Source organism: Rhizobium brockwellii, from assembly GCF_000769405.2.
Classification (GTDB): domain Bacteria; phylum Pseudomonadota; class Alphaproteobacteria; order Rhizobiales; family Rhizobiaceae; genus Rhizobium; species Rhizobium brockwellii.
In genome coordinates this window covers 226,941-283,193 of the sequence record NZ_CP053441.1, presented here as the reverse complement: position 1 = coordinate 283,193, position 56,253 = coordinate 226,941, and the positions used below count along the sequence as shown (strand labels likewise).

The 56,253-nt window shown below is 61.6% G+C and carries 53 protein-coding genes, 1 pseudogene and 1 riboswitch (2 of these 55 running past the window's edge); of the genes and pseudogenes, 27 read left to right on the top strand and 27 right to left on the bottom strand.

Going from position 1 to position 56,253, the window contains the following annotated elements; genetic code table 11:
- Positions 1–432: the final stretch of an ABC transporter ATP-binding protein gene (locus RLCC275e_RS29420; RefSeq protein ID WP_033183618.1), read on the top strand. Its footprint begins 1,257 nt before the window's first position; the window shows 432 of its 1,689 coding nt (coding positions 1,258–1,689); its start codon lies beyond the left edge, outside the window; the stop codon is at positions 430–432.
- Positions 433–587: 155 nt separating this feature from the next.
- Here the strand turns inward: RLCC275e_RS29420 and RLCC275e_RS29415 are convergent, their stop codons facing one another.
- The 8 genes from RLCC275e_RS29415 to RLCC275e_RS29380 form a co-directional block, all read right to left on the bottom strand.
- Positions 588–842, bottom strand: a complete 255-nt coding sequence (locus tag RLCC275e_RS29415) for a hypothetical protein (RefSeq protein WP_050516854.1) — start codon at positions 840–842, stop codon at positions 588–590.
- 81 nt (positions 843–923) lie between these two features.
- On the bottom strand, positions 924–1,388 hold the full coding sequence (locus RLCC275e_RS29410; protein ID WP_033183619.1) for a hypothetical protein: 465 nt from the start codon (positions 1,386–1,388) through the stop codon (positions 924–926).
- A gap of 2 nt (positions 1,389–1,390) precedes the next feature.
- On the bottom strand, positions 1,391–9,361 hold the full coding sequence (locus RLCC275e_RS29405; protein WP_245485091.1) for a hemagglutinin repeat-containing protein: 7,971 nt from the start codon (positions 9,359–9,361) through the stop codon (positions 1,391–1,393).
- A 96-nt stretch (positions 9,362–9,457) separates the two neighbouring features.
- Positions 9,458–10,012 (bottom strand): hypothetical protein, encoded by a 555-nt coding sequence (locus RLCC275e_RS29400; RefSeq protein ID WP_033183620.1) that lies wholly within the window; start codon positions 10,010–10,012, stop codon positions 9,458–9,460.
- Between the two features lie 45 nt (positions 10,013–10,057).
- Positions 10,058–10,525, bottom strand: coding sequence for a hypothetical protein (locus RLCC275e_RS29395; RefSeq protein WP_033183621.1), 468 nt, complete (start codon positions 10,523–10,525; stop codon positions 10,058–10,060).
- An 11-nt stretch (positions 10,526–10,536) separates the two neighbouring features.
- Positions 10,537–12,258 (bottom strand): ShlB/FhaC/HecB family hemolysin secretion/activation protein, encoded by a 1,722-nt coding sequence (locus tag RLCC275e_RS29390; RefSeq protein WP_033183622.1) that lies wholly within the window; start codon positions 12,256–12,258, stop codon positions 10,537–10,539.
- A 12-nt stretch (positions 12,259–12,270) separates the two neighbouring features.
- Entirely contained in the window at positions 12,271–12,906 is a 636-nt protein-coding gene (locus RLCC275e_RS29385) for an invasion associated locus B family protein (protein ID WP_033183623.1), read from the bottom strand.
- Between the two features lie 180 nt (positions 12,907–13,086).
- Positions 13,087–13,527: a hypothetical protein gene (locus RLCC275e_RS29380; protein WP_165402869.1), complete on the bottom strand. Its 441-nt coding sequence runs from the start codon at positions 13,525–13,527 to the stop codon at positions 13,087–13,089.
- Positions 13,528–13,599: 72 nt separating this feature from the next.
- Positions 13,600–13,696, top strand: a riboswitch (TPP riboswitch).
- Positions 13,697–13,746: 50 nt separating this feature from the next.
- Between RLCC275e_RS29380 and thiM the strand changes: the two genes are divergently transcribed.
- From thiM to RLCC275e_RS29325, 11 genes and pseudogenes are all read left to right on the top strand, one after another.
- Positions 13,747–14,550: a hydroxyethylthiazole kinase gene (thiM, locus tag RLCC275e_RS29375; RefSeq protein ID WP_033183624.1), complete on the top strand. Its 804-nt coding sequence runs from the start codon at positions 13,747–13,749 to the stop codon at positions 14,548–14,550.
- Complete coding sequence (thiE, locus tag RLCC275e_RS29370; RefSeq protein WP_033183625.1) at positions 14,547–15,182, top strand: thiamine phosphate synthase; 636 nt, start codon at positions 14,547–14,549, stop codon at positions 15,180–15,182. The genes thiM and thiE overlap by 4 nt, the downstream gene beginning before the upstream one ends.
- On the top strand, positions 15,179–15,988 hold the full coding sequence (thiD, locus tag RLCC275e_RS29365) for a bifunctional hydroxymethylpyrimidine kinase/phosphomethylpyrimidine kinase (protein ID WP_033183626.1): 810 nt from the start codon (positions 15,179–15,181) through the stop codon (positions 15,986–15,988). The genes thiE and thiD overlap by 4 nt, the downstream gene beginning before the upstream one ends.
- A gap of 221 nt (positions 15,989–16,209) precedes the next feature.
- Positions 16,210–16,690: pseudogene (locus RLCC275e_RS29360) on the top strand (GNAT family N-acetyltransferase).
- Positions 16,691–16,714: 24 nt separating this feature from the next.
- Positions 16,715–17,737 (top strand): glycoside hydrolase family 3 N-terminal domain-containing protein, encoded by a 1,023-nt coding sequence (locus tag RLCC275e_RS29355; protein ID WP_033183627.1) that lies wholly within the window; start codon positions 16,715–16,717, stop codon positions 17,735–17,737.
- A gap of 43 nt (positions 17,738–17,780) precedes the next feature.
- Entirely contained in the window at positions 17,781–19,427 is a 1,647-nt protein-coding gene (locus RLCC275e_RS29350; RefSeq protein WP_130712269.1) for an ABC transporter substrate-binding protein, read from the top strand.
- 56 nt (positions 19,428–19,483) lie between these two features.
- Positions 19,484–20,461, top strand: a complete 978-nt coding sequence (locus RLCC275e_RS29345) for an ABC transporter permease (RefSeq protein ID WP_033183629.1) — start codon at positions 19,484–19,486, stop codon at positions 20,459–20,461.
- A gap of 1 nt (position 20,462) precedes the next feature.
- The gene (locus tag RLCC275e_RS29340; RefSeq protein ID WP_033183630.1) at positions 20,463–21,341 is read left to right on the top strand and encodes an ABC transporter permease; all 879 of its coding nucleotides are present in this window, start codon (positions 20,463–20,465) and stop codon (positions 21,339–21,341) included.
- Positions 21,338–22,141, top strand: a complete 804-nt coding sequence (locus RLCC275e_RS29335; protein ID WP_130708098.1) for an ABC transporter ATP-binding protein — start codon at positions 21,338–21,340, stop codon at positions 22,139–22,141. The genes RLCC275e_RS29340 and RLCC275e_RS29335 overlap by 4 nt, the downstream gene beginning before the upstream one ends.
- Positions 22,138–23,037, top strand: coding sequence for an ABC transporter ATP-binding protein (locus tag RLCC275e_RS29330; protein WP_033183631.1), 900 nt, complete (start codon positions 22,138–22,140; stop codon positions 23,035–23,037). Before RLCC275e_RS29335 ends, RLCC275e_RS29330 begins: the two co-directional genes overlap by 4 nt.
- Before the next feature lie 70 nt (positions 23,038–23,107).
- Positions 23,108–23,788: a spermidine synthase gene (locus RLCC275e_RS29325; protein WP_033183632.1), complete on the top strand. Its 681-nt coding sequence runs from the start codon at positions 23,108–23,110 to the stop codon at positions 23,786–23,788.
- A gap of 3 nt (positions 23,789–23,791) precedes the next feature.
- Here the strand turns inward: RLCC275e_RS29325 and RLCC275e_RS29320 are convergent, their stop codons facing one another.
- From RLCC275e_RS29320 to RLCC275e_RS29310, 3 genes are all read right to left on the bottom strand, one after another.
- The gene (locus RLCC275e_RS29320; RefSeq protein ID WP_033183633.1) at positions 23,792–24,583 is read right to left on the bottom strand and encodes an HpcH/HpaI aldolase family protein; all 792 of its coding nucleotides are present in this window, start codon (positions 24,581–24,583) and stop codon (positions 23,792–23,794) included.
- Between the two features lie 99 nt (positions 24,584–24,682).
- On the bottom strand, positions 24,683–24,886 hold the full coding sequence (locus RLCC275e_RS29315; protein WP_033183634.1) for a hypothetical protein: 204 nt from the start codon (positions 24,884–24,886) through the stop codon (positions 24,683–24,685).
- 120 nt (positions 24,887–25,006) lie between these two features.
- Complete coding sequence (locus RLCC275e_RS29310; RefSeq protein ID WP_033183635.1) at positions 25,007–25,909, bottom strand: choline sulfate utilization transcriptional regulator; 903 nt, start codon at positions 25,907–25,909, stop codon at positions 25,007–25,009.
- A gap of 141 nt (positions 25,910–26,050) precedes the next feature.
- On the opposite strand from RLCC275e_RS29310, the gene betC reads away from it, so the two are divergent.
- A complete protein-coding gene (gene betC, locus RLCC275e_RS29305; RefSeq protein WP_033183636.1) occupies positions 26,051–27,559 on the top strand; it encodes a choline-sulfatase in 1,509 nt (502 codons plus the stop codon).
- A 137-nt stretch (positions 27,560–27,696) separates the two neighbouring features.
- On the opposite strand, the gene RLCC275e_RS29300 is transcribed toward betC, so the two are convergent.
- On the bottom strand, positions 27,697–28,557 hold the full coding sequence (locus RLCC275e_RS29300) for a sugar phosphate isomerase/epimerase family protein (RefSeq protein ID WP_130708099.1): 861 nt from the start codon (positions 28,555–28,557) through the stop codon (positions 27,697–27,699).
- A 64-nt stretch (positions 28,558–28,621) separates the two neighbouring features.
- Positions 28,622–29,992, bottom strand: coding sequence for an amidase (locus tag RLCC275e_RS29295; protein WP_033183637.1), 1,371 nt, complete (start codon positions 29,990–29,992; stop codon positions 28,622–28,624).
- A gap of 275 nt (positions 29,993–30,267) precedes the next feature.
- Between RLCC275e_RS29295 and RLCC275e_RS29290 the strand changes: the two genes are divergently transcribed.
- Positions 30,268–30,546 carry a hypothetical protein gene (locus RLCC275e_RS29290; RefSeq protein WP_033183638.1) on the top strand — a complete coding sequence of 93 codons (279 nt, stop codon included), beginning with the start codon at positions 30,268–30,270 and terminating at the stop codon, positions 30,544–30,546.
- Positions 30,547–30,721: 175 nt separating this feature from the next.
- The gene (locus tag RLCC275e_RS29285; protein WP_033183639.1) at positions 30,722–31,162 is read left to right on the top strand and encodes a DUF1810 domain-containing protein; all 441 of its coding nucleotides are present in this window, start codon (positions 30,722–30,724) and stop codon (positions 31,160–31,162) included.
- A 49-nt stretch (positions 31,163–31,211) separates the two neighbouring features.
- On the opposite strand, the gene RLCC275e_RS29280 is transcribed toward RLCC275e_RS29285, so the two are convergent.
- Together RLCC275e_RS29280 and RLCC275e_RS29275 are read right to left on the bottom strand one after the other, a co-directional pair.
- On the bottom strand, positions 31,212–31,400 hold the full coding sequence (locus RLCC275e_RS29280) for a hypothetical protein (RefSeq protein ID WP_003547852.1): 189 nt from the start codon (positions 31,398–31,400) through the stop codon (positions 31,212–31,214).
- A gap of 82 nt (positions 31,401–31,482) precedes the next feature.
- Entirely contained in the window at positions 31,483–32,106 is a 624-nt protein-coding gene (locus tag RLCC275e_RS29275; RefSeq protein ID WP_033183640.1) for a TetR/AcrR family transcriptional regulator, read from the bottom strand.
- A gap of 127 nt (positions 32,107–32,233) precedes the next feature.
- Here RLCC275e_RS29275 and RLCC275e_RS29270 point away from each other — a divergent pair, with 127 nt between their 5' ends.
- Positions 32,234–32,449, top strand: a complete 216-nt coding sequence (locus tag RLCC275e_RS29270; protein WP_033183641.1) for a hypothetical protein — start codon at positions 32,234–32,236, stop codon at positions 32,447–32,449.
- A 184-nt stretch (positions 32,450–32,633) separates the two neighbouring features.
- Here RLCC275e_RS29270 and RLCC275e_RS29265 read toward each other — a convergent pair whose 3' ends face one another.
- Positions 32,634–33,491 (bottom strand): SDR family oxidoreductase, encoded by an 858-nt coding sequence (locus RLCC275e_RS29265; protein ID WP_033183642.1) that lies wholly within the window; start codon positions 33,489–33,491, stop codon positions 32,634–32,636.
- Positions 33,492–33,746: 255 nt separating this feature from the next.
- Between RLCC275e_RS29265 and RLCC275e_RS29260 the strand changes: the two genes are divergently transcribed.
- Positions 33,747–34,586 (top strand): IclR family transcriptional regulator, encoded by an 840-nt coding sequence (locus RLCC275e_RS29260; protein ID WP_033183643.1) that lies wholly within the window; start codon positions 33,747–33,749, stop codon positions 34,584–34,586.
- Between the two features lie 22 nt (positions 34,587–34,608).
- On the opposite strand, the gene RLCC275e_RS29255 is transcribed toward RLCC275e_RS29260, so the two are convergent.
- Positions 34,609–35,817: an amidohydrolase/deacetylase family metallohydrolase gene (locus RLCC275e_RS29255; RefSeq protein WP_033183883.1), complete on the bottom strand. Its 1,209-nt coding sequence runs from the start codon at positions 35,815–35,817 to the stop codon at positions 34,609–34,611.
- A gap of 196 nt (positions 35,818–36,013) precedes the next feature.
- Positions 36,014–36,883 carry a sigma-70 family RNA polymerase sigma factor gene (locus RLCC275e_RS29250; RefSeq protein WP_033183644.1) on the bottom strand — a complete coding sequence of 290 codons (870 nt, stop codon included), beginning with the start codon at positions 36,881–36,883 and terminating at the stop codon, positions 36,014–36,016.
- A 107-nt stretch (positions 36,884–36,990) separates the two neighbouring features.
- On the opposite strand from RLCC275e_RS29250, the gene RLCC275e_RS29245 reads away from it, so the two are divergent.
- Positions 36,991–37,449: a carboxymuconolactone decarboxylase family protein gene (locus RLCC275e_RS29245; protein WP_033183645.1), complete on the top strand. Its 459-nt coding sequence runs from the start codon at positions 36,991–36,993 to the stop codon at positions 37,447–37,449.
- 94 nt (positions 37,450–37,543) lie between these two features.
- Here RLCC275e_RS29245 and rhaI read toward each other — a convergent pair whose 3' ends face one another.
- On the bottom strand, positions 37,544–38,836 hold the full coding sequence (gene rhaI / locus RLCC275e_RS29240; RefSeq protein ID WP_033183646.1) for an L-rhamnose catabolism isomerase: 1,293 nt from the start codon (positions 38,834–38,836) through the stop codon (positions 37,544–37,546).
- Between the two features lie 78 nt (positions 38,837–38,914).
- On the opposite strand from rhaI, the gene RLCC275e_RS29235 reads away from it, so the two are divergent.
- Positions 38,915–39,073: a YqaE/Pmp3 family membrane protein gene (locus RLCC275e_RS29235; protein ID WP_017958027.1), complete on the top strand. Its 159-nt coding sequence runs from the start codon at positions 38,915–38,917 to the stop codon at positions 39,071–39,073.
- Between the two features lie 63 nt (positions 39,074–39,136).
- Here the strand turns inward: RLCC275e_RS29235 and RLCC275e_RS29230 are convergent, their stop codons facing one another.
- Positions 39,137–41,233 (bottom strand): bifunctional rhamnulose-1-phosphate aldolase/short-chain dehydrogenase, encoded by a 2,097-nt coding sequence (locus RLCC275e_RS29230; protein WP_033183647.1) that lies wholly within the window; start codon positions 41,231–41,233, stop codon positions 39,137–39,139.
- Between the two features lie 198 nt (positions 41,234–41,431).
- Between RLCC275e_RS29230 and RLCC275e_RS29225 the strand changes: the two genes are divergently transcribed.
- The 8 genes from RLCC275e_RS29225 to RLCC275e_RS29190 all read left to right on the top strand — a co-directional run bounded on the left by RLCC275e_RS29225 (position 41,432) and on the right by RLCC275e_RS29190 (position 49,442).
- Positions 41,432–42,244, top strand: coding sequence for a DeoR/GlpR family DNA-binding transcription regulator (locus tag RLCC275e_RS29225; RefSeq protein ID WP_011655152.1), 813 nt, complete (start codon positions 41,432–41,434; stop codon positions 42,242–42,244).
- Between the two features lie 48 nt (positions 42,245–42,292).
- A complete protein-coding gene (rhaS, locus tag RLCC275e_RS29220) occupies positions 42,293–43,288 on the top strand; it encodes a rhamnose ABC transporter substrate-binding protein (protein ID WP_024320014.1) in 996 nt (331 codons plus the stop codon).
- Positions 43,289–43,361: 73 nt separating this feature from the next.
- On the top strand, positions 43,362–44,897 hold the full coding sequence (locus RLCC275e_RS29215) for a sugar ABC transporter ATP-binding protein (RefSeq protein WP_033183648.1): 1,536 nt from the start codon (positions 43,362–43,364) through the stop codon (positions 44,895–44,897).
- A gap of 9 nt (positions 44,898–44,906) precedes the next feature.
- The gene (locus tag RLCC275e_RS29210) at positions 44,907–45,908 is read left to right on the top strand and encodes an ABC transporter permease (protein ID WP_033183649.1); all 1,002 of its coding nucleotides are present in this window, start codon (positions 44,907–44,909) and stop codon (positions 45,906–45,908) included.
- Positions 45,905–46,912, top strand: coding sequence for an ABC transporter permease (locus tag RLCC275e_RS29205; RefSeq protein ID WP_033183650.1), 1,008 nt, complete (start codon positions 45,905–45,907; stop codon positions 46,910–46,912). The genes RLCC275e_RS29210 and RLCC275e_RS29205 overlap by 4 nt, the downstream gene beginning before the upstream one ends.
- Positions 46,909–47,229 carry an L-rhamnose mutarotase gene (rhaM, locus tag RLCC275e_RS29200; protein WP_003553870.1) on the top strand — a complete coding sequence of 107 codons (321 nt, stop codon included), beginning with the start codon at positions 46,909–46,911 and terminating at the stop codon, positions 47,227–47,229. Before RLCC275e_RS29205 ends, rhaM begins: the two co-directional genes overlap by 4 nt.
- Entirely contained in the window at positions 47,226–48,605 is a 1,380-nt protein-coding gene (locus tag RLCC275e_RS29195) for an FGGY-family carbohydrate kinase (RefSeq protein ID WP_033183651.1), read from the top strand. The genes rhaM and RLCC275e_RS29195 overlap by 4 nt, the downstream gene beginning before the upstream one ends.
- Before the next feature lie 78 nt (positions 48,606–48,683).
- Positions 48,684–49,442 carry a fumarylacetoacetate hydrolase family protein gene (locus tag RLCC275e_RS29190; protein WP_033183652.1) on the top strand — a complete coding sequence of 253 codons (759 nt, stop codon included), beginning with the start codon at positions 48,684–48,686 and terminating at the stop codon, positions 49,440–49,442.
- 16 nt (positions 49,443–49,458) lie between these two features.
- On the opposite strand, the gene mmsB is transcribed toward RLCC275e_RS29190, so the two are convergent.
- The 7 genes from mmsB to RLCC275e_RS29155 form a co-directional block, all read right to left on the bottom strand.
- Positions 49,459–50,340, bottom strand: a complete 882-nt coding sequence (gene mmsB, locus RLCC275e_RS29185) for a 3-hydroxyisobutyrate dehydrogenase (protein ID WP_033183653.1) — start codon at positions 50,338–50,340, stop codon at positions 49,459–49,461.
- 9 nt (positions 50,341–50,349) lie between these two features.
- Complete coding sequence (locus tag RLCC275e_RS29180) at positions 50,350–51,945, bottom strand: GMC family oxidoreductase (protein ID WP_033183654.1); 1,596 nt, start codon at positions 51,943–51,945, stop codon at positions 50,350–50,352.
- Positions 51,946–52,080: 135 nt separating this feature from the next.
- A complete protein-coding gene (locus RLCC275e_RS29175; RefSeq protein ID WP_033183655.1) occupies positions 52,081–53,070 on the bottom strand; it encodes a branched-chain amino acid ABC transporter permease in 990 nt (329 codons plus the stop codon).
- Between the two features lies 1 nt (position 53,071).
- Entirely contained in the window at positions 53,072–53,959 is an 888-nt protein-coding gene (locus RLCC275e_RS29170) for a branched-chain amino acid ABC transporter permease (RefSeq protein ID WP_033183656.1), read from the bottom strand.
- Positions 53,960–53,963: 4 nt separating this feature from the next.
- Positions 53,964–54,665: an ABC transporter ATP-binding protein gene (locus RLCC275e_RS29165; protein WP_033183657.1), complete on the bottom strand. Its 702-nt coding sequence runs from the start codon at positions 54,663–54,665 to the stop codon at positions 53,964–53,966.
- Complete coding sequence (locus RLCC275e_RS29160; protein WP_033183658.1) at positions 54,665–55,447, bottom strand: ABC transporter ATP-binding protein; 783 nt, start codon at positions 55,445–55,447, stop codon at positions 54,665–54,667. Before RLCC275e_RS29160 ends, RLCC275e_RS29165 begins: the two co-directional genes overlap by 1 nt.
- Before the next feature lie 5 nt (positions 55,448–55,452).
- Positions 55,453–56,253, bottom strand: the 3' portion of a protein-coding gene (locus RLCC275e_RS29155) for an ABC transporter substrate-binding protein (protein ID WP_033183659.1). 405 nt of this gene lie beyond the right edge of the window; the window shows 801 of its 1,206 coding nt (coding positions 406–1,206); its start codon lies off the right edge, out of view — the gene reads right to left on this strand; it ends in the stop codon at positions 55,453–55,455.

The window sequence follows — 56,253 nt, the reverse complement described above, 5'->3', positions numbered from 1 at the left end:
CAGGACCGCGTCGCCGAACTGCTGCACCGGGTCGGCCTGACGCCTGATGCGGCGACGCGCTATCCGCACGAGTTCTCAGGCGGCCAGCGCCAGCGCATCTGCATCGCCCGGGCTCTGGCGCTCGAGCCCAAGCTGATCGTCGCCGACGAGAGCGTCGCAGCCCTTGATGTCTCCGTCCGCGCCCGGGTGCTCGACCTGCTGCTCGAACTGCAGGAAACGATGGGACTCGCCTATCTGTTCATCTCCCACGACATGGCGGTGGTCGAGCGCATGTCGCACAACGTCGCCGTCATGCGCGCCGGCCGCATCATCGAAACCGGCACACGGCGGGATATCTTCGAGAACCCGAGGGATGACTACACCCGCGCGCTGATCGCCGCGGTTCCGATCCCTGATCCGGAGATCTATCGTGGCAGGGAAGCGCATCGGTGACTGAAGGCTTGAGACATGACTAAAATGTCGACGAGGAGCGCTTTGCGACGATCGGGCAGCGCAAGGATGTCCCGGGTCTGAGCTAGGGACTTGGGGAGTGCGGTCAGGTTGCACTTAGAATCGTCAGCAACAACGTTGACGCCAAACCGCAGCAATCATAGAGATATCGGCTCATCTTTGACGAGAAAGAAGTCGTCGGGAAACAACTTCTTGAGTTCCACTCTCCGCTTCGAAAAATGGGGGTAGTTATCGGCCACGTCGTTGATATTGTCCGTTATTCTAACCAGATATCCGTCACCCACCTTATCAATGGCGAATCCAGCTTCCGCAATCTGCTCTGCCTTGACGTCTTTGGCGAATTCTCCTCCAAAGAACGTGGCCCAGCCGATATTGGCTATGCGTTCAGGCATTCCTTTTCTCGGAATTATACCTCCGCTAAAGTAGCCCTCAGCTGTTCCAGGCCGTCCACAATATAACCCAGCGACGGCAAACTATAAATCATGATTCTCCGCTCGATAACCCTTCTCAATTCGCTCAACCAGCAAGGGTGCACTGATGATACCGTGGACCGGATATCTCTTTTCCTCATCAGAAAGGCCTCGAGTCAGCATCACTTCCGTTTCGCCATTCCATAACCACCAAGGCCCCCGCCGCCCGTCCCTATCCCGGGCACTGGTCCGAAAGATGGGAAAAACGGAGTTTGCAGCGGTCACGCTACTGTTTCCGACATTTGCCACTAGGCCTTCGTCAACTGCTTTTTGCACAGGAAAAAAGGCAGAAAACAACACAGGAGAGCCAACCACTTCGCTAAAATTGTCAAGTCTGTCAGCGTAAAAGCCATCAAATACACGGAGCAGGTGTCCATAGCGCAAATGCTTATGAGTGACCTGGGCGTAGGAAACTCCCTTCGACGTTAAAATTTGAATTACGTCCCCAATTTTAATGCGCTTAGCCATATTTAGAATCCCGGATATTTTGCGTTTCGTAGTAATGTGGCGCCTTTGATCAGAGCTCGCTCATAGGCTGTCGGATTCTTTATTGCTGAAATCGAGTTAATCTTATTGATTAACGTGCCACCATTTTTTTCCAGCCCATAGTAGTTTATTAGAGTTTGCTCAACTGCCCTGGCGTCCTGTCTCGACAAATTAGAAAGACCAGGAATTTCTCTAATGACGATTTCTTTCGATCGCAGGTGTTCAATTCCCCGCCTTGCAACATCGTCTGTAATTCCAACGTATCGGACGGTACCGTCGATTTCGCAACTATAAACGCAAGTTTTCCCGCCGATAGTCTGCACCCGTTTCCACGGTTTTGGGCTGTCGATTGCCAGTGTTAGCGCTTCGACGAGCTTCGACAATGGCGTAACTCGGTATTCGTTTAGCTTCAATTGCTCCGCCGAGCTTAACTTACCTTGAGCGGCGAGCTGCTCCAGCATCGTCCACTGCAACGACAGCAATCCTGCAATGTCAGCGCCCAGCCATGCCTTGGCGGAATCATGAGAAGCACTGTTTTCCTGGAGTAGAGCGAGATCGATCTCCATCTTAGCGAGCAGGCCACGGCAGCTTTCAGCGTCACTCCGGCATGCCTCGATATAGCGGCCCTGGCGACTGGCCCAATCCGCTGCTCGCTGAGCCTCTACCCTCTCTTCACACGATGAATCGCCTTGGCATTCGCTCAGCTTCTTCTCGTATTCATCAAATTCCCTATGCGTGATGTAGTTGTACTTAAACGCATACCCTGCGTAAGCGGCGCCCTCTCCACCGCTGACGCTGGCCGCAAGGCCCTGTACCAGACTCGCGCTGATGATATTGATCAGCTGCTCGCCCTGGGCGGTGCCGGCAAGCGAAGTGCCGTTGACGATTTCGGCGACTAGGTCGCGGATGTGCGGGCCGAGCAGCGAAGACGTGGCTCCCCCAAGAGCGCCCCTGATCATACCGGAGACATCCGTGACGCCGCCGAGCAGACCGCCAGCCAACGCATGCAGCGCCGCGGGACCGGGACCACCTTCGGCCCAGAAAGCCCGCTCCTCGTCAGTGGTTGCCGCTTGCCTCCGCTTCAGCGCGAAGTCGCCAATGAACTTGGCGGCCTTGGCGGCGGCGTCCTGATAGAGTTCCTGCGTCTCCAACTGCTCACGCAGGATATCCTGCAGTTCGGGAATGCCCGGCAACGACGTGTTGGTGTTGCTGGTGTCACGGCGCAGATTCTCGAGGTTCTGCGTTTGGTGGGCGGGATCTGTGATGATGATCTGGCCCGGCGAGACGGCGGATAGCGCCTGACCCGTCGCACTTTCGCCATCATGCATGGGCGGGGCAAGGAGCGGTCCAGTGAGCGTCAACCCGCCACTATAGCTGTCGGCCTTCCATTTCGAATGGGTGTCGAGGTCGTTGAACTCTAGCGTGCCGGTCTCAAGCCAGTTTTGTATTGCCGGCGCCTGAGAGGTGATCAGCCCACCCGTCAGCGCCGTCTTGTTATTGACGGTGATATCGAAGCCGCCGGAACCGGCATGGATGCCGGATTGTTCGGAGACGATCGCGGCACTGCCGGTGGCCTTTTGCAAGGAGCCGCTCAGACTTGCCGGAGTGCCGCTGCCAAAACCGCCGCTGATGCCGAACTGATTGGCCTTTTGTGATGTCGTGTCGAGCTGGCTTTCAATAATCAGGTCGTGGCCGACATCGGCGGTGATACTCTCGCCGCTAACGACGGCGCCCTGCAGTCTGGTGTCATTGCCGGACTGGATGAACACGTCACCGGAGCCGACGACATGGCTGTTGACCTGGGTAACCGAGGAGCCGTTGGATGAGCCTTTGCCATAGTTGAAGCTGAGGCCGGGATTGACGAGATCGACTTGAACGCCGCCAGAGCTGTTCCTGGTGGAATTGTTGGTAGTCGCTTGAGCACTCTGCAGGATAACGTCCTGGCCGGCGATCAGCGCGATGTCGCCGGACTTGCCGTTCGGCATGCCATCGGCATCGTAGCCGGCAAGAATCTGTGCGCCATTGCCGAACAGATTGCCCGACGTCGCTTCGACGGTGACGGAATTGCCGCCCCGGATCGTGGTGGAAACCGGGTCTGAGCTGGAACCTTTCTCGCTGCTTTTGCTATACTGGAAGCCAGCGGTGAGCGAGGCCGAGGCAAACACGCTCGACTGTCCATTTTTGAGTTTGTCAAACTCACCGGCAGCGTCGTGATTGGTCAGGGCATCGAGTACCGAATAGGCTTCGATCCCGGCGATCGCTATGTGCGCAATGGATTTGCTGGCGCTGCCATCGCCGACCTTCGAAGCGGCTGCCACCGCGTTGCTCGCGGCGGAAACGAGACCCGAGGAAACCGACAGCGTCACGCCGGCAAAGAATTGCTCGTGCACACTCTCGTAATTCGACTTGTCTTCCGCACTGAGCAGATTGACGTCGCGCTCCGCAGTGATCGCAACATCGCGATCGGCTGCGACATCGGCGGCCTGCAGGTTGGCGTCGCGCCCAGCCTTGATCGCCAGGTCGTTGCCGGCGGAAAGGGTGGCCATCGCGTTGGTCTGAGAGCCTTGCTTCGTCGTGTCCGAGACGGAGGATACGCCGATGCCGACCGAGAATCCGCCGCTGCTCGAACCGAAGGAAATGCCAAAACCGGAGCGTTTTTCCTTTTCCTCCGAGGAGGCGCTTTCGGCGCCCGGCGTGATATTGACGTCGCGGGCCGCATCCAGCGTGATGTTATCCGTCGCGGAGATCTGCGAGCCGAGAATGTTGACATCGGTCTCGCGGGACTTGAGCGCTACATCAGTCCCAGCAGAAAGCACCGATGCCACATTCAGCGCGGAGGCCTGGCTGCCACTCTTCTGTTCCGCGCCCCAGAACGAAATGAAGCCGTCGCCCGAGCCGACGAAGAGGCCAGATTTCTTGCGCGTGATTTCAAGCTCATGCTGCTCGGCCGCACCGATGACTGAGACGCTGTCGCCCTCGACGGAAATCGAGCCGTCGGCATCCGCCTTCGAGCCCGCGATGACCGCCGCGCCGCCGGCATCCAGATTGATATTGCCGGATGCGCCAAGCTCGGAGGCAATGGTCGTCTCATCATAGCTCTTGTGGCTGGATGAGCCCTTGGAGAGGAAGCCGCTGCGCGAGCCCTTGTCATCCTTGGCACTGGTGTCCTTGCCGGAGGCGATGATGAGGTCGCCCTTGGTGGTGATGTTCAGGTTCGCAGCGCCGGCCTCATTACCGGCTTCGATCCTCGAGGCCGAGATGACCGTGTCCTTGCCGGATTCAATGTCGACGCCGCCACCGCCTGTGATGGCGGAACCGACGGCCGTGGTCGTTTCCAGATGGGTGGTCGTCTTCTCGCTGTTGCCGAGGAAACCGCCCTTGAGGCTGAGCTTGGTGTCGAGGGTCGCGGTGTCGGTGGCTTCGGCGATCGTCACGTCACCATCGGCCTTGAGACCGACCTTGCCGTCGGCGGTAAGCTTGCTGCCGACGATGTTGAGGTCGTGATCGCCGCTGCCGTTGCCTGCCGTCACCGAGAGGTCGCCGCCGGCGGATATCTCCGAGCCGACATGGGTGATCGACGAGGCGGATTTCTTGCCGAAGGAGGACTCGGAATGCTCCTGCGCGGCGGTGATGTTGATATCGTCGCCGGCGCTGAGCGCGACGTTGCCTTCAGCCTTGACGGAGGAGCCGGAGAGCAGGATGTCGTCGCCTGATTTGATCGTCGCATCCGTGCCGGCGGAAAGCTGCGATTGCTGCTGGTCGGTGGAGAGGGTCTTGGTGTAGCCGGATTGGTTGTTGCGGGCGACATCGGTCGACACCACGGCCACCGAGCCGTTGTCGGCGGTCACCTCGAGCGTCGTGCCCGCCTTGACGGAACTGCCGATGACGTTGACATTGTCGGTTGCCTTGATCGTCAGGCTACCGCCACTAGCAACCTGGCTGCCGGTGGCATTTTGTTGACCGCCATTGTCGACCTTGGCTGAATCCAACGTCACATTCTTGCCGGTGAGCGAGGCGTTGCCTGTGGCATTGACCAGAGCGCCGTTCAGCGTGAGGTCGGTCGCCGCGGCAATCGTCGCATCGCTGCCGGCGGTGACCGCGGCGTTCGGATTGACCATCGCCTGGCCGCCGAGATCCATGGATTGCGCCGTCAGAGTCAGCGCACCCGAGGAGGACAGCGAGACGTCGTTGCCGGCCTTGAATGTGCCGCCGTTCGAAGAAATCGAGGAGCCGGAAACGGAAAGATCGTTGGAGGCGACCATGGCGCCGGAATTGTTGATCGCGCCGCCCGCAACGGAGACCGATGCGCCTGACATCAGCGCGCCGGAGGCGGTCAGCTGCGCCGTTGCCGTGCTCGGGAGATAGACGACCGCCGCCAGCACCTCGATGCCATTGACCACCTGCTTCTGATAGAGGACGACCGGCTTCGTCAGCGCGGCGACCGCTTCGGGGGTGAGCGCCTGGCCAACCTGCAGATTGTGGTCGCTGGCGTACTTGACGCCATTGTCGAGCAGCGTCTTGACCTGCTCGGTGGCGTCGCTGCCGGGGATGAAGGAGCCCGGTCCCAGACCCTGGCCGGCAAGCTGCTGGATCTGCTTTTCAATCAGCTGGTTCTCGAAATAGGCATCGCCGAGGAAAGGAATCGTGCTGTCCGGCTGATAGCCGATTTTGTCCATGAAATAGCCGGAGCCATAGAAGGTGCCGACATCGAGGTAGGCCGCGCGCGTTTCGAACAGGAAGATCTGTCCTGGAATCGGGTCGCCGACGTCGCCGGATTGCGGGTTGGCCGGAGGCACAAGGTCCGCGTTGACGTTGAACAATGCGCCGCCGGCAGTCAGGCCGGAGAGCGCCGACAACGGATCGCCGGGATTGCTTGCGGCAGCGACGCTGGCGCCACCGGCCATCGAGCCGGCCGCAGACGTGTTGTTGACGCTGCTGTAATTGACGGAGAGTGCGCCGCCGGCCTTGATGTTGGCCGATACACCGCCGATCGCCTGGACGGAACTGACGATTGTCGAGCCGTTGGCGATATTCTTCGAGGGATTGGCAGTGCCATTGGCATTATAGGCGGTGCAGGCGCCCTGGGCATGGCAGGTTGTCGTCGTCGTGCGAAACAGGCTGACGCCGGTATTGGTCAGCGTTGAGCCCTTCAGCGTCGCGTCGCCGCCGGCCTCGATCGAGCTGTAGGAATTGCTGAGATTCGTGGCGTCGACCGTGAGGTTGCGGCTTGCCCGGATCGTCGCTTCCGGGCTGAGCGTGCCGACCAACCGGTCTTCGTAGACCGACTGGCTGAGATGGGATGACCAATCCCATGTGTAGGTGGTGCTTTCGTCTGAACCGCTGAAATTCACCTCGTCGACGATGAAATAGCGCGACGGGTTGTTGGGATCGACAACGGGATTGCCGTTCGCGTCCCTCGGCACGCGGGCCCTGATCCAGTCGATGATCGGCGTGACCTTTTCGGGTCCGTCGGCAGAGATCCAGGTCCAGGCGCGATAGGTCGTACCGTCGGCGAGCGTCGCCTTCGACCAGAGCAGAGGCTGATAATCCTGCCACAAGCCCGGATCGACGCCGGCATAGAGCTGGAACATGTTCTGATCTGCGGTCTCGAGATAGCCGAAAGGCAGGCCGGCGGCGACGGGGTTCAGCGTGAAGCCGCTGACGACACCTGAAGACACCAGCGTCCCCGTCGTCCATTGCGGTGTGGCGGCCCGCCTGTTGGTCAGATTGCTGGTGAGGATGGACATGTCGTTTCCAGCCTGGATCAGACCGGAAATATTGGTGACGCCAGCGTTCCTTTGTCCTGATGTCGTCCCGGCAATCTCAAGATCATTGCCGGCGAGGATGGCGCCCTGATCATTGGTGAGCACCCCGCCGATGAACAGGCCCGCGTCGTGGCCGGCATAGGCAAGGCCCGTGGCGCTGTTGGTGAAATTGCCGGAAATGTTGAGCGTCAGATCGTCGCCGGCGGCCAATTGGCCGGCATTGGTGAGAGACGGCAGCGTCAGCGTCAGGTCGTCGGCGGCGAGCAGCGCCGTGCTGACTGAGGTGGAGAGGCCGCCGGCGTTGATGTCGATGTCGCCGGAACCGCCGGCACCGGTGACGGCGTTGATGGTGGCGCCACTGAGATCGGCCGTGCCGGAGAGATTGAGGGCGAGGCCGCCGAGCGTCAGGCTGTTGTTGCTGAGATTGGCGCTATTGGCATTGAGCGTCAGCGTGCCGCCGGAGGTGATGTTGCTGGCTGCGCCATTGGAGAGATCGATATTGGTGGTAGTGAACGTCAGGTTGTCTGTGGCGCTGGTGGGATTGCCGTAGCTGATCTGGCCCGATGCCGTCAGTGCTGCGCTGCTGAGGCTCTGGAGCTTGATATAGGCGATATTCTGCGTTGCTGTGGCCGAAAGAGCGCCGCTGCTCATGAGCGCGTTGCCGGCGGTGATCGAACCGTTCGTGGCGGTAAGGCTCATGCTGCCCGTCTGCTGCAGCATCAGCGTGCCGTTGGCCGATTGTGCGGTGGCGGCGAGGTCGAGGCCGGCGGCGACGGTCGCGGCTGCGATCGAGCGGCCTGAAGCCGTGACGTTGCCCTTAGCGAGCATATCGCCCGATATGGCGATGTCGGCGCCGGCGGACAGCGTCAGATCGTTGCCGCTCACAAGCGAGGCTGCGGAGATCGAGCCCGATGTCGCCGTGATCGTCAGCGCGTCGGCGCCGTTGACGGCGCCGGCAACCTGGATGTCGCCCGAGGTGGCGGACAGGGCGAGCGCATTGCCGGCCACGACGCTGCCGGCCGCAATGCCGGCGGCCGACGACATCAGGACGTTGGCGGCGCTGTTGACCTCGCCGCCGACACTCAACAATCCGCTGCCGCTTGAAAGCACGATGTCGCCATCGGCGGCGACCGTATCGAGAGTGATGCCCTGATCCGCCTGAACGGCGACCTTTGCCTTCGACGTGACCTTGGCGGCGGTCACCTTCGCCTTCGAGGAGATCGACACGCCCTGCTCGCCGGAGACGTTGCCGAGCGAGATCTTGCCGTCGGCCGACAATGACAGCTCGTTGGCGTTGGCGGCAAGATTGCCGCTCATGCGCACGCCGGCGCCGTTTTCGGTGACGACCATCTTGATGCGGCCGGCCTGCATGGCGCCGAGCGCCGAACCGTCGATCGCGTATTCCGGTGTGCCGGACGTCGCCGCAAGCGGCGTGGCGTTGCCGGTGGCATAATCGAATTGATTACGGCCGGCCGTGACGCGAAGGTCCTTGCCATAAACCGGGCCGTTGACGTGCACGGAGCGCGAGACGATGTCGAAAAGGTCGACCGCGCCAGGCCCGGCGGCGAAGTTGCCGCCATTCGGTCCGATGGTGACATCGCCGCCGTTGACCGTGAAACCCTTCAGCGCGCCGTCCGCGCCGATATCGGGGACGCCTGTGGTTAGCGTTGCATGCGGCGTGTTGATGAAGCCGCAGCCGTCGCAGGTGATGCCGCTCGGATTGGCGATGACGACATCGGCTCGCGCGCCGAACACCTCGATCGCGCCGTTCAAGGCAGAGCGGTTGCCGCTGATGACCTCGTTGAGGATGACCGATGCCGGACCTGACGTGTTGAGATTGGCATTGCCCGGGGTGACGCCGCCGAGATTGGAATTGCCGATCTCGCCCTTGTAATTGTTGAGGATCAGCCCCGGCGTGCCGACGTTGAAATTGTCGTATTTGTTATGCGACAGGCCCTTGCTGTTCGGCGTGACGATGTCGATGAGCGGCACGCCGTTCGGGGCCGTACCGACGCCCGGCTGGTTGGCGGCCGGCGCCGTGGTGCTCGCAGAGACCGACTGGGCATTGGCAAGCATCGGCTGAAAAACCAGCAGCGCGCTGAGCACGATGGCAAGCGAGCGATTGGCAAATCTGCCGAGCCGGCAGCCAAGACCCCTCGCTTCAGAACCAAGATCGGTTTTCACACTCATCGTTTTGTCTTCCCAACGCACAACTCGTTTGTGTCTCAAAATCAATCGTGGCTCGGCGCCGCCTTGACTGCGGCAGCACCGAACCTCATCGCAGGACTATTTCTGGGTGAGCCAAGTCTTCACGTTGCGGGTGAAGGACTTGGACAGGCGCTGTGCCATGACATCAGGTGCGCCGGATGTTGTTGCCGCGTTGACGGCGACGGCGATGATCACGCCGTAACCGCTTCCGCGCATGGAAAGGTCTTCGCCATGGATGTTTTGCGCTTCGGCGATCAATTGCCCGGTCTTGGCATCCTCCAGCCGGACGGTTCCATCGATCATGCTGTCATGACCGCCGATGATCCGAGCCTCCTTGGTGGTGACGTCGAACACATGCAGCGTGACGACGAGCCTGCCCCGGTTAGGGCCGCCCGGCACGCCGATCAGTTCCTTGGTCATCGCAGCTTGAAGGGTGTGAACCGCCTCCGACAGCTGCTGGTCAGGCTTGTCGCCAAAACCGAATGTCTTGACGTCCGGTGCCAGTTCGATCCGGATCTCGCGCACCGACGTCCGCTGAAGGGCGGCGATCAGCCGGGGGTCTGTCCTCGTAGTGACACAGGACGCCAGGGTCGCCGCCAGCAGGAGAAGGCTTAGAAAACGCACGATACGCATACAAAACTCCGGAATTCGCTGATAAGATTCAAATGCCTGCGAAAATCAGTTTCGGTTGTCCGACGACGAGGCGGGCTTCGGCTTGCTGTCGAGATGTTTGTAGAGCTCGGTCAACTGGGACTTGGGCGCAGGGCACCCTTTTGATTTGGCAATGCTGGTCAGGACATTGTTCCTGTTGCGCAACGCATCGATCTCGACCTTTTCGGGGGATTTCGGATCCATGAAAAACAGCGCCGGCAAAAACAGAAGGACGCCGGTCGCGCCGAGGACGATGTTTTTGCCTTGCGCGTCCGTCCGCTCCTTCACTGTCGACGTGATCTGCCGTTCGTTCGCCTCGAATTCACGCGCGATGCCGGCGCAGTCGAAGGCGCTGTCGCTCGGGTTGGTCGAAGCGACCGGCCGGGCCTCCCGGCCGGCGCAGCCGGCAAGCGAGATGGAGAGGGCAAGGATCAGCGCTGTCGATCTTGAAAAGGTCTGAGTGCGATTATTCTTCGAAATATTGCCGGTGATCATTTTTGCTTCCGTTACCAATGAGTGGATGCGCTGAAATAAAAGAGCCCGCCGTCGACGTGGTCGAGGCTGCTTGCAACGATGTCGGAATAGCCGAGGTCGGCGCTGATATTGCCGCCGACAGCGCGGATACCGGCCGTCCAGCTGGCGAGGTCGCCCCCCGTCATGTCGAAGCGTTTTTGCGAATAGACGTGGCCGTAATCCAGGCCGAGGTAGGGGCGCAGTTCACCGAGGACCTTGGCGACTGCGTCGCCGCTTTCGTTGGATTTCGTTCTCCAGACAATCTCGTTGTGGCTGAACATGCCATTATTGCCGAAGAGCACGCTTTCGCGCGTGCCGCGGACATTGCTGTAGCTGCCGAGGGAAATCTGCTCGGCGCCGAGGAGATTGTCGGGGGAATATTGACCACTGAGCAGCGAAGTCAGCTCGAACTGCCGGCCGGCGGCCTGGAACGGCTGCGTCACGCTGATCGTGGCATTGAACTTTGAAAATCGTGGATCGGCGTTGCCGGCGCCGGGATCCCCTGGTTCCACGGCATCGAAGAGACCGAGCCCCTTGTCATAGCTGGCGTCGAACACCCAGATGCCGCCGAACATGCGGCGGGAATGGGAAATGCCAATCTCGCCGACCGTATACCGGCGGCTGCCGACCTCGATCAGATTGCCGAGCAAGAAGTTGTTCGTCTGCTTGTAGGTCAGGCTGCTGCGGACGGTGGTGATCGAATCCTTGTCGCGCAAGACGACGCGGTCGATGCCAAGGCCCGCCTGCCCCGAATTGCCCGAGGTCTCGAGGGTGCTGAAGTTGCCTTCGACCGCACTTTCATACTGGTACCAGGAGCCGTTTAGCGAAACAGTGGAGTAACCGTAGGGGACGCTGACGCTGCCGGAATAGCTGTTGCCATATCCCCGTCCGTCATTGCTCCATGGATAGCTCGGACCGCTATGCTCGTATGAAAAGTTCCACTGATCGTTGATATCGATGAGATCGTCGAAGGTCAGCGATGCCGAGCTCCTGGAAAAGCCGGTGCTTTCCTGCCCCATATTGTTGTTGCCGAGGGAGACATGCCAGGGCCAGCCCGGGCTGTTTTCGATATTCAGGATCGACGTTCCGTCCTTGGGGCCGGGCAGCATGGCGGATTTGGCGTCGTTGGCCTGTAGCCGGTTCATCTGGTCGAGCCCCTGCTCGATATCGCGGATATTGACGACCCGGCCGATCAGGCCCGGAAAGGCTGTCGCCAGCGAACTGCTGCCGGCGATTTTCTGGCCATTGAGATAGATGTCCGAGAGCGTGCCTTCGACGACGAGCAGGCGGAGGATCCTGGTCTTGCGGATATCCTGCTGCGGCACGTAGGCACGCGAGGTTGCATAACCATGATCGATATAGAGGTGCGTGACATCCCTGAGGACCGCATTGATCTCCGCAAGACCGACGCATCGGCTGCCGTAAGGTGCCGTCACCTTGCCGATCTCCTGCGCCGATAGCAGATTTGCCCCATCGATCTCGACGCGCATGATGTCGAAACAGGCAGCATTTGCCTGGCTAGCCGGCAAAGAGCCGTTTTCCGTGTCCGCACTGCCGCCTGGTGTTGCGCGACGCAGGGCATCCAGCCGCTGCGACTGAAACTTGTCTTCCTGACGGCGGTTAAAATCGTCGGCCGGCGATTGTGCATATGCGGGGACGGCACCCATAACGAGGACAGCGCCGGCGACCAGGAAGGATCGAATGTCTGTGGTCATTTTGAAATTCGGCTACTTCACGGCAATGGACTGGAGTTCGTCGAGGGCCGGTTTCAGCCCTTTCAGCGAGAAACGGATATTGACGTCCTGGCCGTTCATCAGCCGCACCAGCCCTTCGGCGCTCGAGCCCTTCTTCAGCGCCGCGGCCGTCTTCGTATCCAGCGCCTGCTGCGCCCAGCATCCGGACTGGTTGCAGTTGCGATAATCGAGTTTGGCGACGGGCTTGCCGTCGGCCTTGATCGACAGGCCGGAGGGCAGGAAGACGTTGAGCGGCAGAAGGACCGTCAGCATCAGCCGCGGCTTGCCCTTGTCGCCCTTGTCCTTGCCCTTGCCGGCAGAACCGGCCGGCGACGCGGCGATTGCCAGCGTCAGGATATTGACGGGTTTGCCGTCTTTGGCGACTTGCGCGACCTGTGCGACTTCGCAAGCCTCACTGCCTGCCGAACCCGTGCAGCGATAATACCAGTCGTCGAATTTCTGAGATTTCATGGCCGGCGCCGGTTGAGCTGGCGCCGGCACCTGTTCCGGTCCTTGCTCGGCTGGAACAGCCGATTGTGAAAAAGCCGGGTTGGCACAAGCGATGAATATCAAAACGGGGGCGATAGTCCGAAGGCCCCGCGTCATGCCGATTTTCAAAAATTTGCTCATTTAAAATACAACTTCAGGAAGATTTTATTCACGTGTAGACCCGTATCGCTACAATCTATCATTTCGTCAACCTGAGCGTGTCAGCACGGTAAAGTTTCCGTTAGATATTTACTTCACGTTCTGGGAGATTAAGTCTTGCGCTCGGCCGAGACTGGCCCTCATCGAATTCGCCAAGAGATTTCAACGCTCGAATAAAACCGATTGGCGAGGACCATGAGACGACGCGCAACTTACGCGAAGCTGTCCACGTGCCCGTTTGCATTGAAAATTCGATAGATGAACGGATAGGATGAATAATTCAGAACTATCCCCACTGCTGCGAAGTCTTGAAAAGATGAGCCTCATTCCTGCGAAGAAAAGAGCCTCTCCGACGTCCGGGTTTTTCCCGATGCCACTCACAAATACAGAGATGTATTTTAGAAATTCATTGCACCCACGGTTGCCATTGTTATCCTTCTCGAAAAACGAGAGGCCAGCCGCATGGCAAAACGGCAACGACGAGGGCAGCCCGGAACAGAACCGGCGGACGACATTCGGGAAAACCTGGTCAAGACCCGAATCGGCGGCGATCTCTCGTCCTTCATGAAAGGCGATCCAGACCCATAAATCATCCATAGCCATCGTGCGCCGCGTCGGTCGCATGATTGTCATTTTCGAGGTGACATCTGCCCCGTTCTCTGCGAAAAAGAGCGCGATGAGAGACAGGGGCGTTCGTCGACAGACGGGCTGAGAAGCACCCTTCGAACCTGAACCGGATAATGCCGGCGGAGGGAGTCGCTCGGGGTTGCGGCTTAGCCCGCACGAACCGCCCCGTGCCCGCCCCCGCCTGAAAGGGGCCATATGCAGACCAAGACTACACCCGGAGCGATGCTGAAGGCGATGCGCGAGAAGCCGCCGCTCGTTCAGTGCATCACCAATTACGTCGCCATGAACATTGCCGCAAATGTTCTGCTTGCCGCGGGCGCCTCGCCCGCCATGGTGCATGCTGCGGAAGAAGCCGGCGAATTCGCCGGGATCGCCAGTGCGCTGACCATCAATATCGGCACGCTGTCGACGCAATGGATCGACGGTATGCAGGCGGCGGCAAAGGCTGCGACATCCGCCGGCAAGCCGTGGGTGCTCGATCCTGTCGCTCACTATGCCACGGCTTTCCGCCGCAACGCGGTCGCCGACCTCCTGGCGCTGCGTCCGACCGTCATCCGCGGCAACGCTTCCGAGATCATCGCGCTTGCCGGCGGAGAGAGCCGCGGCCAAGGCGTCGACAGCCGCGATCCGGTCGAGCAGGCGGAAGGTGCGGCGCGATGGCTGGCTGAGCGTCAGAGGGCGGTCGTCGCCGTGACCGGCGCCGTGGATTTCGTCACCGACGGCGAGCGAGCGGTGCGCATCGAAGGCGGATCGGCCTTGATGCCGCAAGTCACCGCGCTCGGCTGCTCGCTCACCTGCCTCGTCGGCGCCTTTGCTGCGACCGCACCCGAAGACACCTTCGGCGCGACGGTTGCTGCGCTTTCAACCTTCGCCATCGCCGGCGAGGAGGCGGCACTTGGGGCGGCCGGCCCCGGCTCCTTCTCCTGGCGCTTCCTCGATGCGCTGGCCGCGCTCGACGCCGAAACGCTTGACGCCAGGGCAAGGATATCGGCGGCATGAAGGCTTTCGACCTTTCGCTCTATCTCGTCCTCGACCCCGATCTCTGCGCGGGGATCGGCATGGTCGAAACGGCGCGACTTGCCGTTGCCGGCGGCGCGACCATAGTGCAGCTGCGTGACAAACATGCCGGCACCATCGGGATGATCGAGACCGGCCGCGCCTTGAAACAGGCGCTGGATGGGACCGGCGCCCTGCTCATCGTCAACGATGACGTCGAGGCGGCCATCGCCATCGGCGCTGACGGCCTGCATATCGGCCAGGAAGACATGGGTGCGCGCAGAGCGCGGACGATGATCGGCCCCGATATGATCCTCGGCCTGTCGGTCGAGACCGCGGCGCTCGCCAGCACCGTCGATCCGGATCTCATCGACTACACCGGCGTCGGGCCGGTGTTTGCGACACCGACCAAGGCCGACCACAAACAGCCGATCGGCTTTGATGGACTTGCAAGGCTGGTAAAGGCCTCGCCGGTGCCGTCGGTGGCGATCGGCGGGCTCAAGGCGGATCATGTCGCCCAAGTGTTCGCCGCCGGCGCCGAGGGGCTTGCCGTCGTTTCCGCCATCTGCGGCACGCCCGATCCTGAAGCGGCCACGCGCCGCATCGCTGCAGAAATTCGAAAGGTGCGCGCATGATCCGCAACGTTCTCTCGATCGCCGGCTCTGATCCCTCAGGCGGCGCCGGCATCCAGGCCGATCTCAAGGCCTTTTCCGCCCGCGGCGTCTACGGCATGGCGGTGCTGACCGCGCTGACGGCGCAGAACACGCAAGGGGTGAGCGGTGTGCATCTGGTACCGCCGCAATTCGTCGCCGACCAGATCAATACCGTCTTTGCCGATGTCCGCGTCGATGCCGTCAAGATCGGCATGATCGCCAATGCCGGCATCGCCGACGCCGTTGCCGGTGCGCTGACTGACCACCGCGACATTCCGATCGTCATCGACCCGGTCATGATCGCCAAGGGTGGAGCCGCCCTGCTTGCGCCTGAAGCGGTCGACGTACTGACCCGGCGGCTGCTGCCGCTTGCCACGCTGCTGACCCCGAACCTGCCCGAAGCCGCCGCCCTGCTGCACCAGCCGGTGGCGACAAACCGGGCGGAGATGGCGGCGCAGGCAGAGCGCTTGCGGGCGCTTGGCCCGGCCGCAGTGCTGGTCAAGGGCGGCCATCTCGACAGCGACGAGAGCCCTGACGTGCTTGCCACGGCCGCCGGCCTGCACTGGTTCGAAGCCAGGCGCGTGCCGACCAAGAACACCCACGGCACCGGCTGCACGCTGTCCAGCGCGCTGGCGGCCGCGCTCGCCAAGGGCGCCTCGGCGCGGGAGGCCGTCGCCATCGCCAAGGATTACCTCGCCGGCGCGGTCGCGGCTGCCGGAAGTCTCACCGTCGGCTCCGGCCACGGCCCAGTGCAGCATTTTCATGTGCTCTGGAAAGACGGCGAATAAGCGCACGCTCAGCGAACATGCCGCCAATCGAAAACGGCCCGGCCTGCCCGGGCCGTTTTTTTGCGTTCGGCACCTACCTTGCGTTGAAGCCGCCGGGGCAGCGGCGGGTCGTCCCTTTGCCCCTTTGAAAAACCCTGTTGACAAGCCCGGCCAGATGGCCAAGTCTATGACACTAAAAGGGGATACATTCCGCAATAACGGAATAACTGGAGGAATGACAGGTGCCAGACCTGCTTGTGAGCTTATACTCCACTGAGCTCGCCGACCTGAAACAGAAGGCCGACCATGTCGGCGTCTCCATCCGTCCGGCCCTCCCCCCCGGAACTGCATCTCATCGCCAACTGGGTTCGCGAACAGTTCAGCGAGAACTGGGCAAGCGAAGTCACAGTCGCCTTCTCTCGCCAGCCAGTCGCCTGCCTGATATCAGTCGAAGGCGGCAAGCTGCTGGGCTTTGCCTGTTATGACACGACGGCGCGGGGCTTCTTCGGCCCGACCGGCGTCGACCCGCAAGCGCGCGGCAAAGGCATCGGGCTCGCCCTTTTTTCCGCCTGCCTTCAGACCATGAAAACGCTCGGCCACGCCTATGCCTTCATCGGCGATGCCGGCCCGGTCGATTTCTACGCCAAGACCGCAGGCGCAACCGTCATCCCCGCCCCCGACAAGGGCATCTACGAAGGCATGCTGAGAAGCACGCCGAAATGACCATCTGATCCCGGAGTTACAGAATTGTCCTCGACCCCGCTCGCTCTTTTCGTCGGCCTTCCAAATCCCACTATTTCGGATGATGAATTCGCCCTCTTTCGCGAAACCAATCCACTCGGCCTGTTCGTCGGCCGGCGCAATCAGCGCGAGCCGGAGCAGACGAGGCGGCTGATCGACCGCTTCCGCGAAGCCGTCGGCCGCGACGACGCGCCTGTCTTCACCGACCAGGAAGGCGGCCGCGTCCAGCATCTCGATGCCGGCCCCTGGCCGCTCTTCCGCAGCTTCGGCCAGTTTGCCGAACTTGCGCGCCGTGATTTCGATCTCGGCAAAAAAGCATTGCGCCTTTCCTCCCGGGCCATGGGCGCGATGATGACGGAACTCGGCCTTTCCAGCGGCTGCTCGCCCGTTCTCGACCTCGTCTTCGAGACGACGAGCGCGGTCATCGGCGCCCGCTCCTTCGGCCCTGATCCCGATTTCATCGCTGCCCTCGGCCGCGAGGTGGTCGATGGCCTGCTCGAGACCGGCAACATGCCTGTTATCAAGCACATTCCCGGCCATGGCCGCGCGACGCTCGACTCCCACAAAGAGCGTCCGGTGGTCGACGCCAGCCGCGAGACGCTCACCGCGACCGATTTCAAACCCTTCGTGGCGCTGAAGGATACGCCCTGGGCGATGGTCGCCCATGTCGTCTACTCGGCCTATGACGCCGCGCTGCCGGCGTCCGTCTCGCCTGTTATGCACGAGGTGATCCGCAAGGAGATGGGCTATGAGGGCGTGCTGATATCAGACTGCATCTTCATGCAGTCGCTCTCCGGCACCCTGCCCGAACGCGTCAAACAGGTGCTCGACGCAGGCTTCGACATCGCGCTCCACAGCCACGGCGACATCCCGGAAAGCGAAGCTGCCGCCAAGGCCGCCCGCCCGCTGACGGAAGCCGCCCTCAAGCGCATCGCCGCCGGCAAGGCTCGCCTCGGCAATCTCAAGATCGATGTCCGCGCTGCCCATGCAGAAGTCGAAGACATGTTTGCAAGCGCGCTGGTCTCCTGACCGGCACGTCATCTCTCACCGGATAAGAAAAGGGGAATAAGACATGAAAAAATATCTTCTTGCAGCCGCAGCACTGACGCTGCTTTCGGGATCCGCCGTGGCGCAGACGATCCTCACAGTGAATATCGAACCGGCGACGACCTGGGTTCGCAACTTCAATCCGTTCAACCAGACGTCGTCGCGCCAGTCCACGCTCGACTTCATCTACGAGCCGCTGGTCGTCTTCAATCGCTTCGACAGCAACAAGCCGGTCTATCGCCTGGCTGAAAGCTTCAAACTCTCCGACGACCTGAAGAGCATCGATTTCAAGCTGCGCCCGAACCTGAAATGGTCGGATGGTAAGCCGCTGACCGCAGCCGACGTCAAGTTCACCTATGATTACCTGAAGAAGTTCCCGGCGCTCGACTTCGTCAGCATCTGGACCTTCATCACCGATGTCCAGGCCGTCGACGGCCAGACGGTACGTTTCACGCTCGCCAATCCGAGCTCGCTTGCGGCCGAGCAGATCTCGCAGCTGCCGATCGTTCCGGAACATGTCTGGAAGGACGTCGCCGATCCGGTCACCTTCGCCAACGAGACCCCGGTCGGCAGCGGCCCGCTAACGGAGGTGCCTCGTTTCACCGGCCAGACCTACGATCAGTGCCGCAACCCGAACTACTGGGATAACGAGCACCTGAAGGTCGATTGCATGCGCTTCCCGCAGCTTGCCGACAACAACCAGATGCTGACGGCAACGGCCGACGGCACGCTCGACTGGGGCGTCTCCTTCATTCCCGATATCGACAATGTCTATGTTTCCAAGGATCCGGCGCATTTCCACTACTGGTATTCGCCAAGCAGCATGGTCGCCTTCCTGTTCAACCTGGAAACGGCGAACGAGAACAACAAGAAGGCCTTCAACGATCTGAAGTTCCGCCGGGCCGTCTCGATGGCGCTCGACCGCAAGACGATGATCGACGTCGCCGGCTACGGCTATCCGACGCTGAACGAAGATCCCGGCCTGATGGGCGAGCTCTACAAGAGCTGGGCGGACCCCTCCGCCAAGGCCGACTTCGGCAAATTCGCAACCTATGATGCCGATGCCGCCAAGGCCATGCTCGACGAGGCGGGCTACAAGGACAAGGACGGCGACGGTTTCCGCGACAATCCCGACGGCACCAAGATCTCCTTCTCGATTATCGTCCCGAGCGCCTGGACCGACTGGATCGACACCGTCAACCTCGCCGTCGAAGGCATGCAGGCGGTCGGCATCGACGCCAAGATCGAAACGCCGGAGGAAGCCGTCTGGACCGGCAACCTCATCAACGGCACCTTCGATGCGGCGATCAACAGCCTGCCGGCATCGGCTTCGCCCTATTACCCCTACAAGCGCGCCTTCAGTGCTTCGGACAAGGGCAAGACCCGCTTCACCGCGCAGCGCTGGTTCAACCCGGAGGTCGAAAAACTCGTCACCGAGTTCACCCAGACCGCCGATCTAGCCAAGCAAAAGGACGCGATGAACAAGGCGCAGCGCATCGTCGCCGAAAACATGCCTTTGATTCCGGTGTTCAACAATCCGAACTGGTATCAGTACAACACCAAGCGCTTCACCGGCTGGTCGACCAAGGAAAACCCCTTCGTCAATCCGTCGATCTCGCGGACCAATCCGGCACGCCTGCTGAACCTCCTGGCCCTCGAGCCGGTCAAGTAAGCATCGCAATCCTCGGGAGCGGCGTAAAGCGCCGCTTCCGTCACGACGGAGTTCCCATGGCTTTCCTGCTTCGCCGCCTCGTCTTCTACATGGCAGCCTTCATCGCGGCAGCGACGATCAATTTCTTCCTGCCGCGCCTGATGCCGGGGGATCCGGTGCAGATCATGTTCTCGAGCGCCGGCACCGAATTGCCGCCGGAAAGCCTGCAGGCGCTGAAGCTCACCTTCGGCTTCGTCGACGGTCCGCTCTGGCAACAATACCTCACCTATCTCGGCAGCATCTTCACCGGCGATCTCGGCCGCTCGATCAAATATTTCCCGCTGCCGGTCACCTCGGTGCTCGGCCATGCACTCGTCTGGACCGTCGGCCTGATGGGCACGGCGACGATCGTCAGCTTCGCGCTCGGTACCTTCCTCGGCATCGTCGCCGCCTGGCGCCGCGGCAGCAAGTTCGATGTCATCGTCTCCGTCGGCGCGATCTTCGCAACCTCGGTGCCGGCCGTCGTTACCTCGCTGATCGTGCTCTTCATCTTCGGCTTCACGCTCGGCTGGTTTCCGAACGGCTATGCCGCCGACCCATCGCTCGATCCGGCCTTCAGCCTGCAATATATCGGCAGCCTCGCCTATCACGGCATCCTGCCGATGGTGACGCTCTGCACCGTGCTGATCGGCGGCTTCACCGTCACCATGCGCAACAACATGATCAACCTGCTCGGCGAGGACTATATCGTCATGGCCCGCGCCAAGGGCCTTTCGGACCGGCATGTGATGCTCTGGTACGCGGCGCGCAACGCCCTGTTGCCGACCGTCTCCAGCCTTGCCATCGCCATCGGCACCATCCTCGGCGGCTCGCTGGTGACGGAGGTAGTCTATAACTATCCCGGCCTCGGCAACATTCTCTACCAGGCGATCCTCGCCCGCGACTATCCCGTCATCCAGGGCCAGCTCCTCATCATGACCGCAACCATGCTGATCGCCAATTTTATCGTCGACGTCAGCTATGTGATGCTCGACCCGCGGCTGAAGGGAGCGTGAGATGAAGACCCTGCTTCGAAACCGCAAGGCGCTCGTCGGTCTCGTCATCATCGCCTTCATCGTCCTCGTCGCGATCGCAGCGCCGCTGCTGACGCAGTACGATCCCGCCGCCCGCACCGGACGACCGCACCAGCCGCCGTCGCTCGACCATATTCTCGGCACCACCCGCATCGGCCAGGATGTCTTCGCCCGGCTGATCTACGGCGCCCGCACCTCGCTTGCCGTCGGCTTCGGCGCCGGCCTGCTGATCACCCTCGTCGGCACCGCGCTCGGCATCATCTCCGGCTATCGCGGTGGCAAGACCGACGAGATCATCAGCTTCTTCACCAATATGGTGCTGGTCGTTCCCAACCTGCCGCTGCTGCTCGTGCTTGCCGCCTTCATCGGCCAGGCGAGCCCCCTCGTCATCGCCCTCATCCTCGGCGCCACCTCCTGGGCCTGGGGCGCACGCGTCACCCGCGCCGAAACGCTCTCCGTCAAGCAGAAGGATTTCGTCAAATCGGCCGAGATGATGGGTGAGCCGCAATGGCGCATCATGACATTCGAGATCTTTCCCAACGTGATATCTATCGTCGGCATCAATTTCATCGGCAGCGTCATCTTCGCGATCATCACCGAAGCGACGCTGGAATTCCTCGGCCTCGGAGATCCAAGAGCGATCTCCTGGGGCACCATGCTCTACAATGCACAGAAAGCCTCGGCCCTTTCGGTCGGCGCCTGGTGGGATATCCTCACCCCCTGCTTCGCACTCGCCTTCCTCGGCATCGGCATGTCATTGCTGAATTTCGCCGTCGACGAGATCGCCAATCCGCGGCTGCGCACCGGCAATCACCTGAAGCGCTGGTCCCTGCTCGTTCGAACAGGGGAGGGCCGCCTGTGACGCAGCCGCTGCTTTCGGTGAGGAACCTCACCATCGACTATATCGGAGAGGAGAAGGATTTCCGCGCCGTCAACGACGTCAGCTTCGATGTCGCGCCCGGCGAGGTCTTCGGCCTTGCCGGCGAATCCGGCTGCGGCAAGAGCACCATCGCTTTTGCCATCAGCCGCCTGCACAAGCCGCCGGCGCTGATCCGCAAGGAGAGCCGCATCCTGCTCGACGGCCGCGACGTGCTCGGCCTCGACCGGCAAGCGCTCAGCGCCTTCCGCTGGCGCGAGGTTGCCATGGTGTTCCAGAGCGCCATGAACTCGCTGAACCCGGTGCTGCGCATCGAGGCGCAATTCTACGACATGCTGCGGACCCACAAAGGCATGAGCCGCACGGAAGCCCGCGAGCGCACCGCCGAGATGCTGACGCTCGTCGACATCGCGCCGGATCGCATGCGCGACTATCCGCACCAGTTTTCCGGCGGCATGCGCCAGCGCATCGTCATCGCCATCTGCATGGCGCTCGATCCGAAGCTCGTCGTCATGGACGAGCCGACGACGGCGCTCGATGTGGTCGTCCAACGCGAAATCCTGCAGCGCATCAACGAACTGCGCCGCAGCTTCGGCTTTTCCGTGCTGTTCATCACCCATGATCTCGGGCTGATGGTGCAGTTCTGCGACCGCATCGGCATCATGCTCGCCGGCCAGCTGGTGGAGCAGAACACGGCCGAAGCGATCTACAGGACGCCTGAGCATGACTACACGAAGAAGCTTTGGGCCTCCTTCCCCTCGCTGCATGGAGGAGTGCTGTTATGACGGACGCCATTCTCGCACTCGACCAGGTGACCAAGACTTTCGGCCATGGTTCCGCGGCCGTCCATGCGGCGCGCGCCATCTCGTTTTCGCTGCATGCCGGTCGGGCGCTGGCGCTGGTCGGCGAATCCGGCAGTGGCAAGACCACCTGCGCCCGCATGGCGATGCGCGAATATCTGCCGACATCGGGCCGGATTCTCTACAAGGGCCGGCCTGTCGAAGCGGCGAAATCCGCCGAGATCGCCCGTTACCGCCGCTCGGTGCAGATGATCTTCCAGGACCCCTTCGCCTCGCTGAACCCTGCCCACACCATCGCCCATCATCTCCGGCGGCCGCTGAAGCTGCACCGCCCGGAGATCAAGGGGCCCGAGATCGACGTCGCGGTCCGTGAACTGTTGCAGCGCGTCAGGCTCGATCCCGATCTCGTCGCGCCGAAATATCCGCATGAACTCTCCGGTGGCCAGCGCCAGCGCGTCAACATCGCTCGCGCCTTGGCCGTCAAGCCGGAGGTGATCGTCGCCGACGAACCGACCTCGATGCTCGACGTCTCGGTGCGCCTCGGCGTGCTGAACCTGTTGAACGAAATGAAGCGGGAGCTGAATCTCGGCCTGTTTTACATCACCCATGATATCGCCACCGCCCGTTATGTCGCCGAGGACATCGCCGTGATGTATGCTGGCCAGATCGTCGAATGGGGCAGCGTCGCCAAGGTGATCGACAATCCGCTGCATCCCTATACAAGGCTGCTGCTCTCGGCCGTGCCCGATCCGAACGTCCGCTTCGACGACCCGAAGGCCCGGCTGAGGCCCGACGAGGTGGAAGATATCCGCCGCCGTTCGGCCGTGCCGCAGGACGACATCGTCGAATTCGAGCAGGATCATTTCATGCGGATGATCTGAGGCCGGCTTGCTGGCCTCATCTAGCGCCCTATGCTAGGGGACGGTCTCTTTCATATGAGGCGAAGCCGTCATGCTGCCCTGGATCCAGCTCGATTCCGCGACCATTCCCGGTGAAAACGGCGAACTGCGGCTGAAGCAGCGCGGCGGCGAGTTCTCGATCATGCTCGGCGCCAACGAGTTGATGAACAGCCGCCTCAGCGGTTCGGAGGAAGCGCTGGCGACCCTTTCCTGGGATCGCATCAAGTCGCACCCGAAGCCAAGGATCTTGATCGGTGGGCTCGGCATGGGTTTTACCCTGCGCGCCGCTCTCGCCGTCCTCCCGGAAGATGCCGGCGTCACCGTCGCCGAACTGGTGCCGGCCGTGATCGCCTGGGCACGCGGGCCGATGGCCGAGGTCTTCCAGGGCTGTCTCGACGATCCGCGGGTCGGCATCCATCAGGGCGATGTCGGCGAAGCGATCCGCGCCGGCAAGGGCGCCTATAATGCGATCCTGCTCGATGTCGATAACGGCCCTGATGGCCTGACCCGCAAATCCAACGACCGGCTCTACGATTTTGCCGGCCTTCGCGCCGCCAGCCACGCGCTGCGCCCCGGCGGCGTGCTCGCCGTCTGGTCGTCCGGTCCGGACCCCGATTTCACGCGACGTCTCAAGGACAGCGGTTTTGCAGTCGACGCGGTCAACACGCGCGCCAACGGCAAACGCGGCGGCGCCCGCCACGTCATCTGGCTGGCCGTCAAGCCGGTGAAATGACGTTCAAGCCGAAGCGATCCGGCGGGCGGCATTGATGGCGCGCCGGGCGCCGGAGCGCAGTTGCGCGGTCTCCGCACCGGCAATGACCAGATCGAAACCGAATTTCAGCAGCTCGCCAGCCCGTTCGCCGTCGCCGGCGAAGGCGCAGGCGAATTTGCCGTGGGCGCGGCAGCGCGAAACCGCATGCTGCATGGCGCTGTCGATCTCGGCGGCGTTCGGCGCCACCTGGTCGCCGTTCGAGAGTGCGATCGAAAGGTCGGAGGGACCGATGAAAATGCCATCGATGCCGGCAACGCCGAGAATGTCGTCGATCGCCTCGAGTGCTGCCCGGGTCTCGACCATGGCGATGGCGACGGTGAGCGCATTGGCGTTCTTCAGATAATCATCGGCCGACAGGCCGGTATGGTTGAGCGCCAGCGACGGTCCCCAGCTGCGGTCACCGAGAGGCGGGTATTTGGTGGTCTTGACGAAGGCTTGCGCGTCTTCGGCCGAATTGATCATCGGCGCGATGATGCCGGAGGCGCCGGCATCGAGCAGGCGCGAGGCGGACGCGAAATCACCGACCGGTATACGCGCCAGCGCCGGCTTGCCTGCAAGCCGCACCTGGGCGACGGCGTTCGCGGCCGACGGCATGTCCCACATGCCGTGCTGCATATCCAGCACGATGGCGTCGAAGGCCTCCTGCGCCAGGTGGTTGGCGAGCGTGGCGTCCGGAATACCGATCCAGGCGGAGATCATGCCGCCCCGGTGCTGCCTGATCCGGTCCGCAAAGCCGTCGATTTCAGCTGCGCTCATGCCATTCTCCTCAATTCGACAGGCCGCCAGCGGCCAGATATTTCACCTCGGGGAATTCTTCGATGTCGAACTCCTCAAAGCCATGCAGGGGTTGCCGGCTCATCCTCTCCGGCGCAGCCGTGAAATAATGACCGTCACGGCGATCCCCGCGACAGCCATGATGCTCCCCCAGAGAACCCAGATGCTTTGGTTGATCATGAAGCTGGATGAGGGATAGGGAAAATAACCGCTTCCCTGTGCGATCCAGATCAGTCCCAAGAGGATCATGAGCAGTCCAACGACGTATCCGACGGTTCGCGACATGCTTCGGCCCTTCCCTATGAATCGATGCCACAATGTCGATCGGCGTCGGTCATGACAAGGCTTCTCTCCTGAACGCGAACATATTCCGGATGCGATGACGCGCCGGCCTAGGTCCGAATGTCAGGTCCTGCCGACTTCATCCACCAGCCAGGTGCTGAGCCTCTCGCTATCAACATTTGCCGATCGCGGCGGTATCAGCCAGTAACCGCGGTCCCAGGCCTCGAGCGGCGGCCCGGCTTCCACCAGCATATGTGTGGAGAGAAGCGTATCGACCAGCCCCATCCAGCCGATCGCTACGCCCTGCTCGCTGAGGGCGGCCTGGATGACCAGCGAGTAGGTGTTGAAGCTGACATCGCCGCGGCCGGCATGGAGATCGCGAGTAACGGAGAATTCGGCAAGATAGCTTCGCCAGTCGAACCACGGCGATGGCATCGGCGAGTCGAGATGAATCAGGATCGCCTTGGCAAGCTGCTGCGGATCGTCGAACGGGCCGTTGCGATCGAGAAAGCCTCGCGTACAGACGGGCACGACCTTTTCCTGCAGCAGAAGCGATCCGATAGCGCCGAATTCCGCCTTTGTGCCGAAGACCACCACCACATCCGCGTCGTCACGAAAGCCGGGTTCAAGCCTTTGGGTCGCGACGATCTGTATATCCGTTTCGGGGTGAAGCAGGCGAAAGCCGTGCATGCGCGGGATCAGCCAAAGCGCTGAAAAGGCATAGTCGGTTCTCAGCCTGACCACCGGCCTTTGAGCCTCAGTGCGGAAACTGCGCGCCAGGGAATCGATATCACCGACCGTCTTGGCGGCGACCTGGAAAAGCCGCTCTCCCTCCGCGGTCAACTCGACGCCGCGGTGCTGGCGGCGCAGCAGGGCAACGCCGAACTGCTCTTCCAGCCGCCGAATCTGATAACTGACGGCAGGCTGTGTAAGGCCGAGAACTGCCGCCGCAGCCGAAAAGCTGCCGAGCCTTGCGACCTCCGCGAAGATGCGCATCCATCCCAGCTCAGGCCGGCGGTCTGGCATAAAAATTCCTTTTGGCAGCCATCGAAAAAAGCCAGCTTTACAGGCACTATGATACTGGCCTTGATAAGATCTGCAAATAGCAGTCGGCGACGTCCCTCATCGGACCTTCCCCGGCATCTGAGACCACAGGAGAAATTTCACATGGCGCGTCCGAATATCCTCATCCTGATGGTCGATCAGTTGAATGGCACTTTCTTTCCCGATGGCCCCGCCGATTTTCTGCATGCGCCGCATCTGAAATCATTGGCGGAGCGCTCCGTACGTTTCACCAACGCCTATACGGCAAGCCCGCTCTGCGCACCGGCGCGGGCCTCCTTCATGTCCGGGCAGTTGCCGAGCCGAACCCGCGTCTATGACAATGCGGCGGAATTTGCCTCCGACATTCCGACCTATGCGCATCATCTGCGCGCCGCCGGATACCAGACGGCGCTGTCCGGCAAGATGCACTTCGTCGGCCCCGACCAGTTGCATGGCTTCGAGGAGCGCCTGACGACGGACATCTACCCGGCCGACTTCGGCTGGACGCCCGATTATGGCAAGCCCGGCGAGCGCATAGACTGGTGGTATCACAATCTGGGTTCGGTCACCGGCGCCGGTATTGCCGAAATCACCAACCAGATGGAATATGACGACGAGGTCGCCTACCACGCCGCCCGCAAGCTGTTCGATCTGTCGCGCGGCCATGACGAGCGCCCCTGGTGCCTGACAGTCAGCTTCACCCATCCGCACGACCCCTATGTCGCGCGCCGCAAATTCTGGGACCTCTATGAGGATTGCCCGGCACTGGACCCGGTGGTTTCGCCGATTGCCTTCGAGCGGCAGGACCCGCATTCGCAGCGTCTGATGAAAGCCTGCGACCACGACGCTTTCGACATCAGCGATGAGCAGATCAGGCGGGCAAGGCGGGGCTATTTCGCCAATATTTCCTATGTCGACGACAAGATCGGCGACATTCTCGGCGTCCTCGAACGGAGCCGCATGGCTGAAAACACGATCATCCTCTTTGCCTCCGACCATGGCGACATGCTCGGCGATCGCGGCCTCTGGTTCAAGATGAACTTCTTCGAAGGATCGGCCCGCGTTCCGCTGATGATCGCGGCACCCGGCTGGAAGCCCAGGCGGATCGACCAGCCTGTCTCCACTCTCGACGTGACGCCGACGCTCGCAGGTCTTGCCGGGATCGATATCGCCTCGCTGAAGCCGTGGACCGAGGGCGAGGATCTGGCTGCGCTTGCCGAAGGCACCGGCGACCGCAGCCCGGTGCCGATGGAATATGCCGCAGAGGGTTCCGAGGCGCCGCTCGTCTGTATCCGAGACGGACGATACAAACTCTCGCTCTGCGAGAAGGACCCGCCGATGCTGTTTAATCTCGAGGCCGATCCCCAAGAACTCGACAATCTGGCGGCCGACCCGGCCCATGCCGAGATCTTGGCAAGCCTTGTCGAACAGGCTGGCCGACGCTGGAACCTTTCCGCTTTCGACGCGGCCGTGCGCGAAAGCCAGGCGCGCCGCTGGGTGGTCTATGCGGCGCTGCGCAACGGGGCCTATTATCCATGGGACTACCAGCCGCTGCAGAAGGCCTCGGAGCGCTATATGCGCAACCACATGGATCTGAACGTGCTGGAGGAAAACCAAAGGTTCCCGCGCTAGAACAGGATGATTTTAGGCCCGGTCGGCCTAAAATCTGAATCCTGTTCTACATTATATAGTTAGAGCATGATGTCGTCCGAAAACCGCTCACACTTTTCGGCATCATGCTCTAGGAATGAGCAAGAAGCGCTTCTGATTTAAGCCGTCTTGCGCGCCGGCGCCTCGCGCAGGAAGTCCTCGATGAACGCCTTCTGCAGCAAGATGCCGTCCCATTCATCAGGGAAGAAGGGCGAGTCATAGATCAGCGTGAAGGGGCCGTCGTAACCGGCTCTCTCGCACATCTCCAGGCACGTGCGGTAATCCTCGGCATCGAGGCCGGCGACGCCGTAATCGGCCTTGGCATGGCAGATTTCCGCCCGGCCCATGATGTCGGCCAGGCCTTCATATTTGGCCGGCGACGCCCAGTTGCCAAGGTCGCCGTTGAGCCCGACCTTGCCGTCCAGCCGGTCCAGCAGCCAGTTCATCTCGACCGGTGACGGCAGCAGGTCGAACCAATTCTCGACGACGACACGCACGCCGCTGCCTTCCGCCTTTCCGGCCAGCCAGTTAAGATGGCGGGCAGCGCGGGTGAGATTTTCTTCCGTCGGCTTCTGCTTGCCGGCAATGACGCGCATCCTCTGCGCGCCAAGGGCTGCGGCGAAGTCGATCCACTCCGCCATCCATTCGACATCGCGTTCGGCTGTCTCAGGATGGCTCGGATCACCGTCCTCGACGAGCAGCGTCTGGAACAACACGTTCGAGGCCGCCATCGCATCACGCAATTCGCTTATATAGGCCGCGTCGAGGCTCGGCAGATGGAAGGAACAGACCTCCAACCGGTTGATGCCACGCGCCGAGAGCGCCGCCGGAACATCGATCAGCGCCGCAGCACCGGCACCATAGGGTTCCTTAGGCGCGGCACTTTTGTCGGGATCGGGGCTATAGGCATGAACGGCGCCGAGCAGCCGATGCAGCGACCATGTCGAAACCGCGAAACGTCCGTTTTGCAAAACCTGCACTTGCTTTCCTCCGGGATCTCCTCATGCCATCAATGGCAACTAAATCCCGGCGGTTCAATTGCAATCAGGCAAAATCGCCGCGTATGACCGGCTCGACGGCAAGAGCAATCCCCAACAGCGCCTCATCGCGATGGGCCGTGGCCGAAAGCAGCAGTCCAACAGGCATGCCAGCCTCGCCGGTGCCGCAGGGAATGGAAACGCCGCACCAGTCGAGGAAATTGCCGAGTGCAGTGTTGCGCAACGTCTTGTTATTCGTCGCGAAGAACAGCTCGTCATCCTGCTCCAGCGGCCCGATCGGCGGAGCGACATGGGCGACAGTCGGAAAAGCGAGCAGCCGGTCGCCGACGAGGCGCTCGACATCGGCGATCAGGCGGCTGCGCGCATCGAGGATTGCCAGGTAATCGGGCAGCGTCGTCTTGTTTCCGAGACGGGTACGCATGACGACACGGTGATCCATCCTGTCCGCGTCCGGTCCAGCCAAGCGTTCGCGGTGAAGTGCGAAAGCCTCCGCCGTCACCAGCGGACCATATCTCGTCATCAGATCGAATATCTCGTCGAAGGCGGGGATGACGATGCGGGCAACATGGGCGCCGGCCTTTTGAAGACGTTCCAAAGCTGCCTCGAATGCAGCGACGACGCCGGGTTCCGCTCCGTCGAAGACGATATTTTCAGGCACGATCAGTTCCAGCCCTTGCAGGGGATGCTGAGCGACTTCAGGCGCCGTCAGGCCGCGCATCGCCGCGTCGATCCAGACCGCGTCCCTGACGCTGCGGCAGAGCGGTCCGAGCGAATCCAGGCTCTTTGCTAGCGGATAGACGCCTGCCATCGCGTGGCGGCCGCGCGTCGCCTTATAGCCGACGATACCATTGAAGGCGGCGGGAATGCGCACCGAGCCGCCGGTATCGGTGCCCATAGCGACCGGCACCAGCCCGGCCGCGACGACGACACCGGCGCCCGAGGACGAGCCGCCCGGAATACGCGGGAGATCGGTGCTTCGCGGATTTATCGGTGTGCCGTAATGCGGATTGATGCCGAGGCCGGAAAAGGCGAACTCGCTCATGTTTGTGCGCCCGACGGCGACCATGCCCGCCTGCCTGAGCAAAGCGACGACAGCCGCATCGCGCTTGGCCGGCATATCCTTGGCCAGAACGACGGAACCCGCCGTCGTGGGCAGACCTTCAATGTCGAAAAGATCCTTCCAGGCAATCGGAATGCCGTCCAGCAATCCAAGCGAGCGCCCTTCCCGCAGACGTCGCGAAGAGGCGTGCGCCTCCTCCATCGCCCGGCTTTCGAGCAGTGTGGTGAAAACCGCCTTGTCGGCATAATTCGCGATGGAATCGAAAACCGCCTCGGTCACCTCGACCGGATCGACCGCGCCACCTTGAATGAGGACGGAAAGCTGCGCGACCGACATCGCGCCGAAGGATTTGCTCATGGGACTATCCAGAAGAGAGATGTTCCTCTCTGGACTACCCCGGATCATTCCGGTGAACCAGAGCTTCACGATATTTTGCATTTATTGGTACGATTTTTTGAACACTGCGTTTGAAGATCGCCCCTTCAATTGCCACGATCGAAGACACACATGCTGCTCGCATGCGGAAGCGGTTCGGCACGAGGGTGAGAGTTTGCCCTAAAGAGACCTGCGCCGCATGTGTTGCAGGAGTAATTGAAATGACAGATTGTGAAACTTTAAGCCGTCGCCAGGATATGGTGACCCTCCATGTAAAAGAGGACGAAACCGCCGGTTTAGGCGAGCGCGATTATGTGGATCATGTCAGCGCCCAGAAACTTTCGGCCTTCGAGCGCATTGTCGTGGTCGGAGCGCTGGTTCTCTTGAGCTTTGCGGGTTTTGCCGCATATTCTTCCGGCAATACGGACCCGATGACGACATCGGCCATTGCCGCCCCGGCCGGCGATAACATTCCGCCGCATCCGGCCTACGGCCATTGCCGCGATAGCAGCCCCTACGCTGAGAGGGTCTGCTGACAGCGAAACCACTGCATAATTCCTTAAATCGGAACCGATTTAAGGATGAAATTATGCAGTCATTCAAAGTGCTACAGCGTCCTTTACGCGTCTGAAAGACGCGCGGCGCTGTAGATTGCCGGGCGTGGAAACCTTGGCCCAGGCTGCATTGACAGCAGGAAAAGGGAAAAGGACCATGGCCGGCGACATCGACTACAAGCTTCACCGCTTCATCGACGCCCAGAACGGCGTCTACGAACAAGCGCTCCTAGAGCTGAAAGCCGGGCGCAAGACCTCCCACTGGATGTGGTTCATCTTCCCGCAGGTCGCCGGTCTCGGTACGTCGGCGATGGCCGAAAAATATGCGATCCGCTCGGCGGAGGAAGCAGCCGCCTATCTCGCCGATCCTATTCTCTCAAGCCGGCTGCTACGTTGCGTCGAGGCGATCCTATCGGTGAACGGGCGATCGGCGCACGAAATCCTGGGCTCACCCGACGACTTCAAGCTGCGCTCGTCGATGACCTTGTTTGCCGCGATCAGCGACCATGGTTCGCCCTTCCACCAGGTGATCGAGCATTTCTATCAGGGAAAATTCGACGATCGGACCATGGAAATCCTCAGCGCCAGCACAGAATGATTTTAGGCCAGGCCGGCCTGAAATCTGAACCCGTTCCCAAATGAAACAGTTATCGGCCCGGCCTGCTCTCCAGCGTAGCAATTTCCTCGGAAATTTCGCTCAACCGCTGACGCAGATCGCTGTCGGTGCCGTCATCGACCTCTTCCTCGCCGAAACAATAGCGCGCATCATGGAGCTCCAGCTTGGCTTCGAGCTCGGCGCGTTTGGCATATAGGCGTTTGAGATAGACGTAGTTCATCTCCCTGCCTCCACATCGCCCTCGGGTTAGTTTAAAAACGGCATGGAAGCGGTAAGGTTCCCCTCCCACACACTTGCGGTGGTCAGGCGAAAGAAGCGATCGCCGCGTGGCAGGCCTTGGCGAAATGACCGCAGCAACCGGCAGCGCCCATAGCCTGGCGGCTGACGCGCGCGCCTTCGAGCAGCAGCGTCAACGTATCGGCAAGAAGCTGGGGTTCGCGCGCGCCGGCCGCCGAACAGAGCGCGGCCAGGCGATCACGCTGTTCGGCCTTGTGCCGCTCGATCATTTCGTGGGCCGGATGGCCCTCGCCCTTCAGCTCGATGGCGGCATTGGCGAGATCGCAGCCGGCGGGCTCGCCGTTCAGACATTGCGCCCGCATCTCCACCCAGGCGTCCAGCTGGGCGCGCGGATTGCCGGGATAGGCCGCTTCCAGATCGCGCCAGATGGCACCCGCCTTTTCAGAGGCGCGGCGTAGCGTTTCGCAGACGAGTTCGTCCTTCGAGCCGAAATGCCGGTAGAGCGTCATCTTGTTGGTCAGAGCCGCGTCGGCAATGGCATCGACGCCGATGCCGCGAATGCCGCGCTCGCGGAAAAGCTCCGAGGCGGTCGAGACGATACGCTCCCGCGGCGGGATGCGATCTTCTGGAACGGCTGCGGAGATTTCATTCGAAGTTTCTGATTTTTTTGCGGACGTAGTCCTTGACATCAATGTGACCGATCGGTAACAAATGCATTGTTACTTACCGGTAACACCACGAAACGCGAAAGTCAATGCCGAGGGCATGGCGGCGGAAAGTGGAACACGGGCTACCGCCCACGAAAGGAGGACAACCATGACAAAGACCAGAGACGACCTGACTATATCCGAAGCCCTTCGCGACCCCCTGATCGCCATGGTGTTGCGCGCCGACGGCGTGAAGCTTGAAGACTTCAAGCAACTCCTGGAGACGGCCGCCCGCAAACGCGAACCGCGCTCGACTTCGATGGGCAATATGATCGGAGCACTCGCAAGCCGCGCCAATCTGCCGGCAGTGCCCTGCTTCGGCTGAAGAAGCCACCTAAACAGCTTGGGGATCTCTCCCTGCCCCCGTCAAGGGCTGCCGTCAAAACCAGACGGCGGCCCTTGCCGCTTTAAGCATGTCGCGCAAAAGTGTTGAGCGGTTTTGCGACAACGGCAAGCGTAGAAACAAGAACTAAAGCGCACGGAGTGAATCTGAACGATCGCGACGCGCTTTAGAGTATAGGCTTGCCGCCGGTAACCGCGATTGTCGTGCCGGAGACATAGCTCGACAAGGGATCGGCCAGCATCACGTAGGCTGTCGCAAGCTCGGCGGGCTGTCCCGGCCGTTTCATCGGCACCTGTTTGCCGAAATTGCTGACGCTTTCTTCAGGCAGTGTCGAAGGGATAAGCGGCGTCCAGATTGGCCCGGGCGCCACCGAATTGGCGCGAATGCCTTTCTCGGCCAGAAGCTGGGCAAGGCCAGCGGTGAAATTCTGAATCGCCCCCTTGGTCGTCGCATAGGCAAGCAGCGTCGGGTTCGGACTGTCCGAATTGATCGAGGCCGTATTGATGATGGCGCTGCCGGGTTTCATATGGGCGACGGCTGCCTTGGTCAGGTAGAACATCGAATGGATGTTGACCTTGAAGGTCAGTTCCCACTCCTCGTCGCTGATCTCGTCAATGCTCTTGAAGCTTGCCTGATGCGCGGCGTTGTTGACGAGAATGTCGATTCCACCGAGCTCCCTGACCGCCGTCTCGACGATCTGTCTGCAGTGGGCGGGATCCTGGATGTCGCCGCTGACGAGGATAGCCTTGCGGCCGGCCTGCTCGACGAGCCGTTTCGTCTCATCGGCATCCTCATCCTCGTCAAGATAGGAGAGCACCAGATCGGCACCTTCCCTGGCATAGGCGATTGCCACAGCCCGGCCAATGCCGCTATCGCCGCCGGTGATGATCGCCCGCTTGCCCTTCAGCCGCTCGGAACCGCGATAGCTCTTTTCGCCATGGTCGGGAACAGGGTCCATCTGCGCGGTAAAACCTGGCATCGGCTGTTTCTGGGATGGGAAAGGCGGTGTGGGATAATTCGGCATCGTGACCTCCTGGGTTCAGGAGGTCAAACTCGGGCTGATGCTTGTTGTTCCAGTCTCGCGGCGGAATGACTTCTCGAGCAACCGCTCGCGCTGAGCACGCTCACGGCCGTCGCCACATCCTGAATTTCCGGTGATATTGAAAACAGAACCTCATCTGGTCGGCTCAATCCGACTAGCAACCCGCGAAATGTTGCCATTTGCCACAGCGACAGCTATGCCATAGTAATGTAACATGATCGCAGTTTTCAGAGGTGCGTGGAATTGGACGGAAAGACATCATCCGCAGTTTATTCCGAAGATGAGGGCGTTGCCGGCGAGACCGGTGGCAAGAGCGCGCGTCGCGCGCGCGTCAGCGGCATCGACCGGGCGCTTCAGGTGATCGATCATCTTTACGAGACCGGATCGCCCGCCGGCGTCTATGCTATCGCCAAGGCGGTGAAGGCGCCGCTGTCGACCGTTTACGTTATCGTCGACGATCTCGTCGAGAAGAACATGCTGACGCGCCAGGCCGACGGCTCGATCTGGCTCGGCGCGCGGCTCTACCATTACGGCCTCGCCTATGCCAGGTCGCTGGATTTCATGAGCATCGCTACCCACGAAATGCACGATCTCTGCCGCCAAGCCGGCGAAACCGTGCAGGTCTGCGGCCGTGACGGCGACTATATGCTGGTGCTGGCCATGGCCGACGGCCCGAGCCATTTTCAGGTGGCGTCCCGCGTCGGCACAAGGGTGCCGCTGAACTGGACGGCCTCCGGCCGCCTGCTCGTCGGCCACCTGGCCGAGGAGGAGCGCATCGAACTGTTCAAGCGCTGTGCCCGCTCATCGCCGACCGGCCGCGCCGAGATCGATCCGGGCACGCTGTCGGAAGCCGCCGGCAATGCCTTCGAATCGCGGCTGTCGATCCAGGCAGGGGAATCGGATTATGCGGTTGCCTGCATCGCCTCGCCGATCTGCGATCGCGACGGCCAGTGCGTCGCCACCATTTCCATCGTGCTGCCGGAACAGAAGGCGTTTTCCGACGAGAACCACTATACGGCGCATGTGCGCAGTTCAGCGGAACGGATCGAAAAGCTGATGGGCTGGCGCAACCGCTGAGCATTGCGCCCTTCCGCGGATCCTACCTGTAGGAATAGCCGTGGCTGTGGCGCACCAGCTTGCGCGCCCGCGGCACATAGCGGCTGGCGGTGAAGGCATCGGCGCCCATCACCGCATAGCGCGGCTCGAACAGCTTCTTGAGGACCGAAACGTCGCCGTTGGAATCCGTCGCCTCGAGGTCGGAATCGACCAGATCGAAAATGGTGAATTCCGCTTGCGAGCCGACCGCTAGCCGGTTCTCCATCGACAGCTTGATGACGGATGCCGGCGCATGGGTGACGGCTTCCACAACCTTGTCGAAAGGCATGCCGACGCTGAGCAGCTTCGACATCGTCGTCGCCAGGTCCCAGACGGGGAAGTTCATCGAATGGCCGTGCAGGTCGGTCGAGATCGAGAACGGCAGAAGCCCGCGCGCGATCGCCGCTTCCGCGACCTTGAAGGAGAAGGAGGCGCCGCCATGGCCGATGTCGAGACGGATGCCCTCCGAAGCGCAGCGCTCGGCGAGATTGAAGAGGTCCTCGTCCTCCATGATGCTCGACCCGGCCTTGCCGTTGAAGCAGTGGGTGACGACGTCGCCGGGTCCGAGGATCTCCAGCACTTCGTCATAGAGCGCCGGCGGCTCGCCGACATGCACCATCATCGGCACTTTCAAAATCTTGGCGATCTTCTTGCCGAGCTTGACTGGCGTGACGCCCCAGGATCCGGTGATGACATGGCTGGCGCGCACCTTGATGCCGACGATGTGCTCGCTGTTTTCGGCATAGACTTCGAGAATCCGGTCGAGATCTATATCGCGGATATCCCGCAATTCCGCGACGCGGTTGCAGGCGACGAGGCCGATCGAGCCGAGATTGAGGAAGGCCTTGATGCGTTCGCGCGACGGCTCGATGATATATTCCCGGAAGCCATGGAAATTCGCCTCACCGGCCGAACCGGCATCGACCAGCGTAGTGACGCCGCGCTCGACACCGCATTCGGACGGGCGGATGGAAATATCGGTACCGCCGTGCCAGATATGCACGTGCAGGTCGACCCAGCCCGGCGAAATGAAGGCGCCCTTGCCGTCGATGCGCGTCACATCCTGCGAGACGGAAAGCGACGAACCGATCTCGGCGATCCTGCCGTCGGCATTGACGAGAATGTCGGTTGCCCCCTCGGATGGGCCAGAACCGAAAGCCATCGGTTTGACATTGGTGAGGAGAAGCGGCTTCTTCGCCTGGTCGCCGGGCATGACATGCATTCCTTTCGAAGTCTTGGACCGCGAGCGCTCCTCGGTCATTCGTCTTAGTTCCATAATTATGCTATATAAATCTTTATAATAGAATAAAGCCGAGGATGTCGCTGTCAAGACAAATGACGCGGCCGACACCGCTCAGGAAATGGCAGCGGCGCGCTTCTTCGAAGAGCCGATAAATTCGCATTTATTTTCAATCCTCAAGGATCGAATAGTCGAGCCTTTCCAGGTGCTCCGGATCAGCGATGGCGTCGATCGCGGCGATCCTGCCATCGCTGATCGTCAGCGCCACGACGACGCGGAGCTGGCCCTTAATCTCCACGACGAATCCGAGCTCACCGCCGACGATGGCGATTTCGGCTGCCTGCGCCCGACCCTTGAAGGCTTCGGCCACGTGAGCCGCGCCGCGCATTTCGCCTATGGTGCCGAAGCGGGCCGCCGTCGCATCCGGCCGGAAGACGACGTCAGGGGCAAGCACCGCGATCAATCCCTCCAGATCGCCATTGCGCGACGCCGTCAGAAAGGCCTCGGCGATCGTCCGCTTGCTGCCGAAATCGACATCAGGCGCTTCGTCCACCCCCTGTACCCGACGGCGGGCGCGGCTTGCAAGCTGGCGGGTGGCGGCGGACGAACGGCCGATGATCGGCGCGATCTCGTCGAAGGGCAGATCGAACATGTCGTGAAGCACGAAGGCGACACGTTCGGCGGGCGCCAGCGTCTGCAGCACGACGAGCAGCGCCAGACCGACCGAATCGGCGAAGGCGGCTTCGCGCTCGGGATCGTTCGCCGGATCGGCGATCCCGCCATGGTCGGGCACCTCCAGCGGCTCCTCGCGCCGGGTCTTGCGGGCGCGCAGCATGTCGAGGCAGATGCGTGCCACCACCGTCGTCAGCCAGCCGCCGAGATTGCCGACCCCTGTCGTATTGGTGCGGCTAAGCCGCAGCCAGGCCTCCTGAACGGCATCCTCCGCCTCGCTGCGCGAGCCGAGCATGCGAAAGGCTGCGGCCCTGAGATGCGCTCTGTTCGCCTCGAATTCTTCAGTCAGCCACTTTTTCTCGTCCATTTGTCACATTCCTCCGCTGCGTTCCGTCAAAGCCATGACGAATAAAACCCGGCCGATGTGACAGCGCCGGCGGATCGTCGAACACGAAACGTATAAGGAGACATATCATGCAGGAGAGAATGGGAAATCCTGCCCTCGTCCTTCCCGCGGCCATGCAGGCGCTTAATGCACTCAGCAAGGTGCCGACCGAAACCGGCCTTTCGCCAAAGCTGCTCGAACTTGTCAATCTGCGCGCCAGCCAGATCAACGGCTGCAGCGTCTGCATCGATGGTCATTGGCGCATTGCCCGCAAACACGGCGAGACCGATGAGCGGCTCTTTGCCGTCGCTGGCTGGCGCGACGCCCCCTATTATAGCGATGCTGAACGCGCCGCGCTTGGGCTCACCGAGGCGATCACCCGCCTTAGCGATCGGGCGGATCCGGTGCCGGATGATATCTGGGATGAGGCGACCCGGCATTATGACGGCAAGAGCCTTGCGGCACTCGTCATCGCCATCGCCAACATCAATGTCTGGAACCGGCTGAACGTCGCCACCCGACAGGTCGCGGGGCAATGGAAGCCGTGAACAGCGAGGTTGCCGGCAGCGCGTCAAGCCTGTGCTGCCGGCAACCATCATCTCTAATCAGCATGGCTTCAGGCCGTGCGAGACTATCGGTCGTTCAGATGATGCCGCCGCCGCCGGCAGCGGATGCCGGGCGCTCGGCCGCCACTTGTCTGCGATAACCGCTGGCGCGGTAGACGGCGATCGGGTCGATCGCGCCGCCGGCCCTGCGGCGGGCTTCCGCCAGAATCGGTTCGACATCGGCGCGATAGGCGCGCTTCAGCGTTTCCGACGCCATCAGCGCGTCGTTATCGTCCTGGTAGCCGGAGAGCGCCTTGCGGTCGACGAGCAGTGCCTGCGCATAGGCACGGCGGATTTCGTTGGCGCTGTTGATCAGGCTTTCGATCGGGTCGGTGACATTGTGCGACTGGTCGATCATATGGGCCGGGTTGAAGTCGTTGACGCCGCGCTGCTCGGCGTCGACCAATTCGTTGAAAACGAGGAACAGCCGGTAGGGATCGATCGCGCCGGCGTCGAGATCGTCATCGCCATATTTCGAATCGTTGAAGTGGAAACCGCCGAGCTTGCCGAACTGGATCAGCCGGGCGACGATCATCTCGATATTGGTATTCGGCGCGTGGTGGCCGAGATCGACGAGGCAATAGGCCTTGGGGCCGAGCGTCTGGGCGATCAGGTAGTTGGTGCCCCAATCCTGCACGATGGTCGAATAGAAGGCCGGCTCGTACATCTTGTGCTCGGAGAACAGCTTCCAATCGTCGGGCAGCGCCTTGTAGATATCCGCCATCGAGGCAAGGTAACGCTCGAAAGCCTTGGTGAAATGGCTCTGGCCGGGGAAATTCGAGCCGTCGCCGATCCAGACTGTCAGCGCCTTGGAGCCGAGCGCCTTGCCGATCTCGATGCATTCGAGATTGTGCTCGACCGCCTGCGCCCGCGTCGCCGCATCGGTGTGGCTGAGCGAGCCGTATTTATAGGAATGGGCTTGGCCCGGCGCATCGGAAAAGGTGTTCGAATTCATCGCATCGAAGCCAAGGCCGAGCGCGTTACCCTTGGCCTTCAATTCGCTAGCATCCGCCTTGTCCCAGGGAATATGCAGCGAGACGTTCGGGGTTGCCTGCGTCAGCTGGTTGATGACGGCGCAATCGTCGAGTTTGTCGAAGATGCCGCGCGGCTCGCCGGTACCGGGGAAGCGGGCAAAACGCGTGCCGCCGGTGCCGACGCCCCAGGAGGGAACGGCAACGAAGAATTCCGCAACCTTCCGGGTGACCGCCTCGATATCGACGCCGCGACGGGCAAGCGTCGCGCCCAGCGCCTCGTAATCGGCTTTCAGAGCGGTTGCCCGCTTGTCGTTGTCAGTCGCGACCAGATCTGGCGCAATCCTGGAATCTGTCATCTATTCCTCCCTGGTCGCGAACCATAGGGGCATGGTTCGCGTTCAAACGCTTACATGTCTTCAAACGAAGGAGCTACGATGGACGTTGTCCGCATTCTTCTTGCGATCATCCTGCCGCCCCTTGGCGTATTCTTGCAGGTCGGGATCGGCCTGCACTTCTGGCTCAATATATTGCTGACACTCTGCGGCTATCTGCCGGGAATCATCCACGCAATATGGGTGATCCTCCGGAAATAGCTCTATCCGTTTGCTTTACGCGCTCCGGACGCAAAACCGCTGCGCACTGCTGCTGGAATTGCCCTAGCGCGTAAAACTCTGCACGTTGCCGGCATCGACGTTGATGATGTTGCCGGTCGATTTCGCCGAAAGGTCCGAGGCGAGGAAATAGATCGCCTCGGCGATATCTTCCGGAAACACGTTGAGTTTCAGCATCGAACGCTTGCGGTAATGTTCCTCGAGATCGTCCACCTCGATCTTGGACGAGGCGGCGCGCTGCTCGCGCCATTCACCGCTCCAGATCTTCGAACCGCGCAGGACCGCGTCCGGATTGACCGTGTTGACGCGGATGCCGGCATCCGCGCCTTCCAGCGCCAGGCAGCGGGCAAGATGGATTTCGGCAGCCTTTGCCGTGCAATAAGCAGATGCATTCGGCGAGGCGGCAAGACCGTTTTTCGAAGCGACGAAGATGACGTTGCCGCCGAGCACCTGACGGCGAAACAGGCGGAATGCTTCGCGCGAGACGAGGAAATAACCGGTCGCCAGAATATCGATATTGCGGTTCCACGTCGCAAGCTCGGTCAATTCGATCGGCGCGGAGGAGGCAATGCCGGCATTCGAGACGAGGATATCGATACCGCCGAATTCGACGCAGGCTTCCGCGAAGGAGGCGATCACCGCATCCTCCTTGGTGACATCAAGCCGGACGCTGCGCACGGCGTCAGCGCCGAACTTCTTGACGAAATCGGCTTCGGTGCCTTCGAGCGCTGCCTGGTCGATATCGGCAAGCACCACGCAGGCGCCTTCGCCGACGAGGCGTGCGGCCGTCGCCCGGCCGATGCCGCCGGCGCCGCCGGTGACGAAGGCGACGCGGCCGGCAAGGCTCTTTGGCTTCGGCATGCGCTGCAGCTTGGCCTCTTCAAGCAGCCAATATTCGATATCGAAAGCTTCCTGCTCGGGCAGGCCCTGATACTCGGAGACCGTCGAGGCGCCGCGCATGACGTTGATGGCGTTGACGTAGAATTCGCTGGCGATGCGGGCCGTCGCCTTGTCGCGGGCAAAGGACAGCATGCCGACGCCGGGCACCAGGAAAATGACGGGATTGGCGTCGCGCATGGCGGGCGAATTGTCATGCTTGCAGTCGTTGTAATAGCGGGCGTAGTCGGCGCGATAATCCTCCAGCGCCTTGTCGAGACCGGCGACGATCGCGTCGACATCCGGCTTGGCCGGGTCGAAATCGACGATCAGCGGACGGATCTTGGTGCGCAGGAAATGATCCGGGCAGCTGGTGCCGAGCGCGCCGAGCGGACGCAGATCGCTGGAGTTGACGAATTCGAGCACGGCGTCCTGATCGTCGAAATGTCCGAGCTTACGCTCCTGCTTGCCGATGCGGCCACGGATCTCCGGCATCAGCCGGGCGGCGATGGCGCGGCGTTCGGCAACGGCCAAGCTCTGTGCGACCGCGCCGCCGAAAATGGTCTTGCCTTCGGTCTTTTCGGCGAACCAGACGATCGCCTTGTTGATGATATCGAGCGTCAGCTCGTAGCAGGCCTTGGCATCGTTCGCCCAGGTGAAGAGGCCGTGGCTCTCGAGCACGACGCCCTTGGCATTCGGATTTGCGGCCACGAATGCGCCGAGGTCGAGGCCGAGCTGGAAGCCCGGGCGGCGCCAGGGCAGCCAGCCGATCTCATCGCCGAAAATCTGCTGCGTCAATTCCTTCGAATTCTTCGACGCGGCGATCGCGATGATCGCGTCGGGATGCATGTGGTCGACATGGGTGAAAGGCACGAAACCATGCAGCGGCGTGTCGATCGAGGCGGCACGGGCGTTCAGGTTGAAGGTGCAGTGCGGCAGAAAGCCGACCATGCGGTCCTCGTCCTCGACGCCCTTGTAGATGCTCTTCAGCGATTCCAGCTTGTCCTGGTAGAGCGTCGCGAAACCGTCGAGCTTGATCGTGCCGACGTCGCCGCCCGAGCCCTTGACCCAGAGTATCTTCACCTTGCCGCCGGTCAGCGGATCGGTTTCCAGCACCTTCGCCGAGGTGTTGCCGCCGCCGTAATTGGTGATGCGCTTGTCGGCGCCGAGCAGGTTGGAACGATAGAGCAGCTTGCCAGGCTCATCGAGGCCTGCCGCGTAAGCATCATCCCACCGGTTTTCCAGAAGCCGGACGTTCGCCGCCATGTCATCCTCCCATATGAAATCATCATCGGAGCGCAAAGTTCGCGCCCCTTTTCGCAGACGGTATCGCTCATCAAAACCGAGCTTGTCAATCGAAAACGATCAAATTCGATTATTGTGCAGCGCAATATGAATATTTATGATCGTTTTTGATTGACACATTGTCATATGTGCGAAATAAACGATCGAAGGAGGAGCCCCATGCACGAACGCGAACGCCATCGCATCATTCTGAGCGCTGTTCAGGAAAAGTCCGTCGTGACGGTTCAGGATATTTCCGAACTGACCGAGGCTTCCGAGGCGACGATCCGGCGCGACATCGCGGCTCTTCATGTTCAGGGCAAGATCCGGCGTGTGCGCGGCGGCGCCGAGGCGGTGCATCCGCCGCAGCTCGGCAATCTCGCCGGGCGCCCCTTCCGCGTTTCGGAATCGGTCAATATCGATAAGAAGCGCGCAATCGCACGCCAGGCGGTCGAGCTTTGCGATCCGGGCGATGCGATCATCATCAATGGCGGCACGACCACCTTCCAGATGGTGCATTTCATGGCGGCGCACCGCCTGCAGGTGATGACCAATTCTTTCGCGATCGCCGAACATCTGGTCAAGCATTCGAAGAATACGGTGACGGTGCCGGGTGGGGCGATCTATCGCGAGCAGAGCCTGATCCTCTCTCCCTTCGACAATGACGCGATTCGCAATTTCTACGCCCGCCGATTCTTCATCGGCGCACAGGGCATCGGCCCGCTCGGCATCATGGAAGCCGACGCGCTGATTATTCAAAGCGAACAGAAGCTGATGCATCAGGCCGACGAACTGGTCGTCATGGCCGATTCCAGCAAGTTCCATCGCCGGTCGAGCCTCATTCTGTGCCCGCTCGAGCGTGTGTCTACAATCATCACCGATGACGGCATTCCAGAGGAAGCCGTCAGGATGATCGAGAATGCCGGCATCAGGCTCATCGTTGCGAGCCCGGTCGCCCAGGCAATCAAGGAGGATTCCTCGTCGGTCGCATAAGGCGCCGGGGAGGTGTGAAGAGTGTCAATCAAGTGGGAGGATGAAAGCATGAAACTCGCAAAGAAACTCGCAATCGGCGTGGCATTTGCCGTCGCCATGATGGCCGGCACGGCCAGCGCTGCCGACATCAAGATCGGTCTCGTCGTCAAGTCGCTCGGCAACGGCTTCTTCGATGCCGCCAACAAGGGCGCGCAGGAAGCTGCCAAGGAACTCGGCGGCGTCGAGGTCATCTATACCGGCCCGACGACAACGACGGCCGAAGGCCAGATCGAAGTCATCAACTCGCTGATCGCCCAGGGCGTCAGCGCCATCGCCGTTTCGGCCAACGATCCCGACGCGCTCGTTCCGGCGCTGAAGAAGGCTACACAGCGCGGCATCAAGGTTATCTCCTGGGATTCCGGCGTCGCACCTGAAGGCCGTATCCTTCAGCTCAACCCGTCGTCCAACGAGTTGATCGGCAAGATGTGCCTGACGCTCGTCAAGGACCATCTCGACGGCGGCAAGGGCGACTTCGCCATCCTGTCGGCCACGACCACCTCGACCAACCAGAACATCTGGATCGACCAGATGAAGAAGCAGCTCAAGGATTTCCCGGGCCTCAACCTCGTCACCACAGTCTATGGCGACGACCTCTCGGACAAGTCCTATCGTGAGGCCGAGGGCCTCTTGAAGGCGAACCCGAACATCAAGGTCATCGTGGCTCCGACGACCGTCGGCGTTCTCGCCGCTTCCAAGGTCGTCGAAGACAAGGGCCTGGTCGGCAAGGTCTACGTCACCGGTCTCGGCTTGCCGTCCGAAATGGCCGGCGCGATCAAGTCGGGCGCGACGAAGGAATTCGCCATCTGGAACCCGATCGATCTCGGCTACTCCGCAACGCAGATCGCCTATCGCCTCGTCAAGGGCGAGACCGACGGCAAGCCGGGCAGCGAGATAGAAGTCGGCCGCATGGGCAAGATCAAGGTCGGCGACAACGGCGAAGCCGCCATGGCCGATCCCTTCGTCTACAATGCTTCGAACATCGACCAGTTCTCCAAGGTCTTCTGATCCGGAACCGCCGCATAAAAGCCCGGCGGCTCGATGGCCGCCGGGATTCTCATTCGACACTGGTAGAAGCTTGATGAACGCTGCCTTTCAACAAACCGCCACGGACAGCAAAGCCGGTGACGCGCCCGCCATTCTGGAAATGCGCGGCATTTCCCAGATCTTTCCCGGCGTGAAGGCGCTCGACAATGTCAGCATCGCGCTGCATCCCGGCACGGTAACCGCGCTCATCGGCGAAAACGGCGCGGGTAAGTCGACGCTCGTCAAGATCCTGACCGGCATCTACAGACCGAACGAAGGCGAAATCCTCGTCGATGGCCAGCCGGTGACATTTGCCAGCGCCCAGGCCGCGATTGATGCCGGCGTCACCGCCATCCATCAGGAAACCGTGCTGTTCGACGAGCTGACGGTTGCCGAAAATATTTTCCTTGGCCATGCGCCGCGCACACGTTTGCGCACCATCGACTGGCAGGCGATGAACAGCCGCGCCAAGGCGCTGCTGACCGCGCTCGAAAGCAATATCGATCCGACGATCCGGCTCAAGGACCTCTCGATCGCGCAGCGCCATCTGGTGGCAATTGCGCGCGCTCTGTCGATCGAGGCCCGCATCGTCATCATGGACGAACCGACGGCAGCGCTTTCCCGCAAGGAGATCGACGATCTCTTCCGCATCGTCCGGGGCCTGAAGGAAAAGGGCAAGGCGATCCTCTTCATCAGCCACAAGTTCGACGAGGTCTACGAGATCGCCGACGATTTCGTCGTCTTCCGCGACGGCCGCGCCGTCGGCCAGGGCCGGCTCAAGGAAACGCCGCAGGACGAGATCGTCCGCATGATGGTCGGCCGCGACGTCGAGAACGCTTTTCCGAAGGTCGACGTCGCCATCGGCGGCCCGGTTCTGGAGATCCGCAACTACAGCCATCGCACCGAATTCCGCGACATCTCCTTCACCCTGCGCCAGGGCGAGATTCTCGGCATTTACGGTCTGATCGGCGCCGGGCGTTCGGAACTGTCCCAATCGCTTTTCGGCATCACCAGGCCGCTCTCGGGCACCATGATGCTCGAAGGCCGCGAGATCACCATCCATTCGCCGCAGGATGCGATCCGCGCCGGCATCGTCTATGTGCCGGAAGAACGCGGCCGCCACGGGCTGGCGCTGCCGATGCCGATCTTCCAGAACATGACGCTGCCTTCGCTTACCCGCACCTCGCGCCGTGGCTTCCTCAGGGCGGCAGAAGAATTCGCGCTCGCCCGCAAATATGCCGAGCGGCTGGACCTACGCGCCGCGGCCCTTTCCGTCCCGGTCGGCACGCTCTCCGGCGGAAACCAGCAGAAGGTCGTCATCGGCAAATGGCTGGCGACGGCGCCGAAGGTCATCATCCTCGATGAGCCCACAAAGGGCATCGACATCGGCTCGAAGGCGGCCGTGCACGGCTTCATCAGTGAACTCGCCGCCGAGGGCCTGTCGATCATCATGGTCTCGTCCGAACTGCCCGAAATCATCGGCATGTCGGACCGCGTCCTGGTGATGAAGGAAGGTCTCGCCGCCGGAATTTTCGACCGCGCCGAGTTGTCGCCGGAAGCGCTGGTGCGCGCCGCCACCGGCAATGCATAAGGTAAGAGCATGGCAAGATTGATCAGAAAACGCGAAACCCTGCTGTTCCTCATCATCGTCGTGATGATCGCGATCTTTTCGACGCGCGCTGCAGATTTCGCAACGCCGGAGAATCTCGCCGGCATTTTCAACGATACCTCCATCCTGATCATCCTGGCGCTCGCGCAGATGACGGTTATCCTGACCAAATCGATCGACCTGTCGGTCGCCGCCAACCTCGCCTTCACCGGCATGGCGATCGCGATGATGAATGCCGCCTATCCCGACCTGCCGCTCGTCGTGCTCATCCTTGCCGCGATCGTCATCGGCGCCTGCCTCGGCGCCATCAACGGCTTTCTCGTCTGGGCCCTCGAAATCCCGCCGATCGTCGTGACACTCGGCACGCTCACCATCTATCGCGGCATGGCCTTCGTGCTCTCGGGCGGGGCGTGGGTCAACGCTCACCAGATGACGCCGGTCTTTCTATCGGTGCCGCGCACGCCGATCCTCGGCCTGCCGGTTCTCGGCTGGGTGGGCATCGTCATCGTGCTTCTGATGTATGTCCTGCTCAGATACACCCAGTTCGGCCGCTCGACCTATGCGACCGGCGGCAATCCGACCGCGGCCGTCTATGCCGGCATCGATACGGGCTGGACGAAATTTTTGGCCTTCGTTCTGTCGGGCGCGCTCGCCGGCCTTGCGAGCTATCTCTGGGTGTCGCGTTATGCTGTTGCCTATGTCGATATCGCCAACGGCTTCGAACTCGACAGCGTCGCGGCCTGCGTCATCGGCGGCATCTCGATTGCCGGCGGCGTCGGCTCGGTCGCCGGCACCGTGCTCGGCGCGCTTTTCCTCGGCGTCATCAAGAATGCGCTGCCGGTGATCGGTATTTCGCCCTTCACGCAGATGGCGATCTCCGGAACCGTCATCATTCTCGCCGTTGCCTTCAACGCCAGGCGTGAGCGCAACCGCGGCCGCATCATCCTGCGCGACCGCGCCGCAGCCGAGATCAGAACGGAGGCCGCAGCATGAGCACCGTGTCCACACACGAAAAGCGGATCATTCCCGACCGCCTCGGCACACCCTTCCGCCGTATCTTCGCGAGCTGGGAAGTGCTGCTCTTTGCCGTCGCCGTGCTGATCTTCATCTTCAATTCGCTCGCCTCGCCCTATTTCCTCGATGCCTGGAACCTTTCGGACGCCACCTTCAATTTCACCGAAAAGGCAATGATCGCGTTCGCCATGGCGCTGCTCGTCATATCAGGCGAGATCGACCTCTCGGTCGCGGCGATCATCGCGCTCGCCTCGACGGCAATGGGCGCGGCAGCCCAGGTCGGCATCGGCACACCGGGCCTGGTGGCGATCGGCATCGGCACCGGCCTTGCCTGCGGCATCTTCAATGGCGTACTGGTCTCAGTGCTGAAACTGCCGTCGATCGTCGTCACCATCGGCACGATGAGCCTTTTCCGCGGCATTTCCTATATCGTCCTCGGCGACCAGGCCTATGGCAAATACCCGGCTGATTTCGCCTATTTCGGCCAGGGCTATGTCGTCTGGGTATTCTCCTTCGAATTCGTGCTCTTCATCGTGCTGGCGATCCTCTTCGCCATCCTCCTGCATGCGACGAATTTCGGCCGGCAGGTCTATGCAATCGGCAACAATGACTTCGCCGCCCGCTTCTCCGGCATTCCGGTCGAACGCGTCAAATTCATCCTCTTCCTGTTGACCGGCGTCATGAGCGGCGTTGCCGCCGTCTGCCTGACCTCACGCCTCGGCTCGACCCGGCCGTCGATCGCCCAGGGCTGGGAACTCGAGGTCGTCACCATGGTCGTGCTCGGCGGCATCTCGATCCTCGGAGGTTCCGGCACGATCGTCGGCGTCGTCATCGCCGCCTTCGTCATGGGCCTCGTCACCTTCGGCCTCGGCCTGCTGAACGTGCCCGGCATCGTCATGTCGATCTTCATCGGCCTGCTTCTAATCATCACCATCGCCATCCCGATCATCGCCCGTCGCATCAAGGTCATGAGCTCCCGATGACTTTAGAAAAACACGCCTTCAAAATGCAGCTCAATCCCGGCATGGAAGCCGAATACCGCAGGCGGCATGACGAGATCTGGCCGGAACTGGTCGATCTCCTGCATAAATCAGGGGCCAGCGACTATTCCATCCATCTCGACCGCGAGACCAACACGCTGTTCGGCGTGTTGACGCGGCCCGCCGACCACACGATGGCGAGCCTGCCGGACCATCCGGTCGTGAAAAAATGGTGGGCGCACATGGCCGATATCATGGCGACCAATCCCGATAATTCACCGGTCCAGAGCGACCTGGTCACCGTCTTCCACATGCCATGAGCGCCACCTCCTATCGCCGCATCGCCGTCCTCGATATCGGCAAGACCAATGCCAAGGTCGTCGTACTCGACAGCGAGACCAGCGCCGAGATCGCCGTGTTGAAACGGCCGAATACCGCGATCAAAACCGGTCTCTATCCGCATTACGACGTAGAGGCTCTCTGGTCCTTTGCGCTCGATGCGCTGAAGAGCCTTGCGCGCGAGCCCGGCTTCGACGCCATTTCGATCACCACCCATGGCGCCTCCGCAGCACTGCTTGGCCGGGACGGCGCGCTTGCCATGCCTGTCATCGACTATGAACACGAATATCCGCAGGAAATCCGCGACGCCTATACGCGGCTACGCCCCTCCTTCGACGAAACCTTCTCGCCGCGCCTCGCGATGGGCCTCAACGTCGGCGCACAGCTGCACTACCAGAAGACCGCCTTTCCCGAGGAATTCACCAAGGTCGCGACCATTCTCACCTATGCCCAATACTGGACGGCGCGGCTGACGGGTATCGCCGCCAATGAGCTGACCTCGCTCGGCTGCCACACCGACCTCTGGAACCCGAGGGAGGGCCACTATTCCTCGCTCGTCGACAAGCTTGGCATTCGCGGCCTCATGGCGCCGATCCGTTCCGCTTTCGATGCACTCGGCCCGGTCCTGCCGGATATCGCCGCTGAACTCGGCCTTGCCGCAGCGGTGCCGGTCTATTGCGGCATTCATGATTCCAATGCCTCGCTGCTGCCGCATCTGGTGCATCGCGAAGCGCCCTTCGCCGTCGTCTCCACCGGCACATGGGTCATTAATTTCGGCGTCGGCGGCAATCTCGATCATCTCGATCCGAAACGCGATACGCTCGCCAATGTCGACGCCTATGGCCGGGCCGTCCCCTCTTCCCGTTTTATGGGTGGGCGGGAATTCGAGATCCTGTCGGCCGAGATCGGCCCTGTCGACGAAAAAGCCACTCAGACGGCAATCGGCCCGGTCATCGACAAGGGCACGATGCTGCTGCCCAATATCGCGCCGGGTTCCGGGCCCTTTCCGGGAAAGACAAGCGGCTGGATCGGCGCCGAAGAGGCAAGCCGCGAGGAGCGCTCTGCCGCTGCCTGTCTCTATCTCGCTTTGATGACCGATGCCTGCCTCGGACTGATCAGCGCCAGGGGCCTGGTTATCGTCGAAGGGCCTTTTGCGCTGAATGGGAACTATCTCAAGCTGCTTGCCGCCCTGACCGGCCGCGAGGTCATGGCCCTTCCGGGCTCGACCGGCACCAGCCAGGGGGCTGCCCTTCTCACCGGCATCCGGCCGGTGTCGGGTGCCGAGACGCATGTTCCGCCGACCGATATCCCCGGACTGACCGCCTATCGCACCCGCTGGTACGCGGCGATGGAATAGGAGTCTTTCCAAAAGCGGCCTTGTTCGTCCCTGCCTTCTCGCTAGTGTGGCACTCCAAAATCATGTCGAGGAGATAGCATGACAGAGACATTCGATCCGCGCGCCCTTGCCGCCCGGCTTCATAGCCTGCGCCAGGCCTGCCTGCAGGAGGCCACGGACACTTTCGCGCTGCCCGCCGATCTCTATCAGGCGATGCAGGCGCAGGATCTGCTTGCCGCTGCGGACGGCATTTCCAGCAACGCCTGGAAGGTGACTGTCTCGCCGCAGGGCCTGGCGGTCACCGCTCCTCTGCATCCCTATGCCGAAGCCGTCTCGGGCGCCGCCATTCCGTGGTATCCGGGCCTGAAATTCGAGACCGAGATCGCCGTCCGTCTCGGCAGCGATCTGCCGGTCCGCGCGGGCATTCCCTACAGCCGCACTGAGGTGGTGGAGGCGATTTCCGCTGTCTATCTCGGCGCCGAGCTGCTGGTCAGCGCCGTGAAGGAAAGCGGCAGTGTTTCGTTTCTGCTGTTCGTCGCCGACCGTCTCGGCAATAGCGGCTATGTGCTCGGCCCGAAGCTCGAAAAGAGCGTCGTCGACACCGTCGGCGGAACGCCGCTCAAGGTCACCCATGCCGGCCGCACGATCTATGATGGTCCCGCACAGCATCCGAAAGGCGATGTCCTCACCTGGCTGGTCGATTACGCCAATGACGGCTTGCGCCCCGAGACATCGCTGAAGACGGGTGCGCTCATCACCACAGGCACGTTGAGCGGCGCGATCGAACTGACCGAACCCGGCGAGATCGACATCGAACTCGGCAATAGCAGGCTCAGCTTCTCGGTGTCGAAGGGTTGATTTGACGCCGCGGTGCCTACGCCTTCTCGCGAAACATCTCGATAATGGCGGAAAAGTCCCTTCCGCCATTGCCCTGCTTTTCGAAGAGCGCGAAAAGCTGTGCTGCTTCCGCGCCGAGCGGTGTGGAGGCGCCGCTGGTCAGTGCCGCCTCCTGCGAAAGCCTGAGATCCTTTAGCATCAGGGCTGCGGCAAAGCCCGGTTTGTAGTCATTATTCGCAGGCGAGGTCGGGACCGGTCCGGGCACCGGACAATAGGTATTGATCGACCAGCACTGGCCTGACGAGGTCGAGGCGACGTCGAACAGCGCCTGATGCGAGAGCCCGAGCTTTTCAGCGAGCACGAAGGCCTCGCAGACGCCCACCATCGAAATGCCTAATATCATATTGTTGCAGATCTTCGCCGCTTGGCCGGCGCCGGCCTCGCCGCAATGGACGATCTTCTTTCCCATGGCCTCCAGGATTGGTTTCGCCCTGGCGAAGGCGTCTTCCGTGCCGCCGGCCATGAAGGTCAGCGTGCCCGCGGTCGCCCCGCCCGTGCCGCCGGAGACGGGGGCGTCGAGCGACAGGCAGCTTGCCGCATTGGCCATCTCATGCGCCTTGCGGCTGCTGTCGACGTCAATGGTCGAGCAATCGATGACCAGCGTGCCTTGCGCCGCCGACTGCAGGATATCGGTCCAGGCCGTCAGCACATGTTTGCCCTGCGGCAGCATGGTGATGATGATCTCCGCGTCCTTGACCGCCTGGCTGGCATGACTTGCCGGCTTGACGCCGCTCTCCTCGGCCGCCTTCAGCACCGACGCAGCGAGATCGAAGCCAAAGACTTCATGACCTGATTTGACCAGATTGGCCGCCATCGGCCCGCCCATGTTGCCAAGCCCGATGAATGCGATCCTTGCCATGGTCTTCTCCTATCGATTGTCTTCGAGGATCATTGCTGCCGCTTTTTCGGCGATCATGATCGTCGGCGAATTGGTGTTGCCCGAGGTGATCGACGGCATCACCGAGGCGTCGGCGATCCTCAGCTTGCCGAGCGCCCGGAATCTCAGCCTGGGATCGACGACGCTGTCCCTGTCGGCGCCCATGCGGCAGGTACCGACGGGATGGAAGATCGTCGTGCCGATATCACCCGCCGCCTGCTCCAGATCGGCCTCCGTCTGATAGGCGGGCCCCGGCTTGAATTCCTCCGGCCTGAAGCGGGCAAATGAAGGCTGCGCGACGATCCTGCGCGTCAACCGTATTGAACGGACAGCTATGTCACGATCGCGCTGCGTCGAGAGGTATTTCGGGCTGATCGTCGGCTGGGCGGCGAAATCCGGGCTCGACAGGTGGACCGAACCGCGGCTTTCTGGCCTCAGATTGCAGACGCTCGCGGTGATCGCCGGGAAAGGATGTACGGGATCGCCGAACTTCTCCAGCGATACCGGCTGCACGTGATATTGCAGATCAGGCGTTTCCCGATCCGGGCCTGATCGGGTGAAGATGCCGAGCTGGCTCGGCGCCATCGCCATCGGCCCGGAGCGGCGGACGAGATATTCGAGCCCGATCGCCGCCTTGCCGATCAGCTTGGTCGCCTTCTCGTTCAGCGTTGGAACGCCCGTGACCTTATAGGCCAGACGCAGTTGCAGATGGTCCTGCAGGTTTTCGCCGACACCCTTCACCTCGGTGACGACATCGACGCCGGCCCGCTGGAGAACCTCCCCCCTGCCGATGCCTGATAGTTCCAGGATATGCGGCGAACCGATCGAACCGGCCGAAAGGACGGTTTCTTTCGCCGCATAGGCGCGTTTCGCCACGCCCCGATGCTGGAATTCGACGCCAGCAACGGCGCCCTCCTCCACCAGCAGCCGCCGGACCTGCGCCTTGGTCAGCACGGTCAGGTTGGAGCGCTTCATCGCCGGGCGTAGGAAGGCCTTCGACGTGTTCCAGCGAATGCCGGAACGCTGATTGACGTCGAAATAGCCGGAACCCTCGTTGCTGCCGCGGTTGAAATCCGCGGTCTCCGGAATGCCGGCTTCCTTGGCCGCCTGCTGGAAGGCATCGAGCACCGCCCAGCGCACCCGCGCTTTCTCGATGCGCCATTCGCCGCCGGCACCATGCATCTCGTCTTCGCCGCGATAAAAATCCTCGGACTTGCGGAAGAACGGCAGAACATCGTCCCAGCCCCAGCCGGTGCAGCCCATCTGCCGCCAGAGGTCATAATCACGCGCCTGGCCGCGCATGTAGATCATGCCGTTGATCGACGAACAGCCGCCGAGAACCTTGCCGCGCGGATAGCTCAGCGCCCGGCCGTTCAGCCCCGCTTCCGGCGCCGTGGTGAAACACCAGTCAGTGCGCGGATTGTTGATGCAATAGAGATAACCGACCGGAATATGGATCCAGTGGTAGTTGTCGCTGCCGCCGGCTTCGAGCAGCAGTACGCGGCTCCGGCCATCGGCGGACAGCCGGTTGGCGAGCACGCAGCCGGCGCTGCCTGCCCCGATGATGATGTAGTCGTAACGATCCATGCCCCGCATGAGACTCCAGATGCTTGCCGCTTCCCCCTCCCCGCAGCACGGGGAGAGGAAGAGTCGCAGCGCCGCCGCCCGTCTCCTTTCCCGGGAAAGAGCGGTTCTTTCCTGGAAAAAGACAGGTCCGCCCGTTCAGCGGCGATAGACGAAGCCCAGTTTCCGCCCCAGCCGCGAGGCGTAAAATTCGCCGATGATGCCGCGGCGGAAGATCAGCACGCAGACCATGAAGACGATGCCGGTGATGATCGTCACCGGAAATTCCGAGGTGGCCAGGTAATTTTCCAGCGCCACCACCAGCCCGGCGCCGAAGAGCGGGCCGATCAGCGTGCCGATGCCGCCAAGCAGCGTCATCAGGATCACCTCGCCCGACATCTGCCAGGCGACATCGGTCAGCGTCGCAAACTGGAAGACGATCGATTTCACAGCACCCGCGAGCCCCGCAAGCGCTGCCGACATGACGAAAGCGCCGAGTTTGTAGCGCGCTACGGAATAACCGAGAGAGATTGCCCGCTGCTCATTTTCGCGAATCGATTTCAGGATCATGCCGAAGGGCGAATTGATAAAGCGCCAGATGATCAAGACGCCGACGATGAAAACAGCCAGCACGAAATAATACATGTTGGTCGAGCTGTTCAGATCGATGAAGCCGAAGAGGTGGCCGCGCGGCACAGACTGGATGCCATCCTCGCCTTCGGTGAACTTCGCCTGCAGGCAGAAGAAGAAGAACATCTGCGACAGCGCCAGCGTGATCATCGCGAAATAAATGCCCTGGCGGCGGATGGCGAAGAAGCCCATGACGAGGCCGAGAAACGCCGCACCCACCACCCCAATCAGGATGCCGAGTTCCGGCGGCAGGCCCCATGTCTTCACCGTATAGGCGGTGAAATAGGCCGCTCCCCCGAAGAAGGTGGCGTGGCCGAAGGAAAGCAGGCCGGTATAGCCGAGCAGCAGGTTGAAGGCGCAGGCAAAGAGCGCGAAGCAGAGCAGCTTCATCAGGAAGATCGGATAGAAGAAAAACGGCGCCAGCAGCAGGAGCAGCAGCCCCGCCAGCAGAAATCCCGCCTGCACCGAAAGGGCGGTTCGGTTTTTTTCCGTTCGGATGGTTTCGGTGATGTCAGCCATGTCAAGCATCCCGTCCGAAGAGGCCAGCGGGCCTGATGAGAAGCACGATCGCCATGATGACGAAGATCACGATGTTGGAAGCCTCGGGATAGAAGACCTTGGTCAGGCCCTCGGCGATGCCGAGCATATAACCGGTGATGATCGCGCCCATGATCGATCCCATGCCGCCGACGACGACGACCGCGAAGACGACGATGATCATGTTCGATCCCATCAGCGGCGAGACCTGGTAGATCGGCGCTGCCAGCACGCCGGCAAAGGCGGCAAGACCCGCGCCGAGCGCGTATGTGAGCGTCAGGAGCACCGGCACGTTGACGCCGAAGACCTGCACCAGCACGGCGTTTTCCGTGGCGGCCCTGAGATAGGCCCCAAGTTTGGTCTTCTCGATCAGCAGCCAGGTACCGAGGCAGACGACAAGCGAGACGACCACCACCCAGCCGCGATAGATCGGCAGGAACATGAAGCCGAGGTTGGCCCCGCCGGCGAGCGCCGCCGGCGTCGCATAGGGCTGGCCGGAAGAGCCGTAGAGGTAACGGAAGGTGCCCTCGACCGCGAGTGCCAGCCCGAAGGTGAAGAGCAGGCCGTAGAGCGGATCGAGATCATAGAGCCGGCGCAGGAACAGTCGCTCGATGACGGCACCGGCAAGGCCGACGATAACAGGCGCCAGGATCAGCGACGGCCAGTAGCCGATGCCGGCATAGGTCAGCAGCAGGTAGGCGACGAAGGCGCCGAGCATATATTGCGCGCCATGGGCGAAGTTGATCACCCGGAGCAGGCCGAAGATGATGGCGAGGCCGAGGCTGAGCAGCGCATAGAACGAGCCGTTGATCAGGCCGATCAGCAGCTGGCCGAACAACGCCTGCAGGGGAATGCCGAAGATCATCGTCATCTGGTCATACTCCCAGAACCTTGTGCAGCGTATCCATGCGCTGCGGCAGTTCACCGACCGGGAATTCCGACACCATCTGCCCATGATCCATCAGATAGAAGCGATCGGCAATACGGCTGGCGAAACGGAAGTTCTGCTCGACGAGCAGGATCGTCATGCCGCGCTCCTTCAGGGTCTTCAGCACCTCGCCGATGCGCTGGACGATCACGGGGGCAAGCCCTTCCGTCGGTTCGTCGAGAATAAGCAGCCTGACGCCGGTGCGTAGGATTCGCGCGATCGCCAGCATCTGCTGCTCGCCGCCTGAGAGTTTGGTGCCCGGACTGCCACGGCGCTCGTAGAGATTGGGGAAGAGCTCGTAGATCTCGTCGAGCGTCATCCCACCTCCTGCCACGACAGGCGGCAGCAGCAGATTTTCCGAGACGGTGAGCGTCGAGAAGATGCCGCGCTCCTCCGGCACGAAGCCGATGCCCCGATGCGCCGTCTTGTGCAGCGGCACCTCCATCATATCGCTGCCGGCAAAGCTGATCTTGCCCTTACGGGCACGCACGATGCCGGTGATGGTGCGCAGCGTCGTCGTCTTGCCGACGCCGTTGCGGCCGAGAATGGTGATCGTCTCGCCTTCACCGACGTGCATATCGACGCCGTGCAGGACATGGCTTTCGCCGTACCAGGCATTGAGACTTTGGACTTCGAGGAGAGCGGCCATCAATGCTCCTCCGTGCCCATATAGGCCACGCGTACGCGCTCGTCCTGGCTGACTGTGGCATAATCGCCCTCGGCGAGGATCTCGCCACGCTGCAGCACCGTGACATGCTGGCAGATATTGGCGACGACGGAGAGATTGTGCTCGACCATCAGCACCGCCCGCTCGCGGGCGACCTCGCGGATGATGGATGAGACGACGCCGACATCCTCCTGCCCCATGCCGGCCATCGGCTCGTCAAGCAGCAGCACCTTGGGATCAAGCGCCAGCGTGGTGGCGATCTCCAGCACGCGCTTGCGGCCATAGGAAAGATCGGCGGCGATATGATCGCGCTCCATGGAAAGCCCGACGCTGGCGAGCAGTTGCTCGGCGCGCTCGTTCAGCCGGTCGAGCGCCGAAATCGGCCGCCAGAACTGCGTGGAAAGATTGTTCGGCCGCTGCAGCGCCACACGCACATTGTCGAGAACGCTCAGGTGCGGGAAGACCGCGGAGATTTGGAAAGAGCGTACCAGCCCCATGCGCGCCACCTTGTCGGGTGGCGTCTTGGTGATGTCGACGCCCATCAGGCTGATGGTGCCTGAGGTCGGCTGCAGGAACTTGGTCAGCAGGTTGAAGACAGTCGTCTTGCCGGCTCCATTAGGGCCGATCAGCGCATGCACGCTTGCATCATGCACGTCGAGATCGACGTTCTTGACGGCCGTAAAGCCGCCGAAATCACGACGCAGGCCGCGGGCGGACAACACCACCCGCGGCTTTTCCAGAGTTTCAATTGCGGAAACCGCCATCGCGCTTACTTCACCAGATCGCAGCCGCTCTTGGCGGGATCGATATAGGCTTCCTTGCCGGGAATGGTGGCGAGCACGTTGAAGTAATCCCACGGCTCCTTGCTTTCGGCAGGCTTCTTGACCTGCAGCAGGTACATGTCGTGGATCATGCGGCCATTGGCGCCGACCGTGCCGCCGCGGCCGAAGACGTCATCGACCGGCATTTCATGCAACTGCTTGGCGACGGCTTCCGTCTCGTCGGTACCGGCCTTCTCCACCGCCTTCAGATATTGCGTCACTGCCGAATAGGTGCCGGTGTGGATCATGTTCGGCATCTTGCCGGTGCGGGCGAAGAACTTCTTGGCGAAGGCGCGGCTTTCGTCGTCGCGATTCCAGTAAAAACCTTCCGTCAGGGTCAACCCTTGAGCCGCTTCGAGGCCGAGGCCGTGGACTTCGGCGAGCGTGAAGAGCAGCGCCGCCAGATGCTGGCCGCCCTGGGTGATACCGAATTCGGCCGCCTGCTTGATGGCGTTCGAGGTGTCGAGGCCGGCATTGGCAAGGCCGATCACCTTGGCGCCGGACGATTGCGCCTGTAGCAGGAAGGACGAGAAGTCCTGGGTCGACAGCGGATGGCGGACAGCGCCGACAAGCTTGCCGCCGCTCGCCTTGACATAATCGCTGGTCTGCTGCTCCAGCGAATAGCCGAAGGCATAGTCGGCGGTCAGGAAGAACCAGCTGTCGCCGCCCTGCTTGACGAGCGCGCCGCCGGTGCCGACGGCCAATGCATGCGTATCGTAGGCCCAATGGAAGCCATAAGGCGAGCAGGC

What these genes read in the sequence shown, in the direction of transcription:
- RLCC275e_RS29340 (WP_033183630.1), top strand. Translation starts at nt 20,463, where the DNA reads ATGAAGACCCTGCTTCGAAACCGCAAGGCGCTCGTCGGTCTCGTCATC.
- RLCC275e_RS29215 (WP_033183648.1), top strand. Translation starts at nt 43,362, where the DNA reads ATGAACGCTGCCTTTCAACAAACCGCCACGGACAGCAAAGCCGGTGAC.
- RLCC275e_RS29280 (WP_003547852.1), bottom strand. Translation starts at nt 31,400, where the DNA reads ATGAACTACGTCTATCTCAAACGCCTATATGCCAAACGCGCCGAGCTC.
- RLCC275e_RS29275 (WP_033183640.1), bottom strand. Translation starts at nt 32,106, where the DNA reads ATGTCAAGGACTACGTCCGCAAAAAAATCAGAAACTTCGAATGAAATC.
- RLCC275e_RS29160 (WP_033183658.1), bottom strand. Translation starts at nt 55,447, where the DNA reads ATGGCGGTTTCCGCAATTGAAACTCTGGAAAAGCCGCGGGTGGTGTTG.
- RLCC275e_RS29195 (WP_033183651.1), top strand. Translation starts at nt 47,226, where the DNA reads ATGAGCGCCACCTCCTATCGCCGCATCGCCGTCCTCGATATCGGCAAG.
- RLCC275e_RS29190 (WP_033183652.1), top strand. Translation starts at nt 48,684, where the DNA reads ATGACAGAGACATTCGATCCGCGCGCCCTTGCCGCCCGGCTTCATAGC.
- thiD (WP_033183626.1), top strand. Translation starts at nt 15,179, where the DNA reads ATGATCCGCAACGTTCTCTCGATCGCCGGCTCTGATCCCTCAGGCGGC.
- RLCC275e_RS29325 (WP_033183632.1), top strand. Translation starts at nt 23,108, where the DNA reads ATGCTGCCCTGGATCCAGCTCGATTCCGCGACCATTCCCGGTGAAAAC.
- RLCC275e_RS29415 (WP_050516854.1), bottom strand. Translation starts at nt 842, where the DNA reads ATGCCTGAACGCATAGCCAATATCGGCTGGGCCACGTTCTTTGGAGGA.
- RLCC275e_RS29290 (WP_033183638.1), top strand. Translation starts at nt 30,268, where the DNA reads ATGGTGACCCTCCATGTAAAAGAGGACGAAACCGCCGGTTTAGGCGAG.
- RLCC275e_RS29310 (WP_033183635.1), bottom strand. Translation starts at nt 25,909, where the DNA reads ATGCCAGACCGCCGGCCTGAGCTGGGATGGATGCGCATCTTCGCGGAG.
- RLCC275e_RS29405 (WP_245485091.1), bottom strand. Translation starts at nt 9,361, where the DNA reads ATGAGTGTGAAAACCGATCTTGGTTCTGAAGCGAGGGGTCTTGGCTGC.
- RLCC275e_RS29330 (WP_033183631.1), top strand. Translation starts at nt 22,138, where the DNA reads ATGACGGACGCCATTCTCGCACTCGACCAGGTGACCAAGACTTTCGGC.
- rhaM (WP_003553870.1), top strand. Translation starts at nt 46,909, where the DNA reads ATGACTTTAGAAAAACACGCCTTCAAAATGCAGCTCAATCCCGGCATG.
- RLCC275e_RS29400 (WP_033183620.1), bottom strand. Translation starts at nt 10,012, where the DNA reads ATGCGTATCGTGCGTTTTCTAAGCCTTCTCCTGCTGGCGGCGACCCTG.
- thiE (WP_033183625.1), top strand. Translation starts at nt 14,547, where the DNA reads ATGAAGGCTTTCGACCTTTCGCTCTATCTCGTCCTCGACCCCGATCTC.
- RLCC275e_RS29385 (WP_033183623.1), bottom strand. Translation starts at nt 12,906, where the DNA reads ATGAGCAAATTTTTGAAAATCGGCATGACGCGGGGCCTTCGGACTATC.
- mmsB (WP_033183653.1), bottom strand. Translation starts at nt 50,340, where the DNA reads ATGGCAAGGATCGCATTCATCGGGCTTGGCAACATGGGCGGGCCGATG.
- RLCC275e_RS29345 (WP_033183629.1), top strand. Translation starts at nt 19,484, where the DNA reads ATGGCTTTCCTGCTTCGCCGCCTCGTCTTCTACATGGCAGCCTTCATC.
- RLCC275e_RS29255 (WP_033183883.1), bottom strand. Translation starts at nt 35,817, where the DNA reads ATGCCCGGCGACCAGGCGAAGAAGCCGCTTCTCCTCACCAATGTCAAA.
- RLCC275e_RS29210 (WP_033183649.1), top strand. Translation starts at nt 44,907, where the DNA reads ATGGCAAGATTGATCAGAAAACGCGAAACCCTGCTGTTCCTCATCATC.
- RLCC275e_RS29250 (WP_033183644.1), bottom strand. Translation starts at nt 36,883, where the DNA reads ATGGACGAGAAAAAGTGGCTGACTGAAGAATTCGAGGCGAACAGAGCG.
- RLCC275e_RS29270 (WP_033183641.1), top strand. Translation starts at nt 32,234, where the DNA reads ATGACAAAGACCAGAGACGACCTGACTATATCCGAAGCCCTTCGCGAC.
- RLCC275e_RS29295 (WP_033183637.1), bottom strand. Translation starts at nt 29,992, where the DNA reads ATGAGCAAATCCTTCGGCGCGATGTCGGTCGCGCAGCTTTCCGTCCTC.
- RLCC275e_RS29320 (WP_033183633.1), bottom strand. Translation starts at nt 24,583, where the DNA reads ATGAGCGCAGCTGAAATCGACGGCTTTGCGGACCGGATCAGGCAGCAC.
- RLCC275e_RS29410 (WP_033183619.1), bottom strand. Translation starts at nt 1,388, where the DNA reads ATGGCTAAGCGCATTAAAATTGGGGACGTAATTCAAATTTTAACGTCG.
- rhaI (WP_033183646.1), bottom strand. Translation starts at nt 38,836, where the DNA reads ATGACAGATTCCAGGATTGCGCCAGATCTGGTCGCGACTGACAACGAC.
- RLCC275e_RS29235 (WP_017958027.1), top strand. Translation starts at nt 38,915, where the DNA reads ATGGACGTTGTCCGCATTCTTCTTGCGATCATCCTGCCGCCCCTTGGC.
- RLCC275e_RS29175 (WP_033183655.1), bottom strand. Translation starts at nt 53,070, where the DNA reads ATGGCTGACATCACCGAAACCATCCGAACGGAAAAAAACCGAACCGCC.
- RLCC275e_RS29390 (WP_033183622.1), bottom strand. Translation starts at nt 12,258, where the DNA reads ATGACCACAGACATTCGATCCTTCCTGGTCGCCGGCGCTGTCCTCGTT.
- RLCC275e_RS29180 (WP_033183654.1), bottom strand. Translation starts at nt 51,945, where the DNA reads ATGGATCGTTACGACTACATCATCATCGGGGCAGGCAGCGCCGGCTGC.
- betC (WP_033183636.1), top strand. Translation starts at nt 26,051, where the DNA reads ATGGCGCGTCCGAATATCCTCATCCTGATGGTCGATCAGTTGAATGGC.
- RLCC275e_RS29225 (WP_011655152.1), top strand. Translation starts at nt 41,432, where the DNA reads ATGCACGAACGCGAACGCCATCGCATCATTCTGAGCGCTGTTCAGGAA.
- RLCC275e_RS29315 (WP_033183634.1), bottom strand. Translation starts at nt 24,886, where the DNA reads ATGTCGCGAACCGTCGGATACGTCGTTGGACTGCTCATGATCCTCTTG.
- RLCC275e_RS29395 (WP_033183621.1), bottom strand. Translation starts at nt 10,525, where the DNA reads ATGATCACCGGCAATATTTCGAAGAATAATCGCACTCAGACCTTTTCA.
- RLCC275e_RS29165 (WP_033183657.1), bottom strand. Translation starts at nt 54,665, where the DNA reads ATGGCCGCTCTCCTCGAAGTCCAAAGTCTCAATGCCTGGTACGGCGAA.
- RLCC275e_RS29285 (WP_033183639.1), top strand. Translation starts at nt 30,722, where the DNA reads ATGGCCGGCGACATCGACTACAAGCTTCACCGCTTCATCGACGCCCAG.
- RLCC275e_RS29265 (WP_033183642.1), bottom strand. Translation starts at nt 33,491, where the DNA reads ATGCCGAATTATCCCACACCGCCTTTCCCATCCCAGAAACAGCCGATG.
- RLCC275e_RS29205 (WP_033183650.1), top strand. Translation starts at nt 45,905, where the DNA reads ATGAGCACCGTGTCCACACACGAAAAGCGGATCATTCCCGACCGCCTC.
- RLCC275e_RS29380 (WP_165402869.1), bottom strand. Translation starts at nt 13,527, where the DNA reads ATGGCTATGGATGATTTATGGGTCTGGATCGCCTTTCATGAAGGACGA.
- RLCC275e_RS29350 (WP_130712269.1), top strand. Translation starts at nt 17,781, where the DNA reads ATGAAAAAATATCTTCTTGCAGCCGCAGCACTGACGCTGCTTTCGGGA.
- RLCC275e_RS29230 (WP_033183647.1), bottom strand. Translation starts at nt 41,233, where the DNA reads ATGGCGGCGAACGTCCGGCTTCTGGAAAACCGGTGGGATGATGCTTAC.
- thiM (WP_033183624.1), top strand. Translation starts at nt 13,747, where the DNA reads ATGCAGACCAAGACTACACCCGGAGCGATGCTGAAGGCGATGCGCGAG.
- RLCC275e_RS29245 (WP_033183645.1), top strand. Translation starts at nt 36,991, where the DNA reads ATGCAGGAGAGAATGGGAAATCCTGCCCTCGTCCTTCCCGCGGCCATG.
- RLCC275e_RS29170 (WP_033183656.1), bottom strand. Translation starts at nt 53,959, where the DNA reads ATGACGATGATCTTCGGCATTCCCCTGCAGGCGTTGTTCGGCCAGCTG.
- rhaS (WP_024320014.1), top strand. Translation starts at nt 42,293, where the DNA reads ATGAAACTCGCAAAGAAACTCGCAATCGGCGTGGCATTTGCCGTCGCC.